This is a genomic window from Microseira wollei NIES-4236 (assembly GCF_020521235.1).
Lineage (GTDB): Bacteria > Cyanobacteriota > Cyanobacteriia > Cyanobacteriales > Aerosakkonemataceae > Microseira > Microseira wollei.
On sequence record NZ_BLAY01000004.1, the window covers coordinates 1 to 57,671 of the forward strand.

Here is a 57,671-nt window from a genome sequence, read left to right on the forward strand (position 1 = left end):
CTCAAGGGGACGGCCTGGGCAATCAAATCGAAAATCAATTCCAAGCAACCAATAAATAGGAGAAAAAAATGGACACCAAACAATACCGTAAACCCCAACTAATTGAAGTGGGTGATGCGATTAAGGCAACATTGGGGCGCTACCGCCAGGGACACCGCGATCATCGGCGTTACTACTACCGCTAATTTGCCACTAACCCAGAGTAAATCACTCAACGTCGTCCCCTCAAGGGGACGGCCTGGGCAATCAAATCGAAAATCAATTCCAAGCAACCAATAAATAGGAGAAAAAAATGGACACCAAACAATACCGTAAACCCCAACTAATTGAAGTGGGTGATGCGATTAAGGCCACATTGGGGCGCTACCGCCAGGGACACCGCGATCATCGGCGTTACTACTACCGCTAATTTGCCACTAACCCAGAGTAAATCACTCAACGTCGTCCCCTCAAGGGGACGGCCTGGGCAATCAAATCGTAAGTCGATCAACCAACGGGTTCAGTTGTTCAGAAGTCTCTCAGGTTTCCTGGTTCCTGAGTTAAAAAAACCAGGAACCAAGGTTTACCTTTGTACATTTGCCCAGTTAGTAAAAGCAGGAGAAAACCTATGAAACGCTGGTTTTGTGGTTTTTCATCAAGAATTAATTCTTCAGGAGCAACCCTTCCTAAACCAATAGATGGAAAAATAGTTTGGCAGGGGGCGAATTCCTTTTGGGTATGCGGAACTTGGAAAAAACAGCAAGTAACTACGATTTTTGAAGGTACTGTTCGACTGGCTATAGTTGGTACTTGCCTAGCACCTTATGAAACTTTGGTTGAGTTGTTACAAAATGCTGTCAAAAAAAACGACTACAGCCAACTAATTAGATTGCCTGGTAACTATAACCTGATTGTTCAAAACGAGACTGACACATACGTATTTGTAGATGTGGCTGGTCTTAGACCCGTGTTTTATGCAATGCATGATGATTTTATAGTTTACTCTTCGTTGGGAGTCGCCCTACAGCAATTACTCAAGGCAGAAGTAGATCCCTGTTGGCTGGCTAATTCTTTAGCAGGTTTGACAACGCTAAACAATCTACAAAATCGCTCTCCTTTTTGCCAAGTACAAGCTATTCCCCCCGGTCATTATTTACAAATATCTTCGGGTAAACCGACGTGTAAGCGGTATTGGCACGCACCACAGGAATACAGTAGTTTCTCTGAAGCTGCCGAAAAATTGCGCGAACAGCTAATAACTGCTGTTGCAGGTAGAGTGCGCTTATACGATAACATTACAAGCGACTTGAGCGGTGGTTTTGATTCAACTACTTTGGCTTTAATAGCAGCAAAGAACCTAGCGTTGCCGGGTGATAAGTTACATACAATAACTGTCAAGAGCGTTTCCGAAAATGAATCAGAAGACGTTAAATGGGCTACTCATGCAGCCGCTCTTTACCCAAATATTGAATCGGTAATGATTCAGAGTCACGAGCTGCCTGCCGAGTATAGTAACTTGGAATCAATTCCTCTCACAGATGCACCAGAGCCAAGTATGCTCGATATAGGCCAAATCAGCTACGAGATGGGAATTATTAGGTCGAAAGGCTCTCAACTTCATCTGAGTGGAGAGGGTGGAGATGCGGTGCTTTTAGCCTCTCATTCCTATTTGGCAGATTTATTACGCCGCGCCAAGATAAAAACATTTTTCCAACACGCTTATGGGTGGTCTCGTGTTAGCCATTTGTCGCCACTAGCTTTAATAAATGGTGCTTTTGGTTTGAGTTTCACTTCATATCGTCGGTGGATACTTCAACAAGCTAGAAAACTGATGACTAGACAGTTATCGTCCCAGATGCTGATAGACGAGCATTCTGTAAGCGAGGACATGGTATGGGATTCTGTTCCGAATATTGCTAGTTGGTGTACGAAAAAAACTGTGGATTTAGTTGCTACTTCGCTACAGAATTGGGCAACTGTCGCAACACCTTTTGCCGACTCTCCCGGAGAACAAAACTCTATAGCTGCGATACAGGGAACCGCATTCCACAGTTTAGTTCAACAGCAGATAGCTGAAACTTTTGATGTCAATTTAGAATTTCCCTTTCTTGATTCGTTGGTAATTGATGCCTGTCTCTCTGCCCCTCCAGAGGAACGAACAAATCCATTTACATACAAACCGCTTCTGCCCAAAGCGCTTGAACGCGATTTGCCTCAGAGCATTTTTACACGCACTACTAAAGGTGATTACACAGTTGATGAGATTGTCGGTTTCCGCAAAAATCAGGCTGCGATCGCCGAATTATTCCAAACTTCTCTGTTGGCTGAGATGGGTTTGATTGATCTCAGAGATCTCCATGCTTTTATGCAGCAGTTTAGTATGGGACTCGCTCCTGGTTCGTGGTATTTCAGTCAGGTACTGGCGATGGAACTCTGGCTGCGTCGTGTTGTAGAGGCTAATAGTAGTTTCTGGATGGAAACTAAAGTTTAATTTTCTAGGTTACGAAATAAAAGGAGGACAAGACAATGAAAGATATTTGCGTACCCGAATACATAGCGACAACATTATTTGATGACAGTGCTGTGCTATTGGATTTACGGAAAAATGTTTACTACGCTTTGAATGGAAGTGCCGCTGATTTTTGGAAGTCTCTGAGGCAAACGGGTGAGTTTGAAGGGGCGCTGAAACAGGTGTTGTCTCAATATGAAGTTGATGCAGATGTTGTCAGAAAAGATATGGAGTCGCTGGTAAGTTCTTTGCTGAAAGTTGGACTGATTGAGCGGGTGTCTTCGTGAATTAGTATAACTGTGGCAAAAATATGTGGGGCGGGCAAGATGCCCACCCCACAAAACAAAAAAATTTTGGTTATAAGATGTAAATAAGGAGGAAATTATGGATTGGGAAATGTCGCTAAAACCAATTACTGTGAAACTGAGTTTGATAGAACGTTTGATGGGATTCTGTACGGTAGTTGTTGCGTATATCGCTGTGCGTTGTCTGCCATTTGAAACTATATCTAAAATTCTCGGTGGGTTGAAGCATCTTTGTCAGCGTGAAATCGGTGTTGAGGAGGCAGATATTGCCTGGTCAGCGGTGCGTCAATCGAGCTTTTTTTTCTTGGGAAGGGCAGCTTGTTTGGAGTTATCTTTGGCTTTTGTTCTGTTTGCTTTGAGTAAGCGGTTATCGGCAACTTTGTGTGTGGGTGTTGCCACTGAACCGTTTCGATCGCATTCTTGGGTTGAGCTTGGTGGTAAACCTTTCCGCGAAGCAGATTACATAGAACGGGATTTCAGAAAATTATTGGCAGTCTAAGAGACTTCTCCAAAAAATAAAGTCAAAGGCAGGCAGGATACCTACCCCAAAAGAGATATGATCGAAGTCTAATGATAGTAGAGGTAGGTTCCCGAAAACTGCATAAGCTCAAAACCCGTGCATCTATTTATTCCATGCAACTGGATGAGTTAACAACACAGGACTTACGCACGAGGATCGGAGAAACCGGGTTTTTTGCTGCAATCTCTAGTTCTCAAGCGACAATTTTTCATAAAAACCCGGTTTCTTTGCGTAAGTCCTCAACAGACAAAAGTCTGAAATCAAATTCAATCTATCCAGGAGGACACTGATGTCTAATCCTTTGATGGCAAGTACCGCAAGTAGTCAATCATTTCTCAAACAACCTATGGGAGAGATCGCACCTGTGTGGCAATACTGGAAACTGTGCCAAATTAGTTTGAAATCTGAGATAGTTGGATACGAATATCGGGTCATTCCTGCGGCACAGGAGTTTTTTCAAAAACACTTAGAAGATTTTTCCAATTCTGACGCTGCTAAAAATCGAGATATTCAAGCGATTTTAATTTCCTACTTTCATAGCAAAAAGGGTTCTGTTGATGCCGCAACTCGTGCCAATGCTGGGCTTTGTTTGAGGTGTAATGTTTCTTATCCTATCCTCAAAGCTTGTCAAAAAATAGATAATCTGTTCGGCGGTGACAAGTCTTTTACTTATAGAGATTTGCTGCCTTACGTTCTCAATGACGATGGTCAAGCTGCAATTATTTTGGATAGCGATCGCAAAACTCAACTCGTCTTGAACGATCGGGGTCAAGCTAGCACAACAACTTACAAATATTTCACCGTTGAAGTGTTGCGAACCTTTAATTCAGAATCAAAATCGAGCATGAGTTTAGCCAATTGGGCTTACTTGCAAACTAAACAAAATCAAGATCTCAAATATTTTTTATCAGAATTTGGCTGGAAAAATTTGAGTGATTGGGCGCTGTTGAATCGAGCTAGACCCAAGCAAATAGAAAGGTTATCAGAGCGCGATCGCATCCTAGTAGAAGTCTTTCACGCTGTCTACCGTCGAGACAGACGCCAGCAGCAACAAAAAGTCACCAAAAAATCCCCAGATCCTTCCAGCGAACAACTGCAAGAAATGCTCACCCACTTGCAGAAACAAAATATTGTCATGACTCCAATCGAGTTAATGAAAGGACTGAAACAGCTAGCAACGCAATTGAGGCAGTATGACATTTGGAGTTATAGAGAACCTTTAGAAATTCACGACCCCGACACAGGAAGTGATGTACTCAGACCAGATTTACCCCACGATTCTTTCAATGAATTAGATCTAGAACAGCGGGAACTTATGGATTTTCTGCATCAGGAGTTGAGGTTAGCATTGACCCAATCCATTCTGCAAGAAATACCCTCGCGCATTACCGAGTTGCAAAAAAGCCGAAAGTATGCTAATTTTGCTCAAAAATTCATTCCCGGTTTAAAATTATATTACTGTCAAAGCTTATCCTTAAAAGAAATCGCTCCTGCTTTAGGGATGACCAGTTGGGATCAAGCAAGGCGCATCTTAAATCCGGGAGAACTTCTCAATAAAATACGAACATTGACCGGGCAAAAATTTCTGGACAAGATTTTGAAAAAGGCACAAAGTATGGGTTTAACTCAAATTCCCCCGGAACCAGATTATCTCAAAACCATAGTTGAACTTACAGAAGCTTTTGCCGATAGAGAAGTTTTCCAAGCAGCTGTCGAAGAAATTAGAGCGGGGAAAAACCGCGAGATGAACAGCTTATATGCTCAACAACTTCGTGTTTATTTTGAACAACATCCCTAAACAACAAAAGGAGTAAAGTCATGCTTATTTCCCCCATGAGTTTAACAGATTTCAGACTTTTTTCACCCGAAGTTATAGAGCTTGAACCAGAACACTTTGAGCAAGCAAGAGAGTTAAGCAACAAAGTAACTGATGAAGCAAATCAGTGGCAAACTTATCTCAACGCACTGGCACAAGTTAGCTTTGAAGAATGGCTGAAGGCAAGAATACCAGATGGATTGGGGGAGTTTAAATTTTGTGCGATCGCTACCGAACACCTACTTGATGAAGTGGTAAATATACCTCAAAATATCATCCAATACCCAGAAATAATTGCTCATTTTTATGTGGTGATTGAGGTACTAGAAGAAGCAGAGCAAGTAATTATCAGAGGCTTTTTAAATTACAATCAACTCGTCGATTGCTTAAGTCAATTTAATTTACAACTGTGCCAAGACGGTTGTTACCATATCCCACTGGATGTATTCGATACTGAGCCAAATCACCTGTTATCTTACTGCCGTTTCTTGTCGCCGTCAGCTTTCAATTTACCTGTCGCTGCCGCCACAAAAACTTCTGAAAATTTACTTAAATCTGTCAAGGAAACCAGAACCAAGTTAAGTCAATGGTTAGAAAATATTTTTGACGACACATGGCAAGCAATTGACGCCTTGATAAGTCCAGAAGCTGGTTTAGCTTGGAGTACCAGAAATGTTGAATCGGGTGCTATCAGATGCAAACTTATTGATTTAGGCATACAACTGGACAGTCAAACTATCGCCTTGCTAGTGAACGTTATCGAAGAAACTGATGAAAAATTAAGAATTTTACTTCAGTTACATCCGACGAGCGGTCAAAAGTACTTGCCACCCGATCTTAAATTAACTTTGCTGTCTAAAGCGGGGAAAGTTCTTCAAGACGTGACTTCCAGAAGTCAAGACAATTATATTCAACTAAAATCCTTTAAAGGTGAACCTGGAAAACGCTTTAGCGTCGAGGTGAGTTTGAATGATGCCAAAGTCAAAGAAGATTTTGAATTCTAATATCATCAGGACTTACCCACGACTCACCTATCACCTTTGTTTCTGCCTAGATCTCTAATTCCAAAGCGACGATTTTTCAGAGAAACTTTGGTGTTTGCGTAATATCATGTCCTTAGGTATCGGTAGTGTATGGATGGCTAATTGCTCTCTGGCTAATTGTCAATAGCCAGAGAGCAGCCATTAGCGATTAGCTATTAGCACTTACACAACCGTTGCTATTGGACATGATATAAGTCCCGATCATCTTAACCAGATAGCCGACATGGGGATGAGAAATCGGGTATTTAGTTGTATTCTTCTCATTCCCTATCTCCCTAAATCTACGGTTTTTCTATCGAGTTATGTTATTTTATAATTTTTTGATCGAGAACTCTTAGTCGTTTATGAGCATTGAACCTAGCCCGCCACACCAGTTTCAGACAATAGCCAACCCTTGCGAACTACCTGACAACCCGCAACAGCAGCGCCAGAAAGAACCGACATTTTATTATTTCGCCTACGGTTCCTGCATGTGTCCGGTTGATTTGAAGCGGACTTTCGGTGAAAACACGCATAACTACGTCATTGGTGTAGCAACGCTTAAAGGGTATAGACTGGGTTTTTACCGCCTCTCAGCGCGTCGCCAATGTGGGGCGCTGGATGTCGTTCCAGACTCAGCATCCCATGTAGAAGGAGTGCTGTATCGGTTACCTTGGCGGTTTAGCGACGCCCTCGACGAACGAGAAGAAGTGCCTCGCGGCGGCTATCGACATGAAATTATAAGCGTATCCTGCCGAGAAAAACTGTATAACAATGTACGAACTTATGTAGTTGTCGATAAATTGCCAGAAGAAATTGCGCCCAATGACTGGTATTTCAATGTTGTGCTGCGCGGTGCCGTAACTTGCGGACTTTCAGAGCAATATTGCTGGAAGTTATTTAATCATATGCACCAGCTACAGCAGCAACATTAGCGTTCTGCATAAAGCGATAAATAATTCTGTGTCAGAATTGACCAAAGAGTCTTGGAGTCATAAGCGATGGTTTGGGCATCTGGACAACCAGCAAAGAAACCGGGTTTCTTTGCGTAAGTCCTAGCGGTGTGCAGTCCCCAAGCCATTCCATAATAGTAAAACCGTTGTTGCTATCAAGTAGCGGTTAAAGATGGTCGCATCTGGTCCCACTTCGGTCTGGGACGATCGAATCAGTATTGGCACGAAGGCACAAGTTCCAACAGATACTAATATGGCAACTATCGCCAGCAAATTTGACTGTTTTGTTAAAACCCACATTCCGCACCCTCGACCAGCACAATCGGTTTTCACGGGATTGGAGTCTAGCGACTGGTAATATAAAATACTTTAACTACTTAAATTATTCCTCCCAGTCGCTAGTCCCCAAACTTCAATCGACCAAAATTCGTAGTGTGACACTTCAGGGAAAGAATGTGGGTTAATAGACATCTGCTGATAGTTTTCCGAGTGCTGCTTCTCAATCAACATTGATTACACATCGAAAACCAATGTGGTTCGTCGAAGTATCAATTGCTTCTGGATATCTGGCGGCGGGACGGTAGCGAGAACAGTAGTTAGGCGCACAGAGGAACGATCCTCCCTTGAGTACCTTACGAGGTTTCTGCATAGAGGGTGGTACTTTACGGTCATAGCTATCGTTTTCTGTACCACCTCTAGGATTTTTGGGGATGCAGCAAGATTTAGTTGGGTTTTCTGGATGTTTTTCCTGATACCAGTCCTCTGTCCACTCCCAAACATTGCCAATCATATCGTAGAGTCCGTAGCCATTTGGGGGGTAAGAACCAACTGCTTCTGTCCCTGGTGGCACAGATTTGAGATTTTGCCAAGGAAACTGCCCCAACCAGGTGTTAGCCATCGGTTTATCTTGGGGCATAAATTTATCACCCCAAGCAAATTCAGCCCCTTCTAAGCCACCCCGCGCGGCAAATTCCCACTGTGCTTCCGTCGAGAGTTGTTTTCCTGCCCATTCAGCATAAGCAACAACATCTTCATAGACAATATGGACCACCGGGTGATTTTCTTTACCCTTAATCGAACTCCCCGGACCTAAAGGGTGTCGCCAGTTAGCACCAGGTACATACTGCCACCAACAGAAAGTCTGGGGATCTACAGGGCGATTTGGTTTGATAAATACAGCCGAACCTGGCACTAGCTGTTCTGGGTTAGCATCAGGATAATCTTCTGCCTTCGGGGCTTTTTCGGCAAAGGTAACGTATCCAGTTTCTTTGACAAATTTCTGAAATTGCTTGTTGGTGACAGGATATTTATCAATCCAAAAACCGCTAACGGTTACAGTGTGAATTGGTCCTTCTTCGGGATACTTGGGGTTGGCAGATCCCATCTGAAATGTACCTCCTGGAATCCACACCATATCTTTTTGTGGTGGTCTACTGGGAGGAGAAACTGAGTTTTGGGGTTTTGGGGATACTGAAGTCATACTAACTTGGGGATTTTTGGCAAGATTTAATTAAGTAGTCGAATGGATTTAGATTCCCGACTTCTTCAAGAAGTCGGGAATCTGGGTTGGATTTAGATTCCCGACTTCTTCAAGAAGTCGGGAATCTGGGTTGGGTCAAGTTTTGGTTAAGGAAGTGTTATTCCTATCAAAACTTGCTTGACAAACTAATACTCACTGTGGGCTGGTGAAATTAGTCGCGCCATAACATGCCAGCGAACTCTTTTTCTGTATTTGTTTCTTCTTGATCATTTTCTACATGGACAACGACCTGTTGAATCGTTGCTCCTTCAAATTCACCGGGTGATTCATAATCACGGGATACTGGCTGTCCGCCATCTCGACCAACATTCAACCCTTCACCAGAGAGGGAAAATTTGCCGGGTTGGGTCTTGAACTCTGCTGTTTGTCCTGACGGCAATAACTCCCCGTTAATAGAGATGTCTAGATTTTGCTGCTCATCGTTGATATACAGACTGACATTTCCCAAGGTGCTGTTTTGATCGTCTGTATCAGTCTTATCAAACTGGGCAGAGAAGGTATAACAGCCACTGGGATTTTCTGGGAGGGGACAACTGACTTTTTGTTCATATTGTCCCAGCCAGTTATAGACATAACAAAGCTGGTTTTCATGGATGTAAAGACTGTGACCGCCAAAACGTCCGCCGTGGGCGAAAAGAACCCCTTTGACTTGTTGGTTTAGTTCCGGTAAAACCTTTGCTGGCAGAGTTGGGACTTTCTCAACTACTGTTTTGATGTTATAGGAGCGACCGCCGATGTTGATTGTTGCTCCTTGTGACAAGTCCATAGGTCCAGAAATCTGATGGAGTTGACCACCCACGGATAAAGTCATTCCTTGAATCGCGGGTACTGCCGAGATCTCTTCTGAATTGGAGAAATCAACCGTTGCGGTAATCTTGTAAGACCGACCCCGAATGTTGACAGCTACCGCTTCCGGGACTTCCGAACAACCGGGGTAGTAAGTATAGTCATTTCGCGGCTCACTCAACTGGGGACGAGGTTCACCTAACACCTCAGATGTTGAGCGATCGTCGAGAGGTAGTCCATTGTACTTGCCAGCTTGCGCGAACCAGATGTTCTTCATCTCTTCGAGCTTTTCAGGGAATTGTTCGGCTAAGTCTTTGCACTGAGTTGGGTCTGCGACGAATGGGTACTGATCTTTCAATTGTGTCAATTGTTCTTTCTCCCGATCAGTCAAATTCGGGTCCTCTGCCATGAAATACAGTTCCCACTTATCAAGTGGAAAATTGCTCCAATCAGAAGGTGTGGGCGGATGGAAGGTACAGGCGTGCCAGCCTTTGTGATAGATCCCCCGGGTTCCCAACATGGCATAGAACTGAGTCTGTTTTACTTTTTTAGGCTTGTTCGGATCGTCATCGGGGGCAACGTAATTGGGATCGGCATACCCAGGTGCAAAAGTATACTTAAAGCTGATGCCCTCAATTGGATTTTGGGTATAGCCTTTCACGACCTCTGGCGGCTCTAAACCCAGACACTCATAGAGGGTGGGGACAAGATCCACGGCATGAATGTACTGTTTGCGGAAATCTGGCTTTAAGTCTTTGGCCTTTGGGATGCCCTGGGGCCAGGAAATCATGAAAGGAGCAGCAGATCCTCCTTCGTAGCCCGACCACCGTTTCCAGTATTTGAAGGGTGTATCAAAGGCACAAGCCCAACCTGTAGGGTAGTGGTTGTAGGTTTGGTCTGTTCCGAGAACACCGATTTTACTGTAGTTGTATCCAGGGTCGTCAGGAATGTCGTTGAAGAACAAGTTTTCGTTGACTGAGCCGTTGGGACCACCTTCTGCACTGGCACCATTGTCTGCTAGGGCAATGATAATCGTGTTGTCTAGTTGTCCCGAATCTTCGAGATACTTGAACAAGCGACCGATTTGTTCATCGGTATAGGTCGAGAAGGCGGCGTAAGTCTCGGCCATGCGGACAAACAGTTCTTTCTCTTGATCCGTCAAAGTATCCCAAGGTCTGACATACTCAGTTTGCGGCCAAGGTTGACCAGCAGGACCGACAAAGTCTGGTTTACCCTCTTCATGCAGGTGTTCGCCATGAGGGTTGATAGGAGGTAATTCGGTATCGTCTAGGAATATTCCCATCTCTTTCATCTTAGTGAAAACGTCTTCACGGTATTTCTCATAGCCATCTTTAAAGACGCTAGTTTCCATCGGGTATTTCCCGTCAGCATCCATTTCTCCCGTGTTGTATCCGTAATCGTAGATTTTCTGCGGCCAAATCTGGTGTGGGGCGTGGTTGGCACCTGGAGAGAAATACAGCATCCAGGGCTTATCTGGGGCGATGACTTTGGCATCTTTAATAAACTGAATCGCCTTGTCTACAAAATCTTTAGACAAGTGATAGCCTTTTTCTGTGTCCTCCATATCGGGTTTGTAGGGAGGCTCAATCAGATGGTTATCGTAGATGATGTCGGGATACCATTGGTCAGTTTCTCCCCCCAAGAATCCGTAGTAGCGTTCAAAGCCGCGACCGAGAGGCCAATGACGCTTAGTCGCAGCCATGTTTGCTTCTTCTTCTGGGAGCAAATGCCATTTACCAATGGCGTAGGTGTTATAACCCCGTTCTACCAAAACTTCAGACAGTAAGGCATTTTCAAAGGGGATGCGACCGTTGGAACCAGGGAAACCACTGGTAGCTTCCTCAATGCAAGCCATCCCGTTGCTGTTGGCGTTGCGCCCATTCAAAAGAGATGAACGGGTAGGAGAACACAAAGCCGTGGTGTGGAAGTTGGTGTAAATCAAACCCGGTTTGGCAACGTATTCATTAAAGTTGGGCATTTTGATTTTGCCCCCAAACATATCCCACGCGCCAAAACCCGTATCATCAATGACGATGTAAAGAATATTGGGTGAGCCTTCAGGTGCTTTCGGTTCTGCGTAGGGTTCCCAATCTGGGACAGAATCGCGAATATCCAGAGCGATCGTACCGTTGAATTGTTTAGTCATCACATATCCTTGTATTAGAATTCTCCAACAACTCTTGTGGGATAGGCGTCTCGCCTGTCAAAGAGTTTGTTTTTTGCAGAGGTCTATTGATTATCAAGTTGCGATCGTTAGACGATTGAAGTGCGTTCGCGCAGCTGGCGCTATGCCCCTATGCCCAAACCAGGTGTTAGCCATCGGCTGAGCTTGCGGCATAAATTCATTGCTATAAAGTGCTAAAAACCAAAAGGCTTGCAATGGCTAGTTTTCCAGAAGCGAAGATAATCTGATAGATGATCCCTGATGTATATCGCTTTTTAGTCTTACAGCAACTAAAAAGCCAATTGCCTGCAAAAATCCCTCTAACGATGCACAAGATGTAATATTCCCACAACTTGAGAAAAACGAGTATTCCAAAATTCCAACTTTTGCGTGTCTGAGTAAACGCCACTAGAGAGGGTATAATCGCATTTGTCTGATCTAAGCTCGCTCAAGCGATGTCTCAGATGATTTTACTCAGCCGTAATCCCAATCTATGTCGCTGATTGCTAACCATAACTCCCAGGCGGATTCTCTGGTGGTGACTCGCCAGTTTGATGATATTGATGCTTTTGCAGAAGCCATCAAACCCCTGGATATCACAGTTAATCAGTTAACCCCTGGCTGTTTTCTGGGGAGTGTTAATTTTGCCAACTTTGGCAGTCTGAAGTTTACCCACGTTAATCAAAATCAAGGTATTAGAGCAATCGGACTCAAGTCTCCTAGTGACCTTACATTTGCGATCGCACTTCAAGCCGATCAAACACCAGTGGTGTCTCATGGTTGCCAGATCAAAGCACAGCATATAGTTGGGTTTGATCCAACGAGGGAAACCGATTTCATCACAGGGAAAGACTCCCACATAGTCCTTGCCAGTGTGAATGAGCAAGTTTTCCATTCCCTAGCCGAGCAAATGGGATGCGACCTGGGGCAAAAGTTTCTCCAGCAGAATTCCGTCCGGTTACATTCTGCATCATTGCGCCTTTTGAAGGCTTACTATCAGCAAATAACTCACATCTTCAGCAGCCAACCATCATTATTTATGCAATCGCAGATGCCATCCTTGATTGTGGAAGATTTTGTGCCGTTGCTGATCGATACCCTGGGAAAGATCGCCCCAAAAAAACGATACCAGCCCAAACCATTCCGCCGTTATGCCCTTGTCAAGAAAGCCGAAGAGATTGCTAAATTATATAGAGATAAACCTTTAACATTACAAAAACTATGTGACGAATTACAAACTAGCAGTAGCGCCTTATGTTATGGATTTAAAGAGATTTTTGGCATGAGTCCAATGGCGTATATCAAGATGCAACGACTCAATGGGGTACGTCGCGCTTTGAAAAATGCTGACCCTGGCAAAACATCGGTGATGCAGTTGGCTGATGATTGGGGATTTTGGAGTCCAGGGCATTTTGGCAGAGATTATAAAAAAATGTTCGGTGAGTTGCCATCAGAAACGCTGCGGATAAGTAGGTGCAGGTAAATAAAGTGAAAATAGCTATCCCTACCTATGGCGGGACGCCCACCCCACAAGAGATTGAAGGTTTTGTGGGGTGGGCTTCTCGCCCGCCATTGTGGTGAGTTTATTTATATTCACCTACTTAAGCCCGCATTTCTCACAAAGACAGGACTTACGCACCACGAGCCTAGAAACCCGGTTTCGACCTTCGAACGCGAGTGCGGAAGGGAGGCATATCGCTGATTCCCAAACCAACGATTTTTCGGATCGCCCTTTGTTTCTTTGCGTAAGTCCTAAAAGAGATCAAAAAATGGGGGTGTACTGATGAGGAGATAATCACAATCCTGCAAATAATGCTTCCGGGGTTGATCAACTGCAAAAAATTGGTATAGAGGTGGTTCAAGTACTTTCGATATCGCCAGCAATGCCAGCGCTATCATCCACCAATTTACCCTTTGATATCATGTCCGGTTGTATCGGTTGTATATAGTCGATTGTGCGAAAAGCTGTTTTTTTCCCTCCCACCTACCCACCTACCCACCTGCTCATCCGCTAGCCTAACGCTACCGATGCCTGGGGACATGATATGACTAGCTGGGTCAGGTTGGTCAGTTGTCCAATCGACTAGGGAACATCATAGATATCTCGGACAAACAGATAACGTTAATCATGTTCCCTACTCCTAATTATGGGTAATCGACCGGACATGATATTATATCATGTCCGGTTAATTACTTGTAATTAAAAACCTCGACCCGTCCCCCCGTCCCCGCGTCTGGGCGTCAGCCCGAATTATAAGTATTCAACCGGACATGATATTACTCTATCCCTGGCAGCTTGTGCAATCAATTGCAGCAATTCGTCGTCGGTGATGATTTCCTCTGCATCAGCTTGAGGTAATCCATCAAAGCGGACTTGTTTCCATAGAACATTTGTACATTCCAGGAGACAAAATTCTGGAATATACCAGCGATCTGCTTTCTCATTTTGCCCGTTTGCTTTCTCATTTCAGTAATTCGCGCATTCATTTTGGTATTTTCCCCAAGCAAAATGGCAATTTACTTTCTCATGAAGCTTGTTTGCTTTCTCATTTCAGTAATTCGCCCATTCATTTTGGTATTTTCCCCAAGCTTTATGGCAATTTACTTTCTCATTTTGCCCGTTGGCTTTCTCATTTCAGTAATTCGCGCATAGGCCACATTCCTCACCATCAACTGTCACATAGACAGTCGCAGCTAGTAAAAGTGAATGATTGGGCAGACTTTTAATTATATAAATACTCAGCTATCAGCCTGATTCTGAGAATCAAACTTTGGCATAACGCTGGATATGCCCTCTGAAAATCTCCATTTTGAATCAGTAAAAATTGCGTAAAAAATACGATTGTTTGAACGGCAGTTATAGGGATAAAATACAATATTAGGCATGGGTAAAGTTTTGGAGTGTGGTTATGTTTGTTGGTTTATACTTTTCGCCAAATCGCCAATTGTTAAATATTCTTGCTGTGAAACCTGACTTGAACCTTTAATCAAATCGGCTGCCTTTTCCCCAATCATAATTGTGGGTGCATTCGTGTTTCCCGAAGTCAGGGTTGGCACCTGACTCACGGTATTGCGCCAAATTTTCTGGGTCGCCGTGGGAGCAATTTGGGATAATGTACCATCAGCCGCCACCGCAAAACAGAAAGCCGCAACATTCCCGGTGTTCATGGGAATGGCAGTTCAAGCAATATAAAGATCGTAGGTGCAGAAAGCCGGTTTTTCTCGCTCAATAATATCTCTAACTAACCGTTCGTCTATTTGCTGACCTGGGTCGTGACGCAGGCGGACAATAAAGTGAAACGGACGTCCACCCCCTAGCATCGAATCAACGCCGGTAATAGTTTTTCCTAACACAAAACCTTGACTAAAAATCTCTTCTATGCTAATGTGCTTTTCGCTTTCCGGTAAATCTTCATCTAACGGTAAACCCGTGTAAAGATGCAGGTAAAAACGCAGACCTCGGCGCGTTCCGTGCCAGCGATAAAGTTCTACGGCATTGCGAATGAGACGGCGTTGATGTTTGGTTTCCCAACGAGGATCGATGGGCCAAGCGACCCACTGTGCTAGAAAAGGTAACAGGGTTTCCGGTGCGGTTAAAGGGTCTAAATATGCCCATAAAACGTCTATTGTTTGAACGGCAGGGTCGAATGCTTGCTCGAAAATATTGAGAAAGCGGCCTAAAAAGTCGATTTCGCGGTAAATTCCGGGTAAAAAATTGACGTAGGAACTGCTGGGACGAACAAAAAGATTAAAAACTGGACAGGCAAGAAGTTGCCGCTGGTTTTCTAATTCTGCGTAGACATACAATTGGGTTTCGTACTTTAATTTTAAGCGCGATCGCTGTTGATTCAAAGCAGATTGATTCTCAAAAAAATCTTCAGGAATTTGGAAGTACAGCGTTTTATCTACTTTTTGATTTGGGGCAATTTCTTCGGCTTCTTCCTGATACCAACTACACCAAGATTGGGGAAAATCTCCCTCAATTTCTAGCCGCCACCGCAGCGGATGACCTGCCTTATTTTCCAACTGTACTAACATTTCCCCTGGTTCTCCTGGAAAAACCACCAGGTTGTTGGTAATTTGTTCTTCTTTACTATTCCCGGCAAAGCTTGCTATTGCAGAGGTGTCTGTTGCCTGGGGGGGTTGCATCGAGGCAAGTTTTATCGCTAAGGTTGGACGGTAATTGGATTGGGTCATTGGGAATTGCTAATTGCTAATTGCTAATTGCTGATTGCTAATAGGGGACTGGTGATTGGTATTTTCCATTACGGATTACCGATTACCAATTACCAATTACCTATTACCTATTAATCAAAAAATTGGATGTTATGACCTGAATTTAGTTGACTATTTTCTGCTTTAGCCCAAGAACAGAGCAATCCTAAAGAACCTGGATTAATTATCGATTGCGGCGTGTCTTCGCGAAACCATTCTTCGCCGTATTTCCGCAAGTCAAATAGTTCTACCATGCCTAAATATCGCACGCCTGGAATTTTCTGGCACAAGGCAACAATATCGGAAGGATAGACGGGACGACCTAAATCCCAACCTTTTCCTTCGATTCCGCCAGTAAGAGGATTGAGAAAGCGATATAAAGTAACTAGCAATTGATTGCGGAGTTGTTCTTGAGCGCGCGGGTTGTTGTAGTTTCGATCGATGATAACTTCTGTTCTGACGCTGACGCCGATATATTCGGGTTCTTGTAATTTTACCTGCACTCCCAATGGTTTGCGGTCTTGCATGTATTCCATAATTGTTGTTTCCAATTGAGAGTTAAGTTTAAAATACTGCTCCGGGTTCATTCCTTGGCGAAAATCAATTGTATCGGTATTGATTTGGGGAACAATTAGGAGCGTGACTCGACCGGGTGCGGCATTAATTGGATCGGTGAGACAATGAGCGCGAGCGACGGATCTGGAGGCTTTTTTGGCGACGTTCTCGAAGTCTTCTGGGGTGACGGCAGATTCCCTGGTTCGCAAGATTTGCGGGACTCTAATTACTGCTTCATCTAAGGATTCGGGGTCGATTCCTCCGATGGCGGGTTGATAATTTATAACGCTTTTAACGTAAGGAATTGCTTGTTTAATAACCGTTAGTTTTTCCGCTTGAACGTTGCCGCGACTTCCCCCACCTGTGCGGTAAGCAACCATATAAATTTCTGCTCCTGGTGGGGGAACTTTGCCGTATTGTCGTTCTAGTGCTTCGTTGAAGTTATCGGTGGCGTAGTTTGGTTGGATATTGGATAAGTTTCGGGTTTCTGTGCTATCTCGCCGGACGATTCTGCTGGCGGGTTGGATTTGCGATCTCTCTCTAGTTCTCTGCTTTAATTGTGCCGGTTCTCGAATCAACGGGCCAAATTGAATCGTACCAGTTTGCGAATCTATAGTATAATGTTCGTCCTCCGGACCCGAGTCGGCAAAATCGGCAACTTCTATCCAATCTTCGGGTTGACCGTTAATCGGTCTTACCTCAATATGTTCGCCTGATTTTCGCTCTAAAACAGGTTTCCCTTGCAATTGAAAAGATTGTCCCGGTTTTCCATCGCTGACTCCTAAAAATTCGTCTTTAATCAGAATACATTCGCTGGCATTTACTGCACCGCCAATCGAACGAACGTTGATCCCAACAATACTGGGTGAACTGCTATAACTTGGCTGTAATTCTCTAGGAGTTGTGTAAACGCAGCGTATCCAATGACCCTGATATTCTTCAGTGCCGAAATTGGTGCTAGGCCATTGTTGGGGTAAGTGTAGCACAACATCGGCGCCGTCGATTAAAGGATTGGTGCCAAGCTGTCCTACTTCACTAAAACTGAATCCTTTTGTTTTATCGTCTTCTCTTTTTCTTAAAATAGTGGGTTGCCATGTTTGACCGTTCCAAGCTTCCCACCTCAAAGGAGGGTCATCGGGATCAATCCCAGTCGTTCTAGCAGCTTCGCCTCTAAAAGTAATAGCGATTACATTTCCTATAATTGGGCTTTCTGGGTCTTCTTGCAAGACTAAATAAAAGCAGTTACCGGGAGTGGATTGCTCGAATAGCAGCGTTTCTTCTAGAGTCCACCATTGATTGTTTAAGGGAGTGCGTTCCCGCAAATTTTGCGGTCTATCTTCTTCGGTATAACCTGTCAGGAAGTGGCTAATTTTAGGATTGCCAATAACCAATTCCCGCTCCGTGCTGAAAATAATTGCTTCTTGGGTTTCCGTTCGCACCGTCGCGACTTCAGTCGAGTCAGGAATTCTAATCGGTTCCGGTTGTGCTTTAGTTAAATAAAATGTCAGTTCGCACCAAGCAGGTGCGGGAGGTTGCAGGCGAATTCCCAACAATTCTAAAAACGCGACGTAATTGCGCCGGGGAACTTGATTGAACCGCATTAACATTTGGTCGGTTAACCAAGAAAACAGTTCAATTAAAGTTATTCCCGGATCGCCTGGGTTATGATTTGTCCATTCCGGACAGTAGCGAGGAATGCGAAGGATACATTCTTCTACTAAATCATCAAAACTGCGGTCGTCGAGATCGGATTTCGGTAATTTTGGTAAAAAATCAAAGTCCATAATTTATATCGAGTAGGTTGCATTATCCACTATAAAACTTCGACCCGTCCCCGCGTCTCCCCGTCCCCCCGTCAGTTACTTTTCTTCTGGTGCTAAATAAAAGGGATAAACCAAACTTCGAGTATCGGGACTATTTTTAGGTTGATAAACGATCTCAATATCTACTTTACCCCTGACTGGGTCGGGGTCGGCACGCACTTCTTTGAGGATGATGCGCGGTTCCCACATTTCCAAAGCTTCTTCTACGTACAGGCGGATTAGCATCAGGGTTTGAACGTTCATCGGTTCAAATACTAATTCTGACAGGCGAGAGCCAAAGTTGGGGCGATACACCCGTTCCCCCAAATCCGTTCGCAGGATAATGATGATAGATTCTTCGATGTTTGGCGTACTCGCACTGAGTTGTATCCCACCCTGTACGTTGACTTGTATGGGAAATCCTAACCCGGCACCAATGTAGTCTTCCTGCTGATAATAATAATCGTCTTCAGGCATAGGAGTTCGTTTTTTTGCCTGGTGTATATTTTACTACAATGTTGCGTCTATGGCTAGTTGCTGGGGATGGGTTTTTGCGATCGCGTGCGGGGGGAGCTTTGTTTGTAGATTGAGATCTTGCACCAATATCATAGCTCGCTGTGAGAATTTATTCTCACAGCGAGCAGCTCAAGTCCGTTAAAACAAACTGGTTTAATTGCATTGAGTCGGTTTTAACCGACTTGAGATATGAGCAACGGAAATTTATTTCCGGGCGGGTTGGGAGACTGATGCCAGATCTGAATAGAAAAACTCAAACATCCTAAAGGTTGCCGCTACTGGGAATTAAGATATCCAATTCGTTTCTTTTTGGCGATGGGTCTAGGGCAGTCTTTTTGGTAATGTGACCTGACTTATACAGGTTGTAAATCGATTGATTCATCGTACACATGCCGGAGAAACTACCTTCTTTCATCGGTGCTTCAGTTTCCTCAACTTCCCTGGGGCGGATAAAGTCTTTGATCGTATCTGTATTGAGCAAAATTTCGTGGATGGCGGCGCGTTTGCTATCAGTAGTTCGGACTAGAGATTGAGCTATTGCAGCTACGAGGGACTCTGGGAGTTGAACGAGCAAAAGTTTTTGATCATATGGTTCAAACATATTCAAGATCCGATCTATAGTTTTGACGGCACTGTTGGTATGGAGCGTACCAAATACCAAGTGTCCGGTTTGAGCAGCTTGGAGGGCAGTGTTGACGGTGTGGCGATCGCGCATTTCTCCCATTAAGATTACATCTGGATCTTCTCGCAATACTGCCTTCAACCCCCGATTGAAATCCAGGGTGTGAATGCCTACTTCCCGCTGACTAAGAACAGATTTGTGGTCTTGATGGACAAATTCAATTGGGTCTTCGATGGTAATGATATGCTTGGGCATGTGTTTGTTAATGTAGTCCACCATTGCAGCCAAAGTTGTAGATTTGCCCGACCCAGTGGCAGCTGTAACCAGAACCAAACCTTTTTGATAATGGCAGAGCTGTTGAAATACTTTAGGTAACCCCAGTTCCGCAATGGTAGGAATTTTTAACGGAATCAACCGCAGCACCATTGAATAGATTCAACCTCACCCGAGCAAATTCATAGCTGGCAGATCCATCAAAATCAAAAGTCTCTTGAAACTGTTTCATTTCTGTTTCTGTTAATACTTCTCGCACCCAGCTAAAAAACGTCGCTTCATCAGTTTTGGCATAGGAACTAACTTCAATTTCTCCTCGATTGCGAAAGCAGGGAACTTTACCCAGACCCAAAGGTCGGTGAGAAAACCCTTTTTCATCAGCTTCTCGCACCAACTGTTCCAGGGTAGGTACGCTAGATTGAGGTTTTGCTGCAACTACCTGAATTGCCAGGTCTATCCGGTCACTATCCAGCATAATTGACAAACGGTAGCTTCCGGGCTGGTGTAAGGCGAGATCGATGCGCCAATTCCCTTTGCTGGTAACAGAGGGAGCAGTCACTTTGATCTGGTTCAGGACTTACGCAAACACCAAAGTTTCTATGAAAAATCGTCGGTTTGGCAACTAAAGATCTACGCATAAACTTTGGTGATAGGCTCGTCGTGGGTAAGTCCTGTGGTTGTCTATTGCCAGGATCGGATGAGTACCAGCATAGATCAAAGCGGCACATCCAACCACAGAAAACCTCTGGAGTGCTTGAATCGGCAGAGTTGGAGCTTCGAGGATTTTGAGCATATTGGTTAATAGTTTGACGTTGCTATCTGTTTATATGTCTGAGAGTCGAGCAGGTATGCAATCTCGCTGGCGCAAAAGCTGCAAAATGCGTCAGACTGGGGTGTGTGTGTTCTGGGGGAGTTCTGGGAATACCGCTCAAAACGCGAGTCAGGTGGAATAATTCAGGACTTACGCTCTTCGGAACCTATCACCAAAGTAACTTGGCAGCGAACGCGAGTGCGTGCGGTCGGCATATCTCTAGTTTCATAGAAACTTTGGTGTTTGCGTAAGTCCTATAATTCTGATTCGCTGTTCTCGATTCAAGTTGCGTGTACGGTTCGTGTGTCGTCGTTCGTAGTTCGCGATCGCTTAAACCAACCGCTTCGTTTTTTCACCAGATCGTCTCGCTTTTAACTTCTAGAAGTTATGACAGAACCCAACGTTACGCACAAATCCAGTTCTGAATATATGAGGGCAGAAAATATGCTGGATAAACTCCCTCCCGCCGCGAGACAATGGGCTGAAAGTTTGCCTTGGCATCAACGCCGCTACGTTTTATCTTTGTGTCATTTAATTTGTGCAGCAACTCCTGAAGTCCAAGCCGAATTTTTAGATTATTATACCGCCGATGGCTTAGTTGCCAGAACCCTGCGCGATCGCGATACTCAACACCGAGTCCAATGCTATCTAAAAGCCTTTAACATTCAAACCGAACTCAGCGAATCCCTGTTAAAAATCTATGTGAGACAGTTTTATATCCATTCGGCTCAAGATACGCGCCGCCAGCCGGAGCGGTATTTAGAATCCGCCTTGCGCTTATGCAGCAATACCGAAGAACGAAATAGTGTTTTTAATTATATTTTGGGTTTTGAACTCTTTAAGATGATGTTTAAAATGAGTTGGTCGCAGCACGAAAGATTAGCTTCTTTGCAAAAATATCCATCCCGATTTATTCAAGAGTATATCAAACCCATTCAACTCGCTCATAAACTCAACAAATTAGTGATTCCCAAAAATGAAAAAGTATTTTTTGATAAACACGGTTATTTTATTCAAAAACCCAACGTCACCGATAAAAAGCTGACCGAGATAGTCATCGCTACCTTCACAACAGATACGGTGATTGATTTTGGGTTTTCTATTATTCGTCACCTCAAATCTTTAGTCTTCGACTACGAATATATTTTTCAAGCCGAACAAGAAAGCATTTTTACCTAATAGGTAACCCTTGCTAGTTATAACTATCGTGGGTTGCACAGCAGAAGCTAATCGCCAGCTTGCTAATTGCTAATGGGAATATTTTTCGGTTCTACCAGCCATTAGCTATTAGCCATTAGCCTGTCTTGGGCCCTAAAAAGATAACTAGCAACAAGCGTTAGGTAATAGGTAACTGGTAATGGATAATTGTCTGGTGATTCCACAGCCAAATAATCCAATTATCAATTACCACCGCCACAGTTTATAACTAGCAACTTGAGTTAATAGGAAATAGGTCGATCTGCCATTACCCATTACCCTCATGACCCACGCGGTCGCCTGGGAACGCCATTACCCAATATCTAATACGCAAGACAAAATTGACGCTCGTTAAGTACTGCTTCGCCATAATCGGGTATCCAGACGATCCATTCATTTTCTGAATGCTGACACAAAAGTAACGCTTCGTCATGGCTCATGGGACTGGGAAGTTCCATCAGATGTACCCAGGTGGAAGCTTGGTAAGGCTCAGACCCATCGAAATCAGACTCTTTTGACCAAATATTACAGCATGGATGGCGAACAACATCTGCTTGACAGGTGTCGAGTTTCATCTTTTTTCCTCCCAAAGAGCCACACACCACCAAGGCTGACCGATCTTCTGGCGATCCGCGCCGCCTCGGCAGAGGGGATAATCATAAAAATTTCTGTATCTTAAAATACATAAATTTTGTTTCAGGCGCTAGCAAATGTTTTATAACTTAACGTTGCGATCCAAGTGTGACTCAAATGAGCTACCACAAACGGGTGTCACTCGAATAAGCGACTGGTAACTAGGGTAGATCAACAGCTATATTTATAGATTAAAAGCATCTTTCGATTCAAGTTAGCACTGCATTACTTTAGCCAGGTTAGTAATGCCTTGAAAATGAATATTTGATATCAAATATTATGCCTTTGCGGTTGCTATAACACCCTTTATACCGCAGCCTGAAGGGTGCGGCTGTACAAACAAAGACCGCCTGCGCGGTCTATAGAAATGAGGGGCCAGAAAACATGCTGGCAACTAATCTCGAACTTGGCTGATGCACGAGTTAATTTTTGACTACTTTTATGGAGGTTTTATGCTTACTAAGCCTTTGGCAGTTCTATCGGCTTTGATAACAATTTCTTTGGGTGGAAGTTTATTGTTCGCCAAACCCTCTGAAGCTCATAGTAGCGGTTATTGCGGACACGGCACGGTGGTAACTCATTCGGCTCGAATTAGATATATCCGCTCACTGAATCGAGGGAATCAGCATTGGCATTATTATTTGCACAACCACAGACAAGGGCGTGACCATTACCAATGGAAACGTTGCCCATCCCATTAAAGCCATTGATCTAATTGACCAATAGATAACTCAAGTTGTTAGTTATCTCGTTATCAATAGCTAATGGCTAATAGCCGAAAAAATTTTTGAGCAATTAGCAGTTAGCCATTAGCAATTTCAGCAACCCAGTTTATAACTAGCAACTTTGAAGAAGGGCTATTAACAATAATTTGCGAGGCGTATTTGCTACGAATGCGCCTTATTTTTTTACAAAAAACAGCCCTGAATTTCTATGCCTCGACTTGGCATTACCTGTTCAAACAAATCGGTTGGCAATGCTTGTTCCACTGCCCAAACACCGGGTTTGTGCAGTTTTCCATCGAGGATTAACTCAGCCAGCGTACCCGTGCCGCAACCTGCTGCTGCGGCTGCATTTTCATGGACTAAAGTTGAGCAATAAATCGCCGGTTGACCGTTTTTAATCCCCGTGACTTCAGAGCGAATGGCGACGCCTATGCCGGTGAAGCGATCGCTTACTCCGGTCATCTTATAGCTAACATTGGCTAAAAACTCGATAACGGCAGAATTTTTCAACCAGCTAGCGGGCCAAGTTTTAGCCACCCACCAGGTAAGATAATTGTAAAAATCGGGAACCGAACCGAATTTAGTAATCACCGTTTTGACCGGAAACGTATCTGGAAGCGTAAAAGTTTCTGGCATATCGTACCAGTAAACGCCAGTTTTCCCGTAGGGGGGAGGGAAGGTAACCGTTTCGCGATCGCTATAAGGTTTTACCACCTGCCATTTGCTATCGATCCAACATTCAAAGGGATTTTGCAACCCCAAAAATGTCGTCCGCATCACCGTAATACCAGCACCCCCAGATCCGGATACCACATAACTTAAATGGATGCGATCCGCACTATCCAATTGCTCAACGTCGTGCCGCACCATACTATTAGAAATACCGGGGAAAATCCCCGTATTTACAATAGCCGTAACCCCGGCTTTTTCCGCCTCATATTGATAGTTTAGTGCCTTGACAGTAAAAGAGCGGTGGTCGCTGACATCGAGGTAGTTTACGCGATTTTCGATGCAAGTTTTGAGGACGCTAGCATCGCGGTAGTGAAATGGACCAGCACAGTGGATGACGATTTGGGATTGAGCGATCGCTTCTTGCAACAATTCCTTATCTGCCAAATCCAACGTCAGAAACTGTACTTGCGACCCCAGATTAGAACTGACCGCATTTCCGGTTACTGGGTTTCTCCCAGTAATCGTAATTTCTGCCTGTGTATGAGCGACCAAATCCGCCGCCACACTGCTGCCAATTCTGCCGCTTCCCCCAATAATTAAAACGCGATTTGTCATTGCTAATTGCTAATTGCTAATTGCTAATTGGTAATGGATAAAAAGTATTTTATTACCGATTACCCATTACCGATTACCGATTACATAATTCTAAACACCGATTCAACTGTGGATTTAATCGAATCGCGTGCATCCTTTAAAGTTTGGGCAATCGGTTGTTGCGCGTGCAAGAATACCCTAGCACAATTGCGTCCCGGCATTCCAGAAACCGAACCACCGGGGTGAGTTCCAGCACCCGTGAGGAACAGTCCATCAATCGGCGTTTTGTAATTAGCAATTTCCGGCAATGGACGGAAGAATACCATCTGATCGAGAGTCATATCGATGTGATAGTAATTTCCGTTATAAGCGCCTAAACGCGCTCCTAATTCTGCCGGACTTTCGACGCGACGCGCAAAGGTTGCCGTCTTCACGTTTGGCGCGTATTCTGCTAGTTTATCAATCACCCGATCGGCGACTTTATTTTTCAGTTCATCCGTCCAACCCGTGCCGTATTGACCCGTTCCTTCTAAACCAGCAATTCGATAAGGGGCAAAAAATTCGATCCAAACTGTATGTTTGCCATCGGGTGCCATCGATGGATCTAACATCGTCGGTTGCACTAGATACATCGAAGGATCTTCTAGTGGAATTTTACCAACAGATGGATCGCTGTGAGCAATTTCAACTTGCCGCACCGAGTCAGCAATTAACACCGAACCAATCAAATATTCATCTTTGTGTTCGTGATGTTCAAACCGTAACGGTTCGTTCATTGCTAAGTCGATTTTGAGGATCGTCTCGTTATTATTAACAATGCGACGATCTAACCGTTCCCGCAACTCTGGATCTGCTGCATCCACATCGCTTTCATCGATTAATTGCAAGAACAAGCGCCGCGCGTCGATATTAGAAATAACGCCTTTTGTGGCGCGGTATTCCGTGCCATTTGCCACCCGAACGCCGACAGCTTTTCCATTATCAACCAAGACGCGATCGACATGTTGGTCGGTGAGAACTTCTCCACCCAACCTTTTAATTAATCGCAGCAATGCTTCTACCAAAGCACCCGTCCCGCCTCTCGGTCTTGCCATACCGGGGTTGTGACGCATTGCCATCATAATTGCACCGATTCCCAGGGTTTTTTGCGAGGGAGGCGCGCCTAATTCAGAAGCTAACCTCGCCAGCGGTGCTTTGAGAAATTCTTCGTCAAACCACTCGTTCAGCATATCCTCGGCGCTGGTTAACATCGTGCGAACAAAGTCTAATGTTTTGTTCGGCGAACCGATGACCGAGAATAAATCTTTCAGCTTTTGAATGTCGTAATTGCCTGCAATATCGATAATCGATTTTGGCGGTGCGTTAAACATGGGAATCATTGCCCCTAACGCGCGCTGCCAGAATAGGGTGAATTCTTTGTATTTTTTGGCGTCCCGATCGCTGTAGCGGGCAATTTCCGCACAAGTTTTGTCCAGGTCGCGATGGGCTAGGAAATATTTTCCGTCTGGATGGGGACAAAAAACAACCGGGTCGCAGAAAAGATATTCTAATCCGTATTTTTCCAGTTCTAATTCTTCAACAACTGGTCCCAGGTGAATAAATTCGTGGTCGATGGCGCAGAGGTTGAATTTAAAACCCGGTGCTTCCTGCGGCATGATTTCCTCGGTTGTAGCTGCTCCACCGGGAACCGAACGTTTTTCTAGTAATAAAACGCTATATCCGGCTTTGAGTAAATAAGCGGCGCAGACTAAACCATTATGGCCTGCACCAATAATTACAACATCATAGGTTTGCATTTGTGTTGCTCCAGACGGTATTGTCTTTCCTCGATACTAAAAGGATAAATAAATGTAAAGAATCTGTCCAATTGTAGAGATTGTTACTTCTAAGTAGGTGGGTATAAATAAATTGAAAACTGGGCGGGCGGGACGCCCACCCCACAACAGAGTGAAACATCTTGTGGGGTAGGCATCCTGCCTGCCTCCCCCACCCCACAAGAGAGTGATATCATGTCCGGTTGAATACCCATAATTAGGACTGACGCACCGGAAGCTCCTGACGGGGAGACGCGGAGAGTTTTAATTATGAGTGAAAAGCCTGACATGATATGAAACATCTTGTGGGGGAGGCATCCTGCCTGCCTCCCCCACCCCACAAGAGAGTGAAACATCTTGTGGGGGAGGCATCCTGCCTGCCCAATATTTGGAATAACTATTTTCACTTTATTTACCTGCACCTACTTATAAAGAAGGTATTTGACGCATATAAGCTTCCACTTCCAGAGTTAAACTACCTTCTCCCACGACAAAATTCTTGATCCGAAAAGCCGATCCTTCATATTCAAAATAAGGTAAATTCATCAATTCCTTTGCCTTTTTCATCAAAGCATGAGCAAATTCGATTGAAATACCTTTTCCTTTGGTGCAGTAAAGCCCTTGCAGCAATATGGGATGTTCTTCGGTACGAGGTAATGCACTTGCAGTGAAGGCAATTTATTCACTTTTTACCTCACTTTGTATCAGGAATTCGCCGCTAAACATTATTTGGTTGTTACCGCGTAATTGCATTTCCATCTGTTGCGGTTTCAAAGTCACCAATCCATCATCCACATGCAAATCTATCGATGGCATCTTGCGGCGAACAAAGTCTGAATTCATCGCTCGGTTAAGATCGGCTTCTTTTAAGACAACGCGAATACTAGCATCGGTGGGGTGGTCTAATTCAACTTCGCCGCCAAAAAGAGAGCCTAAAACATCGATACCAATATTACTGGTATGCAGTTCCATTTCCTGCACGCGAATATCTTTTTGTACGACCAAACCTTGTCCCACAACCGAAACCGAATCCGCCTTTCCTTGAACCATTTTCAGCAAATCGGTGCGGACGTTTACATTAATTTCTTCGACTGCCTCAAGTTGGCTGGTTATTCCTATTTCCGCTGCTTGGGAAAGCGCTTGTTCTTCTATTTTTAGATTATTGTCTGGCATAATATTGATTTGAGATTTGAGATTTGAGATTTGAGATTTGAGATTTGAGATCTTAGATTTTAGATGTGGTCACCCCCCCCTTATCAAGGGGGGGCAGGGGGGGGATCGGATTTTGAATTAAAAGATTGCAGATTCAAATAAAATCTTAAATCTGCAATCTTAAATCTGACATTACGATGATGGGAACTGCGTCACCAAAGCTTCTGCTTGCAGCGTTAGCTTACCTGGTTGCACGTCTAAATGCTTCAGGCGCAGCGACATGCCTTGTAGTTCAAAGTTTCGCAGATCTAACAATTCGCTAGATTGCTCTAACAAAGCTTGGGTAAGTTCTGGGGAGATTTCTTCGCCTTCGGCGTATTGAACTTCTTCCAGGGATAGGCGATTTCCACCTTCGCGCATACGCGGTACAGCGGTAAAAGAAACTTGCTTAGTCTCGCCGGTTTCTTGCATAAAAACATCGGCTTTGAGAGCAAATTTTCCTTCACCAGGTAAGCGAAATTCCACCTGTTTTGTGTCAATGGTCATCGGTTTACCGTTGACATGTACCTTTTGGTTTTGCAGTTTTTCGCTGAGGAATTCTGAATTAAAGGCGCGGTCGATATCTGCTTCGGTTAAAACCACATAAGTTTCGGCTTCAGTGGGATGATTCAGTTCAATTTTGCCAAAGGCAGCGCTGAGGGGATTAATGGCAATATTATCGATATTTACCTTTAATTCTTCGGCGCGCAGGTCTTGTTGCATTACCAGACCTTTGCCTTCAATTGAAACTGATTCTAATTCGCCTTGAATTAGCTTAATCGGATTAGTCCGAATGTCTACATTCAGTTCTTCGACTTCATCCAATTGACTGGCTAATCCAATTTCTGCGGCTTTTGAGATCGCCTGCTCTCCTAAATCTGGCATAAGTGCGTTATCTGCCCTATAAATACGTTGCCCTGATTGTTACTGTAAGTTGTCTCATAGGGGCAGAGTATCCGTATAGCGACAGAATAAATTATTTGAGCGACAATCTATCTATCGAGGGGGGAATATGACGGCAGAAATTGGTAATACCAATAAAGAAACTCGGTTGCTTAAACAATACCTTCGCCAATTTTCTGCAACGCCCCCAGCCCCCAGGCTAAAGCCTGGGGCTACACAAACAAAGCCCACCTACGTGGGCTTGAAACCCACTAAGCCCGCGTAGGCGGGCTTTGTTTGTATAGCCGCACCCTTAAGGGTGCGGCTATTTTGGCGAAGGTATGCTCAAAGAAACCCGGTTTCTTTCTTAAACTTGCACCGGAATTTTGACTGCTTTTCGCTGACCTGTTACAACCATTTTGAGACTGGTAGGGGGCGCTAAAGTGACGCCACGGCGGACGGGACGAACGGGATGTTTATCAGCAAGTGCGAGTTCCCAGCGAGACAAAATAGTTGCGAGTACTAATTTCATTTCATATTGGGCAAATGCCATGCCGATACAGCGGCGATCGCTCCCACCAAAGGGAAAATATTCGTAAGGTGAAAATTGCCTTTCTAGAAAACGTTCGGGTTTGAAACGCTTTGGTTCGGGGTAGATATCTTCGCGATGGTGGGTTAAATAAACGCAGGGAGAAATCACCGTACCCGGTGCAAATTCATATCCCATTAGTTGGAAGGGGGATTTCACAATTCTAGGAAAAATCACCATTGCGACTGGGTAAATTCGCAGCGTTTCTTGGCAAACTGCGTTCAGGTAGGGCAGTTTGGTAATGGCATTGGGGTCTAACTCACCACCAAGGGTATCTAACTCTTTGAGCAGTTTGTCGCGAATTTCTGGTAAATTGTGAATCCAGTACAATGCCCAGGCTAGGGAAGAAGCAGTGGTTTCGTGACCGGCAAATAGCAGAGTCATCAATTCATCGCGCAACTCTTCATCGGTCATTGGCTGACCTTCTGCATCGCGAGCAGACATCAGCAATGTCAGAATATCAGTTCGAGATGGGTCTGGTTGCGCTCTGCGTTCCTCAATTTCGGCATAGAGTAGTTGGTCAATTTGTTGCTGTCTGCGGACAAAGTGTCCCCAAGGACTCCAAGCACCTAAATCTACCTGAAGCGACTGAAAAAACAGCAAGCTGGAACTGAGGGGAGAACTCACTGCATCTAGCAGCGATGTAAAAAGGTCTTTTAGTTGTTGGTAACGCTGCCCCTGGTGAATGCCAAATACAGCATTTAAAATTACCTGGAGGGAGATTTCTTGCATGGCAAAACGGACGGGGAAGGGTGAGCCGTTACGCTGCTGACCGATTAATTGTTCAGTCAGTTCACACATCAGCTTGCCGTAGGCTTTCATCCTTTCCCCGTGAAACGGAGGCGTCAACAGCTGGCGCTGGCGTTGGTGGCGTTCTCCATCCAGCAATACGATTGAGTTATTTCCCACAATCGGTTGTAAGATGTAATTGCCCGAACCAGATTCAAATAGTCTTGGATCTGCGGTCAAAACCTCCTGAATTGCTTTTGGGTTGCTCAATAGCACGTAAGGTGGAATATTGCCCCACCGCGCTGTAAAAATCTCACCGTAGCGCTCCGCAGAGGTTTCAAGGTAATTTAAGGGGTTAGCGATCCACTGGAGTAGCTGTATATATCGGGGCGTTGTTGGCCCAGGGGGTAGTTTCATCGGTTTTGTTAAAAATCGTTACTTTCCTGAAACTAACCTAGCAAACGTGGAGGTGCGATCGCTGTTTCAACGGCTGGTGAGGCAGGTGAAAAATCCTCTCTATCCGCCTTCTTGTTACTATGTTTGAGCCAAGACGGGCTTGCCTGTAGATATTGCCTGTTCGATAATATCGGCGGCGCGACTCACTCCCCCTGCTTGGCGAATGGCTTGTTGTAACCGAGCTGCGTTCTTTTTATAGAGTAGTCCGCGAAAACCCCGCGTCTTCAGACCGGGGTGACCGCGCGAGACTTCAGTCTCGCGAATTTGCCCTGACTAACAAATTTAAAGTTTAGTTTTTATTGCTTGAAACCCAACAATAGTCAGGGTAAGATTATCACAGAAACCAACTAGCCTCTTGACGCAAATTGCTGACAAATTACGTTTACAAATTGAGGCCAAACATTACCCAAAGCTCAAAGATGGAGCAATGGATAAACATGCTTAGGTGTCATTACAACTGGTGCTTGGGCGACAGAATTAGTCAATACAATCAGCAATTCATCCAGGGAGAGTACAGCGACCTAAGAACAAAAGCTCCTGCCAGTCCATTAACCTGTTTTGTCAGCAAGAATGGCGCTACAGGAGAACCGTGGAAAGGTACTGAAAATACCAAGAATCCTCGCCGCAGCGAGTCGTGATATTCAAATTACCGCATTACCGCAACTAAAAGTAGCTAGACCTTGGTATGCAGCGATTGATTCGACGGTACTGCAACAGAATGTCAAGCGCTTGGATATCGCATACAAGAACTTTTTTGAAGGCCGGGGTTTTCCCAAATTCAAAAATCGCAGCAACTTTACATCATTTACTTATGCAATGGGGGTGAAAACTCAAGGGAGTAAGATTTATTTACCCAAGTTGGGATGGATGCGATTTTACAACTCCAGACCTGTTCCAAGCGGTTTTACAATTAAAGTGGCGACAATCCGCCAACGCCAAGATGGATGGTATGTATCGCTCTTGATCGAGGATAAAACCGTACCAGACATAGTTACTAAATCTTTAACCGAAGTCAGATGTGTGATCGGATGTGACTTGGGAATTACCAAGTTGGTACATCTTTCTGATGGATATCAATTTCCCAATCCTAAGTTTGGCAACAATAAGAAAGCCAGACACTTACTAAAGACGAGACAGCGACGAGTTAATCGTAAGGTTAAAGGCAGCAATCAACAAAAAAAGGCACGCCATTTGGTAGGACGCCTGCATAAAAAGATTGCGGATAAGCGACAAGCTTATCAATGGTGGGTAGCAAAAACTATTGTTTCCCGACGAGTGGATGCTATTGCCTTGGAAGATTTAAACGTATCCGGCATGTTGCGTCGATGTCGGGTGAAGAAAGATGAAGAAAACGGGAGGTTTTTACCAAACGGACAATCCAGAAAAGTTGGATTAAATCGCGCTATCTCTGATGCTGCTTGGAATGAATTAATCTTAAAGATCGAGTATCTCGCTGCGAAGCAAGGAAAGATCGCCATCAAGATTAATCCAAAACATTCCAGCACGGAATGCAGAAATTGCGGACATGTTGACCGCAGCAACCGCGATGGTGAAAAGTTCATCTGTTCGGCTTGTGGATTTTTTGCTCACGCTGATATTTCTGCTGCGAAAACTATCAGAGACAGAGCATTAGAAGTGGTACGCCGGGACTCGACGGAACCTGCGGGTAAAACCGCTAAACGCCCGAAACATCGTAAGGAGAAATCACCACGTCGTAGCGACAAAGGTGGTGAGCCTGGGAACCTTGTTACCAAGGATATTAAGACCGTAATGTCTTAAGAATCCCCGTGCCTTCAGGCCGGGGAGTGTCAAAAGAGTCTTCTTTTAGCACTTGCTTGATGGCACTTTGGAGTGCGGGAACGTTTAAGCGTTTCAAAGGCATCACTTCTCCGACACCAATTCTGGCAAGACGAGCAGCGATTCCAGGTTGTTCGTTTGTAATTGGAATCGCTACGATAGGCACGCCGCTGCTTAATGCCCCCAGTATGGTATTCATGCCAGCATGGGTGATAATCAGCCTGGAGCGTTCAATTAATTGCTGGTGGGGTGCAAACGGAACCACTAGCGGCTCTCCGGGTAGCTTTAAGTCTGATGCCTGAATGTTTGGATTTCCCAAAGAGATTACCAGTTGCACGTCCAATCCGATGCAAGCCTCAGCAATAGTATGAAAAATTTCCCATTTCCGGTTTTGTAAAGTCCCCAGAGAAGCGTAAATCAGAGGTTGACCCGTCAATTTTTCAAACGGAAAAGAAAGAGATGGGAAAGAAACGGGTTCTAAACCAGATGAATCTTGAAACGGCCCGGTGTAATGGAAGCACCGAGATAAACCAACTCGCGGGAAATCAAACTCTACTGGGATCTGGCAGATTTGAGCCAGTTGGGAGTAACCATTCTCGCGGCTGGAATAGGGGGGTAAATTCCATTGCTGGCGCTGCCGGACAACTATATCCCAAACGGGTTGCGTAACGCGGTTGATCAGCAAGTTCCCCGCTTGGTTACGCAGACGCGCCCACCATGCTTGGCTGTAACTCCAATGGGTAAAAAATGGGGGAACTCCAGCTTCCTGGTTCAGCAACAGCGCATTACAGACGGTGATGTAGGGAAGATTGAGGAAATCAGCAACCGTTCCACCTGCACGGGTGACCTGATCGATTAGCAACGCTTCCACACCGGCAGCTTTAACGGCTTCTGGCAATTCGCCGAAAAGCATGGCTGTTTCTTGTTGGATCAAACTGACTGTAAATTTCAACCCAGCCAGTCCGCTCATTTCACCCAACTGTTTATATTTTTGCTCCAAGGTTCCGGCAGGAAATGCATCTTTTCCAATCGTCGAGAAGTTTAATCCCGATTTCATCACCTTTGGTTGAATGTCGGGTATCCCAAATAGGGTGACGCAATGACCGCGTTTTTGTAATTCTCGACCCAAGACGCACATCGGGTTGAGGTGACCGATTGCTGGAGGACAGATGATACCAAAATGGGTCATAAGCAACTCGCCACCATGAAACTTCCGGTTAGGGAACAGCGTACCAAAAAGGGGCGCGATCGCGCTTACTTTAGTTATGTGCAACAGCGCGATCTCCACTCTGCTAGCCTGAGCTTCAACCAGTTGGGTTGAGGCACAAAACCCAACCTGCGAGCCTAGCGATCGCTCTCCCTATTTCCTCTCCCTAATTATTTAGCTCCAGGCGTAGGTTGGGTTTCGTACCTCAACCCAACCTGCGAGTGTTGGGTTTCACTGCGTTCAACCCAACCTACAGTTCCTGGAACAATAATAACGACAGCTTAAATGCCTCCCACGATCCCTTGAGCGTTAGTAACAACAGCTTCGACGTTAGTAACAACAGCTTCGACGTTAGTAACGACAGCTTCAACCTTGGTAACGACAGCTTCGACGTTGGTAACGACAGCTTCGACGTTGGTAACGACAGATTGAGACTTAATAGAATACACTTGATTTTTCGTAAATTAATAGCCCGTGTAGACGGGCCTTAGTTTGTATAGCGGCACCCTTAAGGGTGCCGCTATACAAACTAAGGCCACAAGAGCTGTATTCCACCAAGTCGCAAACCGCTATAATCTGCTACCTGAGCTTCAACCAGAAACGGCCTCAAGAGTTCGCGACTTCACGGGACGCTCACCTTTTACCACCATCTGAATGCTACGATTCGGTGCTGAAACCAAACCCCGCCGTGTCGGTAGAATTTCGCGATGGTCAGCAAGTTCCAGTTCATAACGCGAGAGTATTTTAGCCAGTGCCACTTTCATTTCAAATAAGGCAAAGGCATAACCAATGCACCGCCTCGCACCACCGCCAAAAGGCAAGTACTCATAAGGTGAATATTGCCGTTCTAGGAAGCGTTCTGGCTTAAATTGTTTGGGTTCTGGATATAAATCTTCCCGCTGGTGAGTTGAATAAATTGAACCCATCAAGATCGTACCCGGTTCGATGTCGTAACCGCCTAGCTTAACAGGCACTTTCGGCACTCTTGGGAAGGTTAGCATCCCAACCGGATAAATCCGCAATGTTTCGCTGCAAACAGCATTGAGATAGGGCAATTTGAAAATAGCGCCTGGGTCTGGATTATCGCCCAAACTATCGAGTTCTTGCAGTAATTTTTCCCGTACCGATGGTAGTTTGTGAATCCAGTACAATGCCCAAGCGATCGCAGTGGCTGTAGTTTCGTGACCTGCGGTTAACAGCGTCATCAACTCATCGCGCAATTCCTCATCGGTCATCGGTTCTCCCGCTTCATCCCGCGCAGACATCAGCAAGCTAAGGATATCTGTGCGCGAGGAATCGGGTTGCGCCCGACGTTGTCGCATTTCCTCGTAAAGCAGATTGTCAGTTTCCTGCTGACGGCGCAGAAATTTTCCCCAAGGAGTCAGCGGCCCTAAATCTCTTTGCAAAGCTGGAAAATAAAGCATGGCGGCGCTGAAGGGAGAACTCATCTCATCCATCATTGCAGTCAGAAGATGCTCGATCTTTTCGCCTCGCGAGTCTTCATTCAGACCAAACACGGCTTTCATCATCACCCGCAGGGTAATCGCTTGGGTCGAGGTGCGGACGCAGAAAGGTAAGCCTTTCTGCCACTGGTTCATCACTTGTTCGGTAACATCCCCAATCACCTCGCCGTAGGTTCGCATCCTTTCGCCGTGAAACGGAGGCATGATCAACTGGCGCTGGCGACGGTGGCGATCGCCACTCAACCCAATCACCGATTGTTTCCCCAGCAAGGGTTCCATAATCTTGTTCGACTCGCCGGGGGCTTCAAATTGCTTGGTGTCCCCTGTCAAAATTTCTTGCAGCGCTTGGGGGTTGCTAACAAATACTACAGGCATCAAGCCCGTGGCGACCCGTGCGGTGAAGATATCGCCGTAGCGTTTGGCACATTCTTCCATAAACTGCATCGGGCGCGCGATCCACTGGATCATTTGTAGCATTGCTGGCGTTTTCGGGCCGGGTGGTAGTTTCATGGCGTCTGTTTGGGGCTAAGTCTCTTTGTTTGAACTGGCAAAAGTTTAAGTTTTGTTTAGATCTGTTTTAATTGAAATCTTACCCTTTTGTCATCACTTGCCTGGGTGGGACACTAGAACAATTGCCAATTTCAAATACAGGACTTACGCAAAAAAACTTTGGTGAAATCGATTAATCTGGGGTTGAGAGGGTCGAGGTTCAGCCTCAACCGGGTTTTTGGCCCCGCGTGCGTAAGTCCTGTAGAAGCTGAATTTCGCAAAAAAACAAAGGTGATAGGAAAAATCGTGGCTTTAAAACTAAATATCGCCGCAAGAAACCGGGTTTCTAGGAAAAATCGTGGCTTTAAAACTAAATATCGCCGCAAGAAACCGGGTTTCTAGGCTCGTCCTGCGTAAGTCCTGAAATAGAAGCTGAATTTCCATCTCAAATTCCGCCCGATCGCCTTTGTCACGAGAAGCCAAATCAACGGCGGGATTTTTATATACCACAAAATTGCACATTTTCAGCTTTTCCTTAATTTATCTTTGTATTACTTATCAATCATCAACTTTTGCAACATAAAAGTTGTAAAATTTTTGTTAAATCAATCGAGCAGCTACGGTTCTCTAGAGAGAGATTAAGGTAATAAGCATGACAGCAACAACACCAAAGGCAACGTCGGCGACTCCGAATTTTTGCGAGGGAATTCAGTATTTTGGTGAAGCGATCGCGGACTTTGAGACTTACGGGAAAACACCGGCAATTGGGGAGGGGAGTGTAGCGATCGCCGACCCCACCGATGCGGCTGCCGTTTACCAAACTTTACTTTATGCCGACGCCTTGCGCTATTTGACGCTGCAAGTTACGGGAAGTAAAGCATCTGGACACCCAGGGGGTTTTGCTTCGCAAGCGGAAGCTTACGCGGCGTTGGTCATGCTGGGTTACAAGAACATTATTACGGAAGTGGGACACCACGCGCCCGGATTTTATAGTGCCATGTTCTTGGATCGGTCGCTAGAGGACATGGGGATAAATACGGTGCAACAGTTGCGCGATCGCTTCCGGGAAAAACACGGACTCTTAGGACACCTCTCTGGCTACATTCCCGGTATTCTCGCACCCGCAGGCCCCCTGGGACAAGGGGAACACTTCGCAATGGCAGCTGCTTTACTCCACAAAGATAAGTTATTCCCCTTCACCGTCGGCGATGGGGGTTTGGGCGAACCTTACATTATGAGCGGTATGGCACACTTCCACACCGCCTATCCGGGAGTGACAAATTTTTTACCCGTATTGGTTTGGAATGGATATTCCCAGGAACACCACAGCATGGTGTCGCTCAAAACCAACGAACAAATGATGGCATACTGGCACGGTAACGGGTTTGAAGAAGTCGTGTTAGTTGATGCCAAAGATTTCGACGACCAAAATCAACCCGGAGATTACGTCGATAGTACTGCTTTTTCTTTCCAACAACGACTTGCTTTTACTAAAGCAGTTCTTGTAGGAATTGATGAAGCCGCTCGTTCTGCCCTCAGCGGTAAGTTAACCGCATTTATTATTAAACAACTCAAAGGCGCGGGTGTCCACGCACGGGGAGCAAAATCCCACAACCTTTATGCCAAAGATACCCTCGATAGTCCCCACATGATCGGCGCTTTGAAAACCCGTGCATTACCTCCAGAAGCTTGGCAATTAGTGCGGACAAATTGCGAACGCGCCGGTGGTGGACCAGCGGCGAAAACCGTCGTGACAGAATTTGAATTACCCTTGCCAGAATTAGGCGAATTGCCTTTAGAAGAATATGCCGTTGGCGAAGAACATCCCAAAGTTTCTACCACAGCAATGGGGCGTTTAGTGGCACATGTAGGACAAACCGATAAAAACTATTTAGTCACCAATGCCGACGGTAACGAAGCATCTGGAATTGCCAATATTAACCAAGCGCTGAAGATTATCCACCCGACAACTGATGACTTGTACAACCAAGCACCAGGCGGACAAGTTTACGAACCTTTGAGCGAAGATGCTTGTGCGGGGTTAGCAGCAGGTTTGGCGTTAATGGGTAGCCGCACTTTGTGGTGTTCTTACGAATCTTTTGCGATCAACGGGTTACCAATTTGGCAAACGGTAACGCAAGCAATGGCAGAATTGCGCCGTCCTACTCCGTCTACAATTACTTTATTTACAGCCGGGGCATTGGAACAAGGGCGCAACGGATGGACCCACCAACGTCCGGAAATTGAAGCTTATTTCGCGGCGATGATGCGGAATGGAAATGTATTTCCTTTATTCCCACCCGATGCAAATAGCATTCAAGTTTGTTACGAATGGGGTTTGACAACTAAGAATAAGGGAGTTGTGATTACTGCTAGCAAATCTCCCCTGCCAATTCACACTACTTTTGAACAAACTCGCCAAGCATTGCGCGACGGGGCCGTAATTTTGCAAGAAATCGATCCGCCACAACCGAATGGTGGAGTTGGCAAGAAAGTTGTATTTGCCGTGATTGGCGATATGACACTGCTGCCAGTATTTGAAGCTGCCGCTTATCTGGAAACAGAAGAGATTGGCGTGCGAATTGTTTCTGTTGTCAATCCTCGGCGCTTATATCGTCCCAGCGATGTAGCTTGGGATACTTGTTCCGAACCCGATGGCGGCTTTTTAGACGATGCTAAATTCGCCGAATTATTTGATGGCGATGCGCTAATTTGCGTCACGGGTGGCGCTGCTGGGATGCTGGAACCTATCATGTTGCGGAGTACTTGCAAGCGCGATACTTTCGCTTGGAAGCGCGGGGAAACTACTGCCAGTGCTGGTGAATTAATGGCGTTTAATGGATTAACTGCTGAGGCGTTGACCAAACGCGCAATTGAGTTAGTGCATTAAGATGGAAGTAATGTGATATTAGCCCCCGCTTGGGTTTTTCCTAAGTGGGGGCTGGATAAATTTTCGGAGTATGCAGCTATGCGACGCGATCTAGAGGGTTTGGCAATTACTAAAAAAGACCTAAAACGCTTGACTGGTGTATCTGTTGATGAAATGAAATTATCTGTAAAGTATAAATATGTAATAATTTTGTCTGTTATTGTTTTGTTAGCTTTTCTAGTTTTTAGTTTAATTCTCGCTTTTCAAATAAATACAACCATTTTTGCCTGTTGGTTATTGATAGTGATAAGTTTATTAAGTAAACTAAATTCATCTGGTGTAGAAAGAAATATGTTAAAGATTTTATTGACCAAAAAGCCAAGCGAACATCTAGTAAATATTTTGAAAGAGGTAGAGAGGTATAATGCGATCGTTAAGGCTATAGATATTAAGGATAGGCTAGAAGAAGCTGGAAACCCAGCGATTGGTTTAAGTAACAGAAAACAAGTAATTGAAGCTCTTGAAATTACCAGATCTGATTTAGTCAGGGGGTTAAAAACAGAAAGAATTCTTAGAGAAAACAAAAGCTTTATTGAGAGTAATCCAGAAATGTTTGCCAACAACTTAATAGCTTTGACAGCTTTGCAAGTCAGCGATCAAGCTAGCGAACATGGACAAATTCTGGATGAAGCATTGCAAATAGCGGTAAGCGTACAAAGGGAAATGAGGAAGTTAGAGAGTCAGCGTTAAAACTAACAGTAGGGTGTTGAGGCGCATTAGACAAGTGCATCTCGGAGCGGGGAAAAAGGAGATATAATTGTAGTTGGAAATATTTGATTTAATCTGACTGGATAGGATTGTTGAGAAACTCGCTCGCAAGCATGTCCAAGAGCAAGAGGTAAGAGAAGTTTTTAACAATTCTCCAACTATCCGATTTGTTGAAAAAGGAACCCGCAAAAATGAAAATGTTTATGCTGCATTGGGTCAAACTGATTCGGGACGGTACTTAATTGTTTACTTTATATATAAGCCAGATAAAAACGCCTTAATATTATCTGCGAGGGACATGGACAATGCCGAACGAAAAAGATACCGAAATAACTAGAAGCTCGATTTCCAATGCTACATCTTATGAGGAAATAGGAGAGTTTTGGGATGAGCATAGTCTGGATGAGTATTGGGAGCAAACTTATCCGGTTGAATTTACAATTAATCTTGGCCCTAAATCGAAGGTGACATATTACGGCATTGATAAAAGTTTATCGTAAAAAATCAGTGCTGTCGCAGAACGTAGAGGTATGTCTGCTGAAAATCTTTTGAATTTGTGGGTGGAGGAGAAACTACAAGATGAGGTGGTTTGAATGGCAGGGATTTTGTAGCTACAAAACGCCAAAAGCTACAACCGCAAATATACGTGGATAACTCGTATCTATTGGTGTTTATCTGTGTATATTTGCGGTTTTTATTCTTATTGTAAATGGTGTACGCTAGCCTGAGCTTTTATCCTGATAATTTTATATGTATAAGCTAGAAGTTAAACTAGACGGTAAATTCGTCAACAATTTTTATAATGGCTCTGTTTACGATATAGTTTTCCTCGCTCTAGAATTCTGGCTGGATTATGTAAAGGGAAAGGCAGTCCGAAGGATATATGGTTATACTATTACTCGTATTCTTAGATCCAGTAAGCAGCAGTATATAAAAATTCATTTTTTAGAATCTGAAATTGAAGAGAAGACTCTGGTTAAGCAGATTCTGAAAGACTTTTACAGATTGAAGGATAAAATTTTTGTTGGGTTTAACATAAAGGGCAGCGATCTGCCTACTTTGAAAAGTAGATTAAAGCCAATGAATATATACTCAAATCCAATTGAAATCCAACTATTCGATCTCAGAGATTGCGTCCAGTATACTCAAACAAAAGGTTTAAATGGTTTGTTTAAATCCTTGGGAATAGAAGTCAAGAAAAAAATCGATGGGAGTTACTTCCGCCGCAATCCTAAAAGAGTATTTTTCCGAAAACAGGGTTGGATAGAAATTTTATTAAATATGTTTGAGTATTGCCTGGAAGATGCCGCAGGTTATTTTGAAATTGTGTCCAAGTGGAAGATAAAATGTCCGGTAGTAACTAAAGACATGATTAAAAGTGAATTATTAAGTTACTCTATTCAAGAGGCAGAGTCAGCCTTAAATTAATCAAAGGCTGTTAACCGCACAGGGAGATGGGTGAAGGGAATGGTTTTGGGGAGAGCGATCGCTCTTTTATCCGTCAGATTTATTGTAAGCTCGCGCACTAATTCATCACCCGCGCATGAGCAATTTCCCTGGTACTAATAGGACGGACTTGATCGCTGTAAAGAGAAACAATTGCCACAGTTTCACCATCCAACGTCATAAACTCAACCTCATATCCTTGTCCCCCCTGATGTACCAAAACAACTGTACCTATATCACCTGACTCTAAACTGTACTCTGCAAGATTAGTTGTAAGAATTACCCTATCGAGTTCTTGAATCATTGTTCTCTCCGTTTCAGTGGATATGCAGTAGCAAACTTAGGAATAATTTCACCTGTTTCAACAAACCAAACAGAACGAATTAAAGGGTTTCTACTATCTGGTGTCAGCAGAGATCCTTCCACAACATAGCGAGTTCCGAAAGGTGAATCTTCAACCTTAGTAACATCATGGAAGGCGACATGGCGTAGTAAAGCATTTTTCAGAGTCTCCCAATCATCTAGTGAAAAACCAAATGCGGTAAAAAACTTTTCCTTGCTGCGTCCGTCGGGGTGGGTAGGCGACAGTAGATAGTCTGTAATCTTTTGTTGTGGCACAACTGCCAGTTCATAATTCGGCAGTTTCAATCAGTCTCTCCTACAGTCTTAGCTCTAGTTTATCTCCATTTTACCGTTAGGCGTGTAAGACGATACAATACGGCTTTAGCCACGCTGCGCGAACGCATTCGTGGAATACAACTGGAAAACTGGATTTTGCCTTAAAATCATGGAAGTTTGGGACAGCGCGATTGCTCTGTTATCCGTCAGAGTTATTGTAAGCTCGCGCATTAATTCATCAACCGTGCATTCTCAGCAATGTTCGTCCTACCAAATAGAGGAAATAATCAAAGAAATTGAGGGAAGAATTAATTAAAATTAACATGCTGTGCCAGCGCTAGGGGATGCGCTCCGATTCAGAAATCGCCAATTAAACAACCGAATTTACCAAAGCTTGTTACAATGAATGCATTTGAGTGGTGTCCTAACCGAAGGAGTGTTGATGCGTATTGCGATAGTTGGCTGCGGCTTTGTTGCTGACTATTACCTGAAAACGCTGCCAAACCATCCGCAGCTAAAGTTAGCGGGAGTAATGGATCGCAATAGCGATCGCGCCTCTAAGTTTTCCGCTTACCATTCGGTTCCCGTCTACGATTCCTTAGAACAACTGCTGGAAGATGGCAGCGTTGATATTGTATTAAACTTAACAAATCCCAGGAGCCACTTTTCCGTATCTAAAGCTTGCTTGGAAGCAGGTAAGCACGTCTATTCCGAAAAGCCTCTGGCGATGGAATTTTCCGAGGCAGAGGAACTCGTCAACTTGGCAGAGCAACGGGGATTGCTGATTGCTTCAGCACCATGCAGCATCCTGAGCGAAACAGCTCAGACAATTTGGCAGGCGCTGCGAGAAAATGTCGTGGGAAAAGTTCGACTCGTTTATGCCGAAATGGACGACGGACTCGTTCACCGAATGCGTTACAAAGAATGGATCAGCGAATCGGGTATTCCTTGGCCATATAAGGATGAATTTGAAGTCGGTTGTACCTTAGAACATGCGGGTTATTACGTCACTTGGCTGACTGCATTCTTTGGACCGGCAGAAACAGTTACGGCTTTCTCATCCTGCTTGATTCCAGATAAGGAAACCGATGTACCCTTAGAGGTTAATGCTCCGGATTTTTCCGTTGCTTGCATTAAGTTTGCATCAGGAATAGTGGCAAGATTGACGTGCAGTATCGTTGCTCCCCACGACCATGGGTTGAAGATTATCGGCGATGAAGGAATACTGGGAATCGATGATTGCTGGTACTATGGCGATCCGGTTTACATTAAGCGGATGCTCACCATACGGCGGAAAACTTTTATCACCCCGTGGAAGCAAAAATATCCCCTGGTGAGAAAACCGCCCAAATTTGGATATAAGGGGTCCCAACAAATGGACTTTTGTAGAGGTGTGGCAGAAATGGCAGAAGCGATCGCTCAAAAACGCCCCTGTAGGCTTTCCCCTAGATATTCCCTGCACAACAATGAAATAGTGCTGGCAATTCAAAACGCTCTCGAAACAGGCGCGCCTTACAAACTTTCATCGTCTTTTGACCCGATTGCGCCCATGCCTTGGGCAAAATCTTAATTTAATTCACCTCATAATTTGGCGATTCAGGCTATGGTATCTACCTCAAAAATTATTCGCTGGGGAATTCTGGGCACGGGCAAAATTGCTAGAGATTTTGCCCAAGGACTAAAGTTTTTGCCAGATGCTCAATTGCTAGCAGTGGGATCGCGAACATTATCCACAGCTCAAGAGTTTTCCCGCCAATTGAACGTACCAAAAGCATACGGCAGCTATGAAGACTTAGTTAAAGACCCAGAAATTGATGTTGTTTATATCGCGACACCCCAAATCAGGCATAAACAAGACAGCATCCTCTGTTTAGAAGCAGGCAAAGCCATCCTTTGCGAAAAACCCTTTACAATTAATGCCCAAGAAGCTCGCGAAGTCATTACTCTTGCTCGCCAAAAGCAATTGTTTTGCATGGAAGCAATGTGGATGCGCTTCATGCCTTTAATCCAAAAAGTTCGCGAGCTAATTAATAGCGGGGAAATTGGCGAAGTTACCACGTTAACGGCTGACTTTGGCTATGGTGTCGAGTTCGATCCAAACAACCGCTTGTTCAATTTAAAATCAGGCGGAGGCGCTTTGCTGGATCGCGGTATCTATCCGCTTTCTTTAGCCTTTTTCCTATTCGGTTTTACCGATAAAATTGTCAGTCAAGCGACGATTGGCGAAACAAGCGTCGATGAACAATGCGCGATGGTTTTAAGCTACTCCAAAGGACAGATCGCCATCCTTTCTGCAAATCTGCGTGCCACAACTTCCAACGAAGCGATCGTTAGTGGAACTCACGGACAAATCCGGATTCACGCCCCATTTTACCGTCCGCATCAAATATCGATTGCCAAGTTTTCCCCTGCTGCTTTATTTACTGCAAAATCAGCCAATTCCAGTTTCAAGCAAAAAATTATATCTTCTGCCAAAGAAAATCCTTTTGTGCAGCGTTTGTATCTGCAATTTGGCAGTTATCTCAAGCAACCGAAAAAAATCGTGCAACCCCCCGAAGGGAATGGCTATAACTACGAAGCGGCGGAGGTGATGCGTTGTCTTGTCAGCGGTGAAAAGGAAAGTAAAATTATGCCGCTTGACGAGACATTAAGCATTATGGAAACGATGGATGCGATTCGCCGTCAGTGGAATTTGCCATATCCACAAGAATTTTAGATTTGTGACAAAGAGCGCAGGTTGGGTCATTGCCAACGAAACCCAACCTACTAGAAAATTATTACCAATTAGCAATTAGCAATTAGCAATTAGCAATTAGCAATTAGCCATTTTCCAGATAAGTCTGAAATAGGTTGAGCAATTTGCTTGCTTCTTGAGCTGCATCATGATACAGTGCCACAGATTCAGCACCGGAAGTGCCCATTTTTGCTAATTCTTCGACAGGTGTCTGCAATACTGTACGCATAGCTGCGGCTAAGGCAGAAGCAGATCCGGAAGGGACTAACCAGCCGCATTTTCCAGGTTCAACTAATTCTGGAATACCGGCAATATACGTACCGATAACGGGACGAGAAAGTGCCAGCGCTTCCATGACTACAACTGGCAAACCTTCGGCAAAACTGGGAAGCACCATTACTTGAGCAGCCAAAATTTGTTGCTGAACTTGTGCATTAGTTGCCCAACCTGTAATTTCGATATAGTCTTCTAGATGCATCTGTGAAATTAAGGTTTCAATCTCGTTTCGCAGGGGGCCATCGCCGACAAGAATGACCTTAAACTTGAATCCCTCAGCAGCTAATTGGCTGACGGCTTCGATCAAGATTAGGTGACCTTTTTGTTCGCCTAAACGGCCGACGCAAACAAATCGCGGTTGGTTTGGCAGGGGGACGTAAGGTTGAGATAAAAACATTTTGTCTACACCGCAGCGAATCACGTGAATTTTTGACCACTGCTTGTAGTCGCACCAGCGAAATAGCTGGCTTTTGCCATAGGAACAAACGGCGGCGACAAAGGCGGCGCGTTTAATTTTTTCCGGTAAAGCGAGCGCTTCCGGTTTATCAAATTCGTGGGGACCGTGGACTGTAAAGCTGTATTGGGGACCTCCCATCAAGTTGCACAGCATGGCAACGGTGGTGCCGTTGGTGGCGAAGTGTGCGTGGACATGTTCGATCCCCAAATCCAACAGCCATTGCAGCAAAACGCAGGCTTCCAGCAAGTAAATCAGATTGATTAAAACGCCTCGATCCGATCCCCAGCCGATTTTGACGGTTAACTGTAGCGCCTTCCACCAACGCAGCGGTCGCCCAAACGCAACGCGAAGTAAACCTAGGAGCAAACCAAACGCCCCCACCCCCAGAATATACCGAGTTTTTTCTGGCTCTTGCTTATCCGCTTCATCAGCTAGATCTTTGTCTGGAAGGCGAATGGAAAACCGGGCGACTGGAATTCCAGCCGCTTCAATTGCTGCTATTTCTCTGCGGATGAAAGTACAGCTGGGGTAAGGATGCTGACTCATTAGATAAGCAATTTTCATGTCGTTGGTGCAATCTGTTGATTACAGTTCTAGATATCAAGTGATATTCTAGTTGGCTCGGTTGACATCCTGCCCAAGAAAGCTGACGCGCTCTCTTGGGGATTCCCGTCATCACTGACGGGGTTTCCTGGCTGTTACCCGGTTGGGTTTCTCCATCCCAGCAGTGGAGTGTCTTATCCTTTTAGCGATCAATAATACTTGCCACTGGGATCGCGTTGACGCCATGCTGCGCCAACCCATCACCGGATTACACCTGGAAAACTCGACTTTATCTGAGGGATGAAGAAGCTTCGCTAACCTTTGCGAATGAATCTCAGGAGTTACGCAAGGGCGTTGCCAGAAACCCGGTTTCGACCGTCGTTCGCGAAGCGGAAGGGAGGCATATCTCTCGCCACCAAACCAACGATTTTTCCTAGAAACCGGGAACTTGCGCGTAAGTCCTGAATCTAATATAAAAAATTTTTTCAGCTCAATAAAATTACGGAGTTTACGCCATCGCCTACGGCAAGCTATCCTTCGGGAATTCATTCGCACCAAGGCGATAGTTTCTCCGTAACTCCCTCTTTTATCCGAAGAATTACATATACTATATGTTAGTTACAAACACGGTTTTCCTTACTGCATCTTGGCTCAGTAACTTTAGATAAAAAACATCTAATTTTTACCTAAAATTTATAGCAAAAGTTATTAAAAAAGCGAAAATTTACGCAGTTAGAGTTATGGTGTTATGGAAGATACTCAAAGAGTAACTATCCTAGCTCCAGAATAAACAGGTTTCTCAAACCCAAGAAAACCTGAAAAAGCTCTATGAGGAATGTTTGTTTGACTTGTTTAAGCTAAATGTGAATTTAACCATGGCTTCTACAAACAATTTTAACAATTACCACAAAAGCGATTGTCGTAAAGATGATAGAAGAAACTAACCATAAGTTTATAACTGACTCTAAGATTGCAGAAGTCACCCAATCGTTTAAGCTCAACGATCCGACCCAAGAACAAAAGTATAGACCGCTGGTTTCATTAATTGTTCCTGCTTACAACGAAGCGGCGATTGTTGAGAAAAATTTAGCTATACTCTGCGATTACATGACATCCCTGGAAGGTGAATACCGCTGGGAGATGCTGGTGATTAATGACGGGAGTAAAGATGATACTGGCGAAAAAGCTGAGGCTTTTGCTAGAACTAGAGAGAACGTTATGGTTTTGCACCATATCGTTAACTTTGGTTTGGGTCAAGCTTTAAAATTAGCCTTCAATCACAGCCGAGGCGATTATGTTATAACGGTGGATATAGACCTGAGTTATTCTGTCGATCACATCGAAAGACTTCTGACTAAAATCAAAGAAACAGGAGCAAAAATTGTGATTGCTTCCCCTTATATGAAAGGGGGAAAAGTCTCAAACGTTCCCTGGATGAGGAAAGTTTTGAGCGTTTGGGCTAATAGATTTTTGTCCGCTACTTCCCACGGCGACTTGACGACATTGACCGGCTTGGTAAGAGTTTATGACGGCAAGTTTGTGAGGTCGCTAAACTTGCGGGCGATGAGTATGGATATTAACCCGGAGGTGATCTACAAAGCCAGGATGTTACGCGCCCGAATAGAAGAGATACCGGCGCATTTATGCTGGACCGATCAGAAAGCAGTAAAAGTAGCCAAGAAGAAAAAGGCAAAACGCCGCTCAAGTATGAGAATCTTGCGACAGATTTGGGCGGTTGGTTTTTTAGGATTTATTTTCAGACCAGTGATGTTTTTCTTCATACCTGGGTTGCTGCTTTTCCTGCTTTCTATGTACGCTAATATTTGGGTGCTGATTCATTGCTTTATGCAATATGAAATCCTGGCAAAATACACTAATTTTACCTACCTGACTGAAGCAGTTGCGGCTGCATTTTACCAAGCTCCCCATGCGTTTGTAATTGGCGGAATCACCTTGATTCTGGCGATTCAGTTAATCAGTCTAGGCATCCTAGCTATGCAAAGCAAGAGCTACTTTGAAGAGATTTTTTACTTGGGTAGTTCTATTTACAGAGCGAATCAGGAAAAATAGGAGAAAAACCAATGATCAATTCAGTTTTGAGCGAAAAAAAGCTGTTAACATTGCCTTCGGATCAAGAAGCTTCTGGTCGCACGCTGGGGGCGGAAGAAATTGCCCTAATAACTGAGGCGATACAAAGCGGAACTCTGACTAGCACGAAAGGGAATTTTGTTAAAAATTTAGAAAAGTTATTTGCCGAATTGGTGGGGGTTAAACGCGCTTATGGTTGTGCGTCGGGATCGGCAGCAGTTCACGTAGCGATCGCAGCGATCGATCCGGAACCAGGTGATGAAATTATCACCACTTCAATCACCGATATGGGGGCGCTAACGCCAATCATTTATCAGGGTGCAATTCCAGTATTTGCCGATGTCGATCCCAAAACTTGGAACGTGACGGCGGAAACAATTGAACCGTGCATTAGCGATCGCACCAAAGCCATCATCGTCACCCATCTGTTTGGCAATCCCTGCAACATGACCGAGATAATGGAATTAGCGCGATCGCGTAATATTCCCGTTATCGAAGACTGCGCCCAAGCTTACGGTGCCAAACATAACGGACAACACGTTGGTAGCATTGGCGACATCGGTTGTTTCAGCTTACAACAAGGCAAGCATATTACCACGGGCGAAGGTGGATTAGTTACCACAAACAACGACGCCTTAGCACGCCGGATGTACCTATTTATTAACAAAGCTTGGGGATACGGCGATCCCAACCCAGACCACTATTTCTTAGCCTTGAATTATCGCATGTGCGAATTACAAGGAGCCGTCGCAGTAGGACAATTATCCAAATTAGAATCCGTCGTACACAGTCGCGTTACCAGCGCCAACAAACTGACGGAAAAATTACAAGGAATAGCGGGAATTACTACGCCTTGGGTTGACCCGCGAAATATCCACACTTACTGGAAATATTGTCTGAGCGTGGATGGTAATATTATCCCCAACGGCCCCGTCGGAATGGCGCAAAAATTGAAAACCAAAGGCATTTTCTCCGCGCCGCGATACATTCAAAAACCCGCATTCATGTGCGAAATTTTCCAAAAACAAAATACCTTTGGAAAATCGCGTTTCCCCTTCACATTAGCGCGTCCCGAAGCCGTGGATTATAGCCGCGAGCGCTTCACGGGAACCTACGCCGGATTAGAAAGCGTTTTAGTCCTGCCTTGGAACGAACGCTACACCGACGAACACATCGACTATATCGCCGACTCAATTCGCGAAGCAGTTGCCGAATAGGGCAATTTTAGATTTTAGATTGCAGATTGCAGATTGCAGATTCAGAGGCTAGAAACCGGGTTTATGAGTAGATCTCTGGTTTCCAAATCGAAGATTTTTCATATAAACCCGGTTTCTTTGCGTAAGTCCCGAGATTGAAATTAAATCGGCAATCTAAAATCTACGATCTTCAATTTCTTTTTGGTAATGAGGATATAAGACTATGGAACCCAAAATTAATTTTGGTTTGGTTGGTGCAGGCAGTATTGCCCAAGCTTACGTGCAAGCATTTGGTACTTGCAAAAATGCCCAGTTAGTAGCCGTCGCAGATATTCGACTTGATGCGGCTAAAACTTTAGCAGCCAAATTAGGATGCCAAAGCTACGACTCTTACCAAGCGATGGCTGAAAGCGAAAAACTGGATGCAGTTATTATTTGCACCCCGCCAATCACCCATCCAGAAATCAGCCTGTATTTTATCGACCGGAAAATTCACGTACTCTGCGAAAAACCTTTCAGCATTGACTCGAAAAGTGCCAAAACAATGCTTGATTCTGCGAAAAAAGCTGGTGTCAAGCTGACAATGGCCTCAAAATTCCGCTACGTCGAGGACGTAATTAAAGCCAGAAATATCGTCAATTCGGGAATTTTGGGAGAAATTGTTTTATTTGAAAATGCCTTTACCGCCCGGGTTGATATGACATGCCGCTGGAATTCTAACCCCAAAGTTAGCGGCGGCGGCGTGTTAATTGATAACGGCACCCACTCGGTTGATATCATGCGCTATTTTCTCGGCCCCCTGGCAGAAGTGCAGGTGGTAGAAGGCAAGCGCATTCAAGGATTAATCGTCGAAGATACGGTGCGGATTTTTGTCACAAGCACCAGCGGAGTGACGGGCAATATCGACCTATCTTGGAGTATTAATAAAGATCTAGATTACTACATCCGCATTTACGGATCTTTAGGTACGATTTCCATCGGCTGGAAAGAATCGAAATATCGTCAATCTACCAGTTCGGATTGGATTGTCTTCGGCAAAGGCTACGACAAAGTCCAAGCATTTGGCAGCCAAATCGAGAACTTCGCGAAAGCCATCCAAGGCGAAGAATCGCTGTTAATTACCTCCCAAGATGCGTTGGCTTCCGTAGAAGTAATTGAAGCAGCTTATGCGGCAATGAACCAAAATCATTGGATGGCGGTTGCCCAAGAAACCAACGCCAGCCAACGATTAAACGGCTTGAAACAATTGTTAGAATTGAGCAAAGTATGAGCGTTCGCATTCATCCCACAGCCATTGTTGAAAAAGACGTAGAAATTGGGGCTGGTTCGTCAGTTTGGGATAGCGTTCACATTCGGCATTCAACCAATATTGGCGAAGAGTGCATTGTGGGCGAAAAAACATACATCGCCTACGGTGTAAAAATTGGCAACCGGGTCAAAATTAACGCCTTTGTCTATATTTGTACGGCGGTGACAATTGAAGATGGGGTGATGATTAGTGCCGGAACAGTCTTCACCAACGATCGCTTTCCCAGAGCAACTACTTCCGACTTGAAACAGTTGCGGACTTCCGATCCGGACGAACATACCTTGCCGACGCTGGTGCGAGAAGGCGCTACGATTGGCGCTCATTGCACAATTGGGAACGATTTGGTCATCGGACGCTTTGCCATGATTGGCATGGGTGCGCTCGTTACCAAGTCCGTGCCGGATTTTCATTTAGCGATTGGACATCCGGCGAGGTCCGTGGGGTGCGTTTGTCGCTGCGGAGAACCACTGGTGAGGTTTTCTGATGATACGCCGCCGGATTTCGACGAGATAACCTGTTCCGCTTGCGGACTCAAGTATGCGATCAAAAATCGCATGGTAATTGAGTTGACGCCCCCAGTTTAAGAATTGCAAATTTTAGATTGCAGATTTGAGATTTAATTTAATCTGAAAGCTGCAATCTGAAATTTAAAATGCCCTCAATGCGATTGACCCGCCTCGACATTCTAGTTCTGGCAACCGTTGTTCTGATCGGATTGATTCACGTGCCTTACCCGTTTGAAGGCGATCAGGCATTGTTTACCATCGGTGCATGGAAAATGAGCCAAGGAGGGATTCTATATCGAGATTTCTGGGACTTGAAGCAGCCTGGGATTTATGCCTTTTACCTGTTAGCCGGATCGATGTTTGGCTTCCATGAGGTGGGCATTCATAGCTTTGAATTGCTTTATATGCTTGCTTTTTCCGCCGTGCTAATAATTACTTTAAAAGATTATTACAGCCAGCGCGCGATCGCCAGTTTAACCCCGCTGCTGACAGTCGGTATTTACTATGGCGTTTCTGGTGCTTGGCATCTGACGCAGTTGGAAGCTTTGGTTGGCTTTCCGATGTTTCTTGCCCTTTATTTTGCTGTTAAAGCTTACCTAGCTCAAAAATATCAGTTTGGATTGCTTTTCCTCTCCGGTGTGATGGGGGGAATTGTGCTGCTATTTAAGCTCATTTTCCTGCCCATCCTGCTGGTTTTTTGGGCGATGGCGCTGATTGATGCTGTGGGGGTGAAAGGGTTTTTTAAGAGGTTGATAGCGATTGGCGTAACCGTCGTTTTGGGAACTTTATTACCATTGGCGATCGCTGGGATATACTTCGCCCAGTTCGACTTGTTGCCCCTGCTTTATCAAAATTTTTTTGAACGTCCGATCCAAATATTTAATCAATCGCCATTTTCGACAAACGAGCGTTTCATCAAGTCAGTCATGTGGTTTATTTCTAGATTGGCGCCGCTGATAGTTTTTGGCTCCATCGGGGCTTATACATTTAAAAGACAGCCAAGAGATTTGATGACGCTTTACCTTGTTTTATGGTTAATATCCGGACTGGGTGTCATCTTGATCCAGTACAAACTTGGTTGGGAATACTATTTCATGTTAATCGTTGTGCCCCTCGGTATTCTAGCTGGTAAAGGCTTAGAGTTCTTGTGGCAGATAATTAGACAAAATCCTGGTTTAAATTTACCTTGTAAAAAAAGAAGCGTGGCAGCGTTTAGTCTAATCTTTCTATTTTCAACTGCATTAATATCTTTAGCTAGGAAGAGTTTTTTCTTAGTACTGGAAGGCTTCGCGATCAAACAAGACCAACAGCGAGGATACCAAAGCCATTTAGCTCCCGATTATCCGACGATTTTAAAGGAAGTGGCATGGCTGAAAAAACCCGAAAGGTTACCTGGAGATATCTATGTTTTTGGCGATCCGCGTTATTATTTATTATCAGGTCGTAAAAGAGCGATCGCATTCCATCTTTGGACTCCCCTAGTACCCGATCAATGGATGCAGTTACGCGAGCAATTGCAGGCAGAGCGACCAGTTTATATTTTCGTCGAAACTAGATTTAGCTTGCTCCTACAAAAACAACCCCAAATTGCCCGTTTCATTGCATCTAACTATAACATTTCGCACCAAAGTAATGCCGGGGTTTGGTACATTTTAAATCGCAAGTAGAGCGGAACTTATTTTAGATTTAATCTCAATCTTCAATTTGGACTATGTTACCAAAAACAGAAAACTGGGCAATTGTAGGAGGCGGTATTTTGGGCATGACCCTTGCCCATCGACTGGCTCAACAAGGAAAAAACGTTACCCTATTTGAGGGAGCTAACGAACTGGGTGGATTGGCAAGTGCTTGGCAGTTGGGGGATATAGTGTGGGATCGGCATTACCACGTGACGTTGCTGTCGGATACCCGCTGGCGATCGCTGCTTGCCGAACTCGGTTTAGAACGAGAAATCGAATGGGTAGAAACCAAAACGGGTTTGTATGCCGATGGCCAACTTTATTCTATCTCTAATTCTATCGAATTCTTGCGCTTTTTCCCTTTGGGATTAATCGACAAGCTGCGGTTTGCTTTCACGATTATCTACGGTTCTAAAATCAACGATTGGAAAAAACTAGAAAAAATCCCCGTCACCGATTGGCTGAAAAAATGGTCGGGAAAACGCGCTTTTGAAAAAATCTGGCTCCCCCTGTTGCGCGCCAAGTTAGGTGACAATTACAAAAAAGCCTCAGCCGCATTTATCTGGGCAATTATTGCCCGACTATATGCCGCGCGTCGCACCGGATTAAAAAAAGAAATGTTTGGCTACGTTCCCGGTGGATCTGCCCGCGTTTTGGAACGATTTGGTCAAGTTTTGGCTGGAGAACACGTCAAAATAAAACTCGGTCATCGAGTCACAAAAGTTGAGCCTATCGGCAGGGGTAAAGTCAGCATCGAGTTTCAAAACCGAGAGCAAGAAACCTTCGATCGCGTTATTTTAACAACCGCCGCCCCCATCGCCGCTCAAGTTTGTTCCGGACTTTCTGAAGCGGAAATTTCCCAGCTTAAAGGCATTGAATATCAAGGAATCATTTGTGCTTCCCTGTTGTTGAAAAAACCCCTTTCCAACTTTTATGTAACGAACATTACCGACACCTGGGTTCCCTTTACCGGCGTCATCGAAATGTCAGCGTTAGTTGACCGCAAATATTTGGGTGGAAATGCCTTAGTTTACCTGCCCAAATACTTACCATCAGACGCTCCGGCATTTTCCCTATCCGACAAAGAGTTGGAGGAAAAATTCGTCCAAGCACTGCTCCAAATGTACCCTCGGTTTGAGCGCAGCGACTTGGTTTGCTTTCAAGTTTCGCGAGTCAGGTACGTGCTGGCAATTTCAACAGTGAATTACTCGGAAAAATTACCGCCAATGCCAACTTCCATACCCGGAGTTTATATTATCAATTCAGCCCATATCGTCAACGGAACGCTGAATGTCAACGAAACAATTCAGCTAGCCGAAAAAGTAGCCGAACAGTTTTTAGCTAACTAGCTCAATTAGCAATTAGCAATTAGCAATTACCAATTACCAATTACCAATTACCAATTACCAATTACCAATTATGAACTGTCCAATTTGCGATGCACCCACGCGCCGTTTGTTTAAAAAGTATGGCTATTGGATCAGAGTTTGCGAAACTTGCTTTCACCAATTCGCCGAACTCAGCCCAACTTTAGCCCATGGGGAACAAGTTTACGGCGACGAATACTTTGAAGGGGGGGGTGCGGGTTATCCCAACTACTTAGGCGAAGCAAAAATTCTTAGATCTCATAGCCGTCGCTACAGCAAAATTTTGGCACGTTACATGCAACCCGGAACGATGCTGGATGTCGGCGCCGCAGCGGGTTTTATCCTTCAAGGGTTCACAGACGGCGGATGGACGGGTAGAGGCATCGAACCGAACCCGCGCATGGCAGAATACGGACGGATGCATCTGGGGTTACCCATCGAGACGGGGACGCTGGAAGAGTTTAAAACCAGCGATTGCTACGACCTCATCACCATGATCCAAGTTATTCCTCACTTTTTCGCTCTCAAAAGTGCTTTGCAGACAGCTGAAAAAGTTACTAAACCCAACGGGTATTGGCTGATTGAAACTTGGAATCGAGAAAGCTTGATGGCGCGAATTTTTGGTAAAAATTGGCACGAATACAGTCCCCCTAGCGTCCTCCACTGGTTCTCCCCTTCTGGACTGCAAAACCTCACCACACAGTTTGGCTTTCGCGAAATTGCCAGAGGAAGACCCTCAAAATGGATTCAAGCTTCCCACGGGAAATCTCTACTTGGTTACAAGCTAAAAGGATCGACCTTGGGAAAACTGGCGATGAAGGTAGTTAATTTGATTCCCGACGATCTATCCATCCCTTACCCGTCAGAGGATCTTTTCTGGGCGCTGTATCAAAAACAATAGTTAATTGATTTGAAATTTCAGATTTTAGATTTGAGATTTCAGATTTCAAATTCTAAGATTTGTTGCTGATGCGGGCATCCCAGACAAAATCAATCTAAAATCTCCTATCTAAAATCTAAAATTACTGTAAGCTGTTTGGCGATCAAATGGTTCCATAAATTATCGATCGTGGGGTGCATATATCGCGAACAGAAACAGACAGGTATTACCCAAAAACCAGGGGGCTATAATGAAAATGCCTCGTCACAACTTGACGTTAACCAGAAACCCGGTTACTTCGGTTTTTGGCATCATTCCTAACAGAATTAAGCTGCTCCTTTTTGGCCTATTCATTCTGGGTGCTGTTTTAAAAACCTTAGATATAGGACAGCCAATCGGCGTAGACAACCTCCTATCTTGGCGGGAAACGGATATTAGCGGCATCGCCAGAAATTTTTATCGCGAAGTGATGAATTTGTTCTACCCCAGAATTGATTGGCGAGGAGATGGCCCCGCCTATGTAGAAATGGAATTTCCCCTCTATCCTTGGTTAATTTCAGGACTTACGCAAGACGAGAAAAGAAACCCGGTTTCGACCGTCGTTCGCGAAGCGGAAGGGAGGCATATCTCTCGCCACCAAACCAAGGATTTTTCGGAGAAACCGGCAACTTGCGCGTAAGTCCTGAATTTCTGACTTGCGTCGAACATTTCCTGCAATTCGAGAATGCCAACAAGCCGTTGTGTTTGAATTAACTCCCAAGCTCAAAAAATAAACCTATGAACGCGAAAATATCCCAGGGGCTATCTACATCAGCGCTAAAATTCCTAGTTATCGCTTTGTTAGCGCTAGGCATATTTTGTCGATTCGTTAACCTTGACCAAAAAGCTTACTGGCTGGATGAAGCTTTTACCTCGCTGCATCTTTCTGGTTATTCAGATCGAGAAGTAGAGAATCAAATTGTTAACGCTGGGATCGTTAGCGTTGCAGAGTTACTCAAGTATCAGTATCCCAGTCCTGAAAAAACAGTTTTTGATACGGTCGATCGGATTGCGGAAACAGCACCGGAATTGCCACCGCTGTATTTTGCGCTCGCTAGATTTTGGCTCCAGTTATTCGGCAATTCCATCACCGCGCTCCGCAGTCTGTCTGCCATAATTAGCTTGCTAGTTTTTCCCAGCATTTATTGGCTGTGTCTGGAACTCTTTAAATCCCCATCAGTCGGGTGGATAGCGCTCGCTTTAATAGCCGTTTCACCGTTTCACGTCCTCTTCGCCCAAGAAGCGCGACCTTATAGTTTGTGGACGGTAATAATTTTACTATCTAATGCTTCGCTGCTGCGAGCAATGCGGCTACAAACAAAGCTCAGTTGGATCGCTTATGCAGTCACTGTAATCTTGGGGTTGTATACTCATCTATTTTCGGCTTTACTGTTTTTCACTCAAGGGGTTTATGCAGTCTTAAGCCAACGCTTTCGATTGACTAAAACTCTAATTTGCTATCGAATTGCCTCGGTAATATCGCTCATAGCTTTTGCCCCTTGGCTTTACCCAGCTATAATTACCATATCTCGATATCCAAAGCAACCTGTAGAAGCAGCAACAACCGCGTATACCATCACCTTAGTTAAAGGTTGGATTCGCGGGTTTGGCTTGTTTTTTGCCGATTTTAGCATCGATGAAACCAGTGGTTTAATTGCCGTAATTTTATTTTGTATTTTGCTAGTATTTATTTTAGCATTAGTCTGGTATTCGATTTATTATTTATGTATAAATAACCCTCCAAATGTTGGGTTATTTGTTTTGATATCAATCGCACTACCTCCGCTAGTAATAATTTTATTAGATTTAATGCAAGGGCAAATCAGATCGACGATATCTCGTTATTTCGTATCTAGCGGTTTGTTCGTGCAGCTAACAGTTGCTTACCTGTTGGCAAATAAACTGGGGAAAACTTACGAGCGACCGTTAAAACATCAACAATGGAAAATTGCCGCGCTCGCTTTACTTTCCGTAGGCGTGTTATCCTGCGTAACTATCTCCCAATCCCCAGTTTGGTGGACGAAAGCTGAAGATAAAAATAATCATAAAGTGGCTGAGATTATTAACAAAGCCAAGAAACCACTAATTGTCAGCGATGCTTTTTTTGTGAAAATGTTCCCCCTCAGCCATGTTTTAGATGAAAAAGTGAAAATTCAGTTATTACCTAGCCCAAAGATAGCCAAAATTACTCAAGGTTTTAGCGATGTGTTTTTGTACAAAATTTCTCAAAAATTAATCGATGAATTAAAACAAAAACAGCAGCTTAAAGTAGAACCAGTTTACCCCCAGTATCTATGGCAAGTGAAGCAGAAAAATTGACGGTAACCGGCTAAGGCTTTAAAAAATAAAAACGACCATTACCAATTCCCAATTACCCATTACCAATTGATGATGAACGCAAACAAGAAACCAATTGCTAGCCTATCCCTAGATCTGGATAACAAGTGGTCTTACATGAAAACCCACGGAGATCCGGGTTGGGAAACTTTTCCCTCTTACTTGGATATTGTAGTGCCGCGTTTTATAGACTTTCTTGGGGAAAGAAATCTAACAATCACCGTTTTTATCGTCGGTCAGGATGCGGCATTAGAAAAGAACCATGCAGCACTCAGATCGATTGCTGAGGCGGGACACGAAATCGGAAATCACTCGTTTAAGCACGAACCTTGGTTACACCTTTACTCTGAAGAAGAGATAGAAAAAGAGATTGCGAGCGCAGAATACCATATCGAACAAGCCACTGGCAAAAAACCCATTGGCTTTCGCGGCCCAGGATTCAGCATTTCCCGCAGCACATTGCAAGTTTTAGCACGACGCGGCTATCAGTACGAGGCTTCCACCTTTCCCACTTTCCTCGGCCCACTGGCAAGAGCTTACTACTTTATGACCAGTAAATTGAGCCAGGAAGAAATGGAACAGCGGAAAGTTCTTTTTGGCACGTTCGATGAAGGATTTCGACCCCTCAAACCCTACCAGTGGCAGTTAAATACTGGCGGACTCATAGAAATTCCAGTAACGACGCTGCCGATTTTTAAAGTGCCGATTCATTTCAGCTATTTGCTTTATTTAAGCGTATTTTCTGCCCCCCTGGCGCGGCTTTATTTCCATATCGCTTTGAAACTCTGCCGCTTAACGGGAACGCAACCTTCCTTGCTATTGCACCCGCTCGATTTTCTCGGCGGCGATGACATTCCAGAGCTATCTTTTTTCCCAGCAATGAACCTTCCCGGTTACAAAAAATTAGCCTTGCTCAGTAAGTTAGTTGGCCTGCTATCCGAGCAATTTACGATAGTAACAATGCAGCAACACGCTGAGTTAGCAACTGAACGGGTCAAACTTCCCAGGGTAGAACCCCGCTTCCGTCAGGTAGGAGTTTAAAAGACTCAGAACTTACGCTCATATTCCCGGTTTCTACGAAAAATCCTTGGTTTGGAAGAGATCGACGGTCTCACCTTTGTTTCTTTTCTCGTCGTGGGTAAGTCCTGAGACTTTTAGGTGGCGATATCGATTGGCAATTTTGACGCTGGATTGCTCCGAAAAGCTGGCTACGATCAAAACTTCAATTCTTCCTGAATCTCCATCAGCGTTCCACTAGGTCTTAGCAGTACATTTGTTCTAGATCGGGGCTGTGCTTGCAAGTCCCTTCAAGTCCCTCTCCTAGTAAGACGCCATCGGCGGCGCTTTTGGCGTCAGCAGGCTAGAATGCAGAGGATGGGGGACTTGCAAGCAAGACCCTAGAGTGCGGTCAAAAACAGTTGGTGATATGAAGTCCGGTCAATTGCCCGTAATAAAAATTGTTTGTAGTCAGGACTTCAGTCCTTACTAGGATGACGGATAAGGACTAAAGTCCTGACTACGAACTTATTAAGGTCATAGGACCGGATATGATATCACCAATAATGCACCTCGATTTATACTATGGGTGAAAAGCCGCACATCATATGATAGAGAGAACGCGCCACTATGCAAAAGGATTTACAAGGTTTAGAAATTACTAAAGGAGAACTCAAACGCTTAAGTGGTGTGAGTGTAAATGCTGTGTTCAAACC

At 44.6% G+C, this 57,671-nt stretch carries 52 protein-coding genes and 1 pseudogene (1 of these 53 running past the window's edge); 30 read left to right on the top strand and 23 right to left on the bottom strand.

Annotation, left to right across the window (positions count from 1 at the left end; all coding sequences use genetic code 11):
- The first annotated feature begins 607 nt into the window (after window positions 1-607).
- The 6 genes from MiSe_RS02295 (at window position 608) to MiSe_RS02320 (ending at window position 7,086) form a co-directional block, all read left to right on the top strand.
- Window positions 608-2,470 (top strand): albusnodin/ikarugamycin family macrolactam cyclase, encoded by a 1,863-nt coding sequence (locus MiSe_RS02295; protein ID WP_226573994.1) that lies wholly within the window; start codon window positions 608-610, stop codon window positions 2,468-2,470.
- Window positions 2,471-2,505: 35 nt separating this feature from the next.
- On the top strand, window positions 2,506-2,775 hold the full coding sequence (locus MiSe_RS02300) for a PqqD family protein (RefSeq protein WP_226573997.1): 270 nt from the start codon (window positions 2,506-2,508) through the stop codon (window positions 2,773-2,775).
- 97 nt (window positions 2,776-2,872) lie between these two features.
- Window positions 2,873-3,292: a lasso peptide biosynthesis B2 protein gene (locus tag MiSe_RS02305; RefSeq protein WP_226574000.1), complete on the top strand. Its 420-nt coding sequence runs from the start codon at window positions 2,873-2,875 to the stop codon at window positions 3,290-3,292.
- 310 nt (window positions 3,293-3,602) lie between these two features.
- Window positions 3,603-5,111, top strand: coding sequence for a hypothetical protein (locus MiSe_RS02310; protein ID WP_226574014.1), 1,509 nt, complete (start codon window positions 3,603-3,605; stop codon window positions 5,109-5,111).
- A gap of 20 nt (window positions 5,112-5,131) precedes the next feature.
- Window positions 5,132-6,133 (top strand): DUF1822 family protein, encoded by a 1,002-nt coding sequence (locus tag MiSe_RS02315; RefSeq protein ID WP_226574018.1) that lies wholly within the window; start codon window positions 5,132-5,134, stop codon window positions 6,131-6,133.
- Window positions 6,134-6,516: 383 nt separating this feature from the next.
- On the top strand, window positions 6,517-7,086 hold the full coding sequence (locus MiSe_RS02320) for a gamma-glutamylcyclotransferase family protein (protein WP_226574020.1): 570 nt from the start codon (window positions 6,517-6,519) through the stop codon (window positions 7,084-7,086).
- Between the two features lie 120 nt (window positions 7,087-7,206).
- On the opposite strand, the gene MiSe_RS02325 is transcribed toward MiSe_RS02320, so the two are convergent.
- The 3 genes from MiSe_RS02325 to MiSe_RS02335 all read right to left on the bottom strand — a co-directional run bounded on the left by MiSe_RS02325 (window position 7,207) and on the right by MiSe_RS02335 (window position 11,597).
- A complete protein-coding gene (locus tag MiSe_RS02325) occupies window positions 7,207-7,404 on the bottom strand; it encodes a hypothetical protein (protein WP_226574023.1) in 198 nt (65 codons plus the stop codon).
- A 199-nt stretch (window positions 7,405-7,603) separates the two neighbouring features.
- Window positions 7,604-8,584, bottom strand: a complete 981-nt coding sequence (locus tag MiSe_RS02330) for a formylglycine-generating enzyme family protein (protein ID WP_226574026.1) — start codon at window positions 8,582-8,584, stop codon at window positions 7,604-7,606.
- A gap of 211 nt (window positions 8,585-8,795) precedes the next feature.
- Window positions 8,796-11,597: an arylsulfatase gene (locus tag MiSe_RS02335; protein WP_226574029.1), complete on the bottom strand. Its 2,802-nt coding sequence runs from the start codon at window positions 11,595-11,597 to the stop codon at window positions 8,796-8,798.
- A gap of 511 nt (window positions 11,598-12,108) precedes the next feature.
- On the opposite strand from MiSe_RS02335, the gene MiSe_RS02340 reads away from it, so the two are divergent.
- Both MiSe_RS02340 and MiSe_RS02345 read left to right on the top strand, forming a co-directional pair.
- Window positions 12,109-13,098 (top strand): AraC family transcriptional regulator, encoded by a 990-nt coding sequence (locus MiSe_RS02340; protein WP_226574032.1) that lies wholly within the window; start codon window positions 12,109-12,111, stop codon window positions 13,096-13,098.
- Window positions 13,099-14,006: 908 nt separating this feature from the next.
- Entirely contained in the window at window positions 14,007-14,342 is a 336-nt protein-coding gene (locus MiSe_RS02345) for a hypothetical protein (RefSeq protein WP_226574036.1), read from the top strand.
- Between the two features lie 180 nt (window positions 14,343-14,522).
- Here the strand turns inward: MiSe_RS02345 and MiSe_RS02350 are convergent, their stop codons facing one another.
- The 5 genes and pseudogenes from MiSe_RS02350 to MiSe_RS02370 all read right to left on the bottom strand — a co-directional run bounded on the left by MiSe_RS02350 (window position 14,523) and on the right by MiSe_RS02370 (window position 20,082).
- Window positions 14,523-14,783, bottom strand: coding sequence for a hypothetical protein (locus tag MiSe_RS02350; protein WP_226574039.1), 261 nt, complete (start codon window positions 14,781-14,783; stop codon window positions 14,523-14,525).
- A 12-nt stretch (window positions 14,784-14,795) separates the two neighbouring features.
- Window positions 14,796-15,812: a phage tail protein gene (locus MiSe_RS02355; protein WP_226574042.1), complete on the bottom strand. Its 1,017-nt coding sequence runs from the start codon at window positions 15,810-15,812 to the stop codon at window positions 14,796-14,798.
- A gap of 110 nt (window positions 15,813-15,922) precedes the next feature.
- On the bottom strand, window positions 15,923-18,169 hold the full coding sequence (locus MiSe_RS02360; protein WP_226574045.1) for a putative baseplate assembly protein: 2,247 nt from the start codon (window positions 18,167-18,169) through the stop codon (window positions 15,923-15,925).
- Window positions 18,170-18,244: 75 nt separating this feature from the next.
- On the bottom strand, window positions 18,245-18,664 hold the full coding sequence (locus MiSe_RS02365; RefSeq protein ID WP_226574048.1) for a GPW/gp25 family protein: 420 nt from the start codon (window positions 18,662-18,664) through the stop codon (window positions 18,245-18,247).
- Window positions 18,665-18,965: 301 nt separating this feature from the next.
- Window positions 18,966-20,082 (bottom strand): annotated as a pseudogene (locus MiSe_RS02370) (type IV pilus twitching motility protein PilT).
- A 714-nt stretch (window positions 20,083-20,796) separates the two neighbouring features.
- Here MiSe_RS02370 and MiSe_RS02380 point away from each other — a divergent pair.
- A complete protein-coding gene (locus MiSe_RS02380; RefSeq protein ID WP_226574058.1) occupies window positions 20,797-21,588 on the top strand; it encodes a cobyrinic acid a,c-diamide synthase in 792 nt (263 codons plus the stop codon).
- A gap of 341 nt (window positions 21,589-21,929) precedes the next feature.
- Here the strand turns inward: MiSe_RS02380 and MiSe_RS02385 are convergent, their stop codons facing one another.
- The 8 genes from MiSe_RS02385 to MiSe_RS02420 all read right to left on the bottom strand — a co-directional run bounded on the left by MiSe_RS02385 (window position 21,930) and on the right by MiSe_RS02420 (window position 29,852).
- Window positions 21,930-22,181, bottom strand: coding sequence for a hypothetical protein (locus tag MiSe_RS02385; RefSeq protein WP_226574061.1), 252 nt, complete (start codon window positions 22,179-22,181; stop codon window positions 21,930-21,932).
- Between the two features lie 966 nt (window positions 22,182-23,147).
- On the bottom strand, window positions 23,148-24,251 hold the full coding sequence (locus MiSe_RS02390; protein WP_226574064.1) for a saccharopine dehydrogenase family protein: 1,104 nt from the start codon (window positions 24,249-24,251) through the stop codon (window positions 23,148-23,150).
- Between the two features lie 80 nt (window positions 24,252-24,331).
- Window positions 24,332-26,026, bottom strand: a complete 1,695-nt coding sequence (gene crtO / locus MiSe_RS02395; RefSeq protein ID WP_226574067.1) for a beta-carotene ketolase CrtO — start codon at window positions 26,024-26,026, stop codon at window positions 24,332-24,334.
- An 89-nt stretch (window positions 26,027-26,115) separates the two neighbouring features.
- A complete protein-coding gene (locus MiSe_RS02400) occupies window positions 26,116-26,451 on the bottom strand; it encodes a hypothetical protein (RefSeq protein ID WP_226574070.1) in 336 nt (111 codons plus the stop codon).
- Between the two features lie 19 nt (window positions 26,452-26,470).
- Window positions 26,471-26,674 carry a hypothetical protein gene (locus tag MiSe_RS02405; protein WP_226574073.1) on the bottom strand — a complete coding sequence of 68 codons (204 nt, stop codon included), beginning with the start codon at window positions 26,672-26,674 and terminating at the stop codon, window positions 26,471-26,473.
- Window positions 26,675-26,722: 48 nt separating this feature from the next.
- On the bottom strand, window positions 26,723-27,217 hold the full coding sequence (locus MiSe_RS02410) for an LmeA family phospholipid-binding protein (protein WP_226574076.1): 495 nt from the start codon (window positions 27,215-27,217) through the stop codon (window positions 26,723-26,725).
- A 171-nt stretch (window positions 27,218-27,388) separates the two neighbouring features.
- Complete coding sequence (locus MiSe_RS02415; RefSeq protein WP_226574079.1) at window positions 27,389-28,120, bottom strand: LmeA family phospholipid-binding protein; 732 nt, start codon at window positions 28,118-28,120, stop codon at window positions 27,389-27,391.
- Between the two features lie 364 nt (window positions 28,121-28,484).
- Window positions 28,485-29,852, bottom strand: a complete 1,368-nt coding sequence (locus MiSe_RS02420) for a cytochrome P450 (protein WP_226574083.1) — start codon at window positions 29,850-29,852, stop codon at window positions 28,485-28,487.
- 458 nt (window positions 29,853-30,310) lie between these two features.
- Here MiSe_RS02420 and MiSe_RS02425 point away from each other — a divergent pair, with 458 nt between their 5' ends.
- Window positions 30,311-30,529 (top strand): hypothetical protein, encoded by a 219-nt coding sequence (locus tag MiSe_RS02425; RefSeq protein ID WP_264196281.1) that lies wholly within the window; start codon window positions 30,311-30,313, stop codon window positions 30,527-30,529.
- Window positions 30,462-31,670, top strand: coding sequence for an RNA-guided endonuclease InsQ/TnpB family protein (locus MiSe_RS02430; RefSeq protein WP_226574089.1), 1,209 nt, complete (start codon window positions 30,462-30,464; stop codon window positions 31,668-31,670). Before MiSe_RS02425 ends, MiSe_RS02430 begins: the two co-directional genes overlap by 68 nt.
- Here the strand turns inward: MiSe_RS02430 and MiSe_RS02435 are convergent.
- The gene (locus MiSe_RS02435; protein WP_226574092.1) at window positions 31,651-32,877 is read right to left on the bottom strand and encodes a glycosyltransferase; all 1,227 of its coding nucleotides are present in this window, start codon (window positions 32,875-32,877) and stop codon (window positions 31,651-31,653) included. The two genes, MiSe_RS02430 and MiSe_RS02435, sit on opposite strands and share 20 nt — an antisense overlap.
- On the opposite strand from MiSe_RS02435, the gene MiSe_RS02440 reads away from it, so the two are divergent.
- On the top strand, window positions 32,869-33,009 hold the full coding sequence (locus MiSe_RS02440; protein ID WP_226574095.1) for a hypothetical protein: 141 nt from the start codon (window positions 32,869-32,871) through the stop codon (window positions 33,007-33,009). The genes MiSe_RS02435 and MiSe_RS02440 overlap by 9 nt on opposite strands.
- Before the next feature lie 167 nt (window positions 33,010-33,176).
- Here the strand turns inward: MiSe_RS02440 and MiSe_RS02445 are convergent, their stop codons facing one another.
- From MiSe_RS02445 to MiSe_RS02455, 3 genes are all read right to left on the bottom strand, one after another.
- A complete protein-coding gene (locus MiSe_RS02445) occupies window positions 33,177-33,344 on the bottom strand; it encodes a hypothetical protein (RefSeq protein WP_226574111.1) in 168 nt (55 codons plus the stop codon).
- 141 nt (window positions 33,345-33,485) lie between these two features.
- Window positions 33,486-34,868, bottom strand: coding sequence for a cytochrome P450 (locus tag MiSe_RS02450; RefSeq protein WP_226574114.1), 1,383 nt, complete (start codon window positions 34,866-34,868; stop codon window positions 33,486-33,488).
- A gap of 297 nt (window positions 34,869-35,165) precedes the next feature.
- A complete protein-coding gene (locus MiSe_RS02455; protein ID WP_226574117.1) occupies window positions 35,166-35,369 on the bottom strand; it encodes a hypothetical protein in 204 nt (67 codons plus the stop codon).
- Window positions 35,370-35,499: 130 nt separating this feature from the next.
- On the opposite strand from MiSe_RS02455, the gene MiSe_RS02460 reads away from it, so the two are divergent.
- The 5 genes from MiSe_RS02460 (at window position 35,500) to MiSe_RS02480 (ending at window position 39,912) form a co-directional block, all read left to right on the top strand.
- Window positions 35,500-37,737 carry a phosphoketolase family protein gene (locus MiSe_RS02460; RefSeq protein ID WP_226574133.1) on the top strand — a complete coding sequence of 746 codons (2,238 nt, stop codon included), beginning with the start codon at window positions 35,500-35,502 and terminating at the stop codon, window positions 37,735-37,737.
- A 12-nt stretch (window positions 37,738-37,749) separates the two neighbouring features.
- Complete coding sequence (locus MiSe_RS02465; protein ID WP_226574135.1) at window positions 37,750-38,466, top strand: hypothetical protein; 717 nt, start codon at window positions 37,750-37,752, stop codon at window positions 38,464-38,466.
- A 178-nt stretch (window positions 38,467-38,644) separates the two neighbouring features.
- Window positions 38,645-38,821 (top strand): BrnT family toxin, encoded by a 177-nt coding sequence (locus MiSe_RS52510; protein WP_373872739.1) that lies wholly within the window; start codon window positions 38,645-38,647, stop codon window positions 38,819-38,821.
- Window positions 38,790-38,984 (top strand): BrnA antitoxin family protein, encoded by a 195-nt coding sequence (locus MiSe_RS02475; protein ID WP_226574138.1) that lies wholly within the window; start codon window positions 38,790-38,792, stop codon window positions 38,982-38,984. The genes MiSe_RS52510 and MiSe_RS02475 overlap by 32 nt, the downstream gene beginning before the upstream one ends.
- 250 nt (window positions 38,985-39,234) lie before the next feature.
- On the top strand, window positions 39,235-39,912 hold the full coding sequence (locus tag MiSe_RS02480; protein ID WP_226574151.1) for a ribonuclease H-like domain-containing protein: 678 nt from the start codon (window positions 39,235-39,237) through the stop codon (window positions 39,910-39,912).
- 97 nt (window positions 39,913-40,009) lie between these two features.
- Here MiSe_RS02480 and MiSe_RS02485 read toward each other — a convergent pair whose 3' ends face one another.
- Together MiSe_RS02485 and MiSe_RS02490 are read right to left on the bottom strand one after the other, a co-directional pair.
- Window positions 40,010-40,234: a DUF4926 domain-containing protein gene (locus MiSe_RS02485; RefSeq protein ID WP_226574154.1), complete on the bottom strand. Its 225-nt coding sequence runs from the start codon at window positions 40,232-40,234 to the stop codon at window positions 40,010-40,012.
- Window positions 40,231-40,578 (bottom strand): DUF6883 domain-containing protein, encoded by a 348-nt coding sequence (locus MiSe_RS02490; protein WP_226574156.1) that lies wholly within the window; start codon window positions 40,576-40,578, stop codon window positions 40,231-40,233. The genes MiSe_RS02485 and MiSe_RS02490 overlap by 4 nt, the downstream gene beginning before the upstream one ends.
- 412 nt (window positions 40,579-40,990) lie before the next feature.
- Between MiSe_RS02490 and MiSe_RS02495 the strand changes: the two genes are divergently transcribed.
- Both MiSe_RS02495 and MiSe_RS02500 read left to right on the top strand, forming a co-directional pair.
- A complete protein-coding gene (locus MiSe_RS02495) occupies window positions 40,991-42,118 on the top strand; it encodes a Gfo/Idh/MocA family protein (protein WP_226574159.1) in 1,128 nt (375 codons plus the stop codon).
- A gap of 33 nt (window positions 42,119-42,151) precedes the next feature.
- On the top strand, window positions 42,152-43,264 hold the full coding sequence (locus MiSe_RS02500) for a Gfo/Idh/MocA family protein (RefSeq protein WP_226574161.1): 1,113 nt from the start codon (window positions 42,152-42,154) through the stop codon (window positions 43,262-43,264).
- A gap of 103 nt (window positions 43,265-43,367) precedes the next feature.
- Here the strand turns inward: MiSe_RS02500 and MiSe_RS02505 are convergent, their stop codons facing one another.
- Entirely contained in the window at window positions 43,368-44,579 is a 1,212-nt protein-coding gene (locus tag MiSe_RS02505; protein WP_226574166.1) for a glycosyltransferase, read from the bottom strand.
- Window positions 44,580-45,485: 906 nt separating this feature from the next.
- Between MiSe_RS02505 and MiSe_RS02510 the strand changes: the two genes are divergently transcribed.
- The 11 genes from MiSe_RS02510 to MiSe_RS02560 form a co-directional block, all read left to right on the top strand.
- A complete protein-coding gene (locus MiSe_RS02510) occupies window positions 45,486-46,628 on the top strand; it encodes a glycosyltransferase family 2 protein (RefSeq protein WP_226574169.1) in 1,143 nt (380 codons plus the stop codon).
- A gap of 11 nt (window positions 46,629-46,639) precedes the next feature.
- Complete coding sequence (locus MiSe_RS02515; RefSeq protein ID WP_226574171.1) at window positions 46,640-47,863, top strand: DegT/DnrJ/EryC1/StrS family aminotransferase; 1,224 nt, start codon at window positions 46,640-46,642, stop codon at window positions 47,861-47,863.
- Window positions 47,864-48,065: 202 nt separating this feature from the next.
- Window positions 48,066-49,112 (top strand): Gfo/Idh/MocA family protein, encoded by a 1,047-nt coding sequence (locus MiSe_RS02520; RefSeq protein WP_226574174.1) that lies wholly within the window; start codon window positions 48,066-48,068, stop codon window positions 49,110-49,112.
- Window positions 49,109-49,735: an acyltransferase gene (locus MiSe_RS02525; RefSeq protein ID WP_226574176.1), complete on the top strand. Its 627-nt coding sequence runs from the start codon at window positions 49,109-49,111 to the stop codon at window positions 49,733-49,735. The genes MiSe_RS02520 and MiSe_RS02525 overlap by 4 nt, the downstream gene beginning before the upstream one ends.
- 68 nt (window positions 49,736-49,803) lie before the next feature.
- Window positions 49,804-51,324, top strand: coding sequence for an ArnT family glycosyltransferase (locus MiSe_RS02530; RefSeq protein WP_226574179.1), 1,521 nt, complete (start codon window positions 49,804-49,806; stop codon window positions 51,322-51,324).
- A gap of 44 nt (window positions 51,325-51,368) precedes the next feature.
- Entirely contained in the window at window positions 51,369-52,685 is a 1,317-nt protein-coding gene (locus tag MiSe_RS02535; RefSeq protein WP_226574182.1) for an NAD(P)/FAD-dependent oxidoreductase, read from the top strand.
- A 70-nt stretch (window positions 52,686-52,755) separates the two neighbouring features.
- Window positions 52,756-53,604 carry a class I SAM-dependent methyltransferase gene (locus MiSe_RS02540; RefSeq protein ID WP_226574185.1) on the top strand — a complete coding sequence of 283 codons (849 nt, stop codon included), beginning with the start codon at window positions 52,756-52,758 and terminating at the stop codon, window positions 53,602-53,604.
- Between the two features lie 235 nt (window positions 53,605-53,839).
- Window positions 53,840-54,262: a hypothetical protein gene (locus tag MiSe_RS02545; RefSeq protein ID WP_226574188.1), complete on the top strand. Its 423-nt coding sequence runs from the start codon at window positions 53,840-53,842 to the stop codon at window positions 54,260-54,262.
- A gap of 98 nt (window positions 54,263-54,360) precedes the next feature.
- Window positions 54,361-55,941: a glycosyltransferase family 39 protein gene (locus tag MiSe_RS02550; RefSeq protein WP_226574191.1), complete on the top strand. Its 1,581-nt coding sequence runs from the start codon at window positions 54,361-54,363 to the stop codon at window positions 55,939-55,941.
- A gap of 69 nt (window positions 55,942-56,010) precedes the next feature.
- On the top strand, window positions 56,011-57,000 hold the full coding sequence (locus tag MiSe_RS02555; RefSeq protein WP_226574197.1) for a polysaccharide deacetylase family protein: 990 nt from the start codon (window positions 56,011-56,013) through the stop codon (window positions 56,998-57,000).
- Between the two features lie 585 nt (window positions 57,001-57,585).
- Window positions 57,586-57,671 carry the 5' portion of a hypothetical protein gene (locus MiSe_RS02560; RefSeq protein ID WP_226574210.1) on the top strand. Its footprint extends 559 nt past the window's final position, so only the first 86 of its 645 coding nucleotides appear in the window; it begins with the start codon at window positions 57,586-57,588; its stop codon lies beyond the right edge, outside the window.

Coding starts and splice junctions, on each gene's coding strand:
- MiSe_RS02425 (WP_264196281.1), top strand. CDS start 30,311: ATGGAGCAATGGATAAACATGCTTAGGTGTCATTACAACTGGTGCTTG.
- MiSe_RS02390 (WP_226574064.1), bottom strand. CDS start 24,251: ATGACAAATCGCGTTTTAATTATTGGGGGAAGCGGCAGAATTGGCAGC.
- MiSe_RS02545 (WP_226574188.1), top strand. CDS start 53,840: ATGCCTCGTCACAACTTGACGTTAACCAGAAACCCGGTTACTTCGGTT.
- MiSe_RS02530 (WP_226574179.1), top strand. CDS start 49,804: ATGCCCTCAATGCGATTGACCCGCCTCGACATTCTAGTTCTGGCAACC.
- MiSe_RS02315 (WP_226574018.1), top strand. CDS start 5,132: ATGCTTATTTCCCCCATGAGTTTAACAGATTTCAGACTTTTTTCACCC.
- MiSe_RS02550 (WP_226574191.1), top strand. CDS start 54,361: ATGAACGCGAAAATATCCCAGGGGCTATCTACATCAGCGCTAAAATTC.
- MiSe_RS02435 (WP_226574092.1), bottom strand. CDS start 32,877: ATGACCCATTTTGGTATCATCTGTCCTCCAGCAATCGGTCACCTCAAC.
- MiSe_RS02475 (WP_226574138.1), top strand. CDS start 38,790: ATGCCGAACGAAAAAGATACCGAAATAACTAGAAGCTCGATTTCCAAT.
- MiSe_RS02410 (WP_226574076.1), bottom strand. CDS start 27,217: ATGCCAGACAATAATCTAAAAATAGAAGAACAAGCGCTTTCCCAAGCA.
- MiSe_RS02360 (WP_226574045.1), bottom strand. CDS start 18,169: ATGGACTTTGATTTTTTACCAAAATTACCGAAATCCGATCTCGACGAC.
- crtO (WP_226574067.1), bottom strand. CDS start 26,026: ATGCAAACCTATGATGTTGTAATTATTGGTGCAGGCCATAATGGTTTA.
- MiSe_RS02535 (WP_226574182.1), top strand. CDS start 51,369: ATGTTACCAAAAACAGAAAACTGGGCAATTGTAGGAGGCGGTATTTTG.
- MiSe_RS02330 (WP_226574026.1), bottom strand. CDS start 8,584: ATGACTTCAGTATCCCCAAAACCCCAAAACTCAGTTTCTCCTCCCAGT.
- MiSe_RS02380 (WP_226574058.1), top strand. CDS start 20,797: ATGACAGAACCCAACGTTACGCACAAATCCAGTTCTGAATATATGAGG.
- MiSe_RS02305 (WP_226574000.1), top strand. CDS start 2,873: ATGGATTGGGAAATGTCGCTAAAACCAATTACTGTGAAACTGAGTTTG.
- MiSe_RS02355 (WP_226574042.1), bottom strand. CDS start 15,812: ATGACCCAATCCAATTACCGTCCAACCTTAGCGATAAAACTTGCCTCG.
- MiSe_RS02555 (WP_226574197.1), top strand. CDS start 56,011: ATGATGAACGCAAACAAGAAACCAATTGCTAGCCTATCCCTAGATCTG.
- MiSe_RS02460 (WP_226574133.1), top strand. CDS start 35,500: ATGACAGCAACAACACCAAAGGCAACGTCGGCGACTCCGAATTTTTGC.
- MiSe_RS02500 (WP_226574161.1), top strand. CDS start 42,152: ATGGTATCTACCTCAAAAATTATTCGCTGGGGAATTCTGGGCACGGGC.
- MiSe_RS02520 (WP_226574174.1), top strand. CDS start 48,066: ATGGAACCCAAAATTAATTTTGGTTTGGTTGGTGCAGGCAGTATTGCC.
- MiSe_RS02455 (WP_226574117.1), bottom strand. CDS start 35,369: ATGTGCAATTTTGTGGTATATAAAAATCCCGCCGTTGATTTGGCTTCT.
- MiSe_RS02335 (WP_226574029.1), bottom strand. CDS start 11,597: ATGACTAAACAATTCAACGGTACGATCGCTCTGGATATTCGCGATTCT.
- MiSe_RS02505 (WP_226574166.1), bottom strand. CDS start 44,579: ATGAAAATTGCTTATCTAATGAGTCAGCATCCTTACCCCAGCTGTACT.
- MiSe_RS02325 (WP_226574023.1), bottom strand. CDS start 7,404: ATGTGGGTTTTAACAAAACAGTCAAATTTGCTGGCGATAGTTGCCATA.
- MiSe_RS02540 (WP_226574185.1), top strand. CDS start 52,756: ATGAACTGTCCAATTTGCGATGCACCCACGCGCCGTTTGTTTAAAAAG.
- MiSe_RS02350 (WP_226574039.1), bottom strand. CDS start 14,783: ATGAACACCGGGAATGTTGCGGCTTTCTGTTTTGCGGTGGCGGCTGAT.
- MiSe_RS02340 (WP_226574032.1), top strand. CDS start 12,109: ATGTCGCTGATTGCTAACCATAACTCCCAGGCGGATTCTCTGGTGGTG.
- MiSe_RS02515 (WP_226574171.1), top strand. CDS start 46,640: ATGATCAATTCAGTTTTGAGCGAAAAAAAGCTGTTAACATTGCCTTCG.
- MiSe_RS02480 (WP_226574151.1), top strand. CDS start 39,235: ATGTATAAGCTAGAAGTTAAACTAGACGGTAAATTCGTCAACAATTTT.
- MiSe_RS02365 (WP_226574048.1), bottom strand. CDS start 18,664: ATGCCTGAAGACGATTATTATTATCAGCAGGAAGACTACATTGGTGCC.
- MiSe_RS02320 (WP_226574020.1), top strand. CDS start 6,517: ATGAGCATTGAACCTAGCCCGCCACACCAGTTTCAGACAATAGCCAAC.
- MiSe_RS02440 (WP_226574095.1), top strand. CDS start 32,869: ATGGGTCATAAGCAACTCGCCACCATGAAACTTCCGGTTAGGGAACAG.
- MiSe_RS02420 (WP_226574083.1), bottom strand. CDS start 29,852: ATGAAACTACCCCCTGGGCCAACAACGCCCCGATATATACAGCTACTC.
- MiSe_RS02430 (WP_226574089.1), top strand. CDS start 30,462: ATGGCGCTACAGGAGAACCGTGGAAAGGTACTGAAAATACCAAGAATC.
- MiSe_RS02385 (WP_226574061.1), bottom strand. CDS start 22,181: ATGAAACTCGACACCTGTCAAGCAGATGTTGTTCGCCATCCATGCTGT.
- MiSe_RS02525 (WP_226574176.1), top strand. CDS start 49,109: ATGAGCGTTCGCATTCATCCCACAGCCATTGTTGAAAAAGACGTAGAA.
- MiSe_RS02295 (WP_226573994.1), top strand. CDS start 608: ATGAAACGCTGGTTTTGTGGTTTTTCATCAAGAATTAATTCTTCAGGA.
- MiSe_RS02310 (WP_226574014.1), top strand. CDS start 3,603: ATGTCTAATCCTTTGATGGCAAGTACCGCAAGTAGTCAATCATTTCTC.
- MiSe_RS02300 (WP_226573997.1), top strand. CDS start 2,506: ATGAAAGATATTTGCGTACCCGAATACATAGCGACAACATTATTTGAT.
- MiSe_RS02495 (WP_226574159.1), top strand. CDS start 40,991: ATGCGTATTGCGATAGTTGGCTGCGGCTTTGTTGCTGACTATTACCTG.
- MiSe_RS02415 (WP_226574079.1), bottom strand. CDS start 28,120: ATGCCAGATTTAGGAGAGCAGGCGATCTCAAAAGCCGCAGAAATTGGA.
- MiSe_RS02485 (WP_226574154.1), bottom strand. CDS start 40,234: ATGATTCAAGAACTCGATAGGGTAATTCTTACAACTAATCTTGCAGAG.
- MiSe_RS02450 (WP_226574114.1), bottom strand. CDS start 34,868: ATGAAACTACCACCCGGCCCGAAAACGCCAGCAATGCTACAAATGATC.
- MiSe_RS02510 (WP_226574169.1), top strand. CDS start 45,486: ATGATAGAAGAAACTAACCATAAGTTTATAACTGACTCTAAGATTGCA.